The sequence below is a fragment of the Microbacterium testaceum StLB037 genome (assembly GCF_000202635.1).
In the GTDB taxonomy this organism is placed as follows: domain Bacteria; phylum Actinomycetota; class Actinomycetes; order Actinomycetales; family Microbacteriaceae; genus Microbacterium; species Microbacterium testaceum_F.
Window position 1 is genome coordinate 3882208 of sequence record NC_015125.1, and the last position, 55910, is coordinate 3938117.

General features: G+C 71.1%; 55 protein-coding genes and 1 tRNA gene (2 of these 56 only partly in view). 25 read left to right on the forward strand and 31 right to left on the reverse strand.

Going from position 1 to position 55910, the window contains the following annotated elements:
• From MTES_RS17770 to MTES_RS17805, 8 genes are all read right to left on the reverse strand, one after another.
• Positions 1 to 1879, reverse strand: partial view of a DEAD/DEAH box helicase gene (locus MTES_RS17770; protein ID WP_013586668.1) — the 5' portion only. Its footprint begins 605 nt before the window's first position; only the first 1879 of its 2484 coding nucleotides appear in the window; its start codon is at positions 1877 to 1879; its stop codon lies off the left edge, out of view.
• Entirely contained in the window at positions 1876 to 2634 is a 759-nt protein-coding gene (tatC, locus tag MTES_RS17775; protein WP_013586669.1) for a twin-arginine translocase subunit TatC, read from the reverse strand. Before tatC ends, MTES_RS17770 begins: the two co-directional genes overlap by 4 nt.
• A 63-nt stretch (positions 2635 to 2697) precedes the next feature.
• Complete coding sequence (gene tatA / locus MTES_RS17780; RefSeq protein ID WP_013586670.1) at positions 2698 to 2952, reverse strand: twin-arginine translocase TatA/TatE family subunit; 255 nt, start codon at positions 2950 to 2952, stop codon at positions 2698 to 2700.
• 91 nt (positions 2953 to 3043) lie between these two features.
• Positions 3044 to 4009: a helix-turn-helix transcriptional regulator gene (locus tag MTES_RS17785; RefSeq protein WP_013586671.1), complete on the reverse strand. Its 966-nt coding sequence runs from the start codon at positions 4007 to 4009 to the stop codon at positions 3044 to 3046.
• On the reverse strand, positions 4006 to 4998 hold the full coding sequence (locus MTES_RS17790) for a helix-turn-helix transcriptional regulator (protein ID WP_013586672.1): 993 nt from the start codon (positions 4996 to 4998) through the stop codon (positions 4006 to 4008). The genes MTES_RS17785 and MTES_RS17790 overlap by 4 nt, the downstream gene beginning before the upstream one ends.
• A 111-nt stretch (positions 4999 to 5109) precedes the next feature.
• A complete protein-coding gene (locus tag MTES_RS17795; protein WP_013586673.1) occupies positions 5110 to 6060 on the reverse strand; it encodes an FKBP-type peptidyl-prolyl cis-trans isomerase in 951 nt (316 codons plus the stop codon).
• Positions 6061 to 6069: 9 nt separating this feature from the next.
• Positions 6070 to 7095: a tRNA (adenine-N1)-methyltransferase gene (locus MTES_RS17800; RefSeq protein ID WP_013586674.1), complete on the reverse strand. Its 1026-nt coding sequence runs from the start codon at positions 7093 to 7095 to the stop codon at positions 6070 to 6072.
• Positions 7092 to 7808 (reverse strand): HAD family hydrolase, encoded by a 717-nt coding sequence (locus tag MTES_RS17805; protein ID WP_013586675.1) that lies wholly within the window; start codon positions 7806 to 7808, stop codon positions 7092 to 7094. The genes MTES_RS17800 and MTES_RS17805 overlap by 4 nt, the downstream gene beginning before the upstream one ends.
• Positions 7809 to 7904: 96 nt before the next feature.
• Between MTES_RS17805 and MTES_RS17810 the strand changes: the two genes are divergently transcribed.
• Positions 7905 to 8771, forward strand: coding sequence for a PAC2 family protein (locus MTES_RS17810; RefSeq protein ID WP_013586676.1), 867 nt, complete (start codon positions 7905 to 7907; stop codon positions 8769 to 8771).
• A 245-nt stretch (positions 8772 to 9016) separates the two neighbouring features.
• On the opposite strand, the gene MTES_RS17815 is transcribed toward MTES_RS17810, so the two are convergent.
• Both MTES_RS17815 and MTES_RS17820 read right to left on the reverse strand, forming a co-directional pair.
• Positions 9017 to 9865, reverse strand: a complete 849-nt coding sequence (locus MTES_RS17815; RefSeq protein ID WP_013586677.1) for an undecaprenyl-diphosphate phosphatase — start codon at positions 9863 to 9865, stop codon at positions 9017 to 9019.
• An 8-nt stretch (positions 9866 to 9873) separates the two neighbouring features.
• Positions 9874 to 11175 carry a M20/M25/M40 family metallo-hydrolase gene (locus tag MTES_RS17820; RefSeq protein ID WP_043361687.1) on the reverse strand — a complete coding sequence of 434 codons (1302 nt, stop codon included), beginning with the start codon at positions 11173 to 11175 and terminating at the stop codon, positions 9874 to 9876.
• A gap of 172 nt (positions 11176 to 11347) precedes the next feature.
• Between MTES_RS17820 and MTES_RS17825 the strand changes: the two genes are divergently transcribed.
• Together MTES_RS17825 and MTES_RS17830 are read left to right on the forward strand one after the other, a co-directional pair.
• Positions 11348 to 11433 (forward strand) — tRNA-Leu (locus tag MTES_RS17825).
• Positions 11434 to 11576: 143 nt separating this feature from the next.
• Positions 11577 to 12620 carry an isopenicillin N synthase family dioxygenase gene (locus MTES_RS17830; protein ID WP_013586679.1) on the forward strand — a complete coding sequence of 348 codons (1044 nt, stop codon included), beginning with the start codon at positions 11577 to 11579 and terminating at the stop codon, positions 12618 to 12620.
• Between the two features lie 131 nt (positions 12621 to 12751).
• Here the strand turns inward: MTES_RS17830 and MTES_RS17835 are convergent, their stop codons facing one another.
• Positions 12752 to 13831: a VIT1/CCC1 transporter family protein gene (locus MTES_RS17835; RefSeq protein WP_013586680.1), complete on the reverse strand. Its 1080-nt coding sequence runs from the start codon at positions 13829 to 13831 to the stop codon at positions 12752 to 12754.
• Between the two features lie 240 nt (positions 13832 to 14071).
• Positions 14072 to 15814: a DEAD/DEAH box helicase gene (locus MTES_RS17840; RefSeq protein ID WP_050901898.1), complete on the reverse strand. Its 1743-nt coding sequence runs from the start codon at positions 15812 to 15814 to the stop codon at positions 14072 to 14074.
• A gap of 835 nt (positions 15815 to 16649) precedes the next feature.
• Here MTES_RS17840 and MTES_RS17845 point away from each other — a divergent pair.
• The 3 genes from MTES_RS17845 (at position 16650) to MTES_RS17855 (ending at position 18666) form a co-directional block, all read left to right on the forward strand.
• Positions 16650 to 17510, forward strand: coding sequence for an SGNH/GDSL hydrolase family protein (locus MTES_RS17845; protein WP_013586682.1), 861 nt, complete (start codon positions 16650 to 16652; stop codon positions 17508 to 17510).
• Positions 17511 to 17584: 74 nt separating this feature from the next.
• Positions 17585 to 17974: a DUF3806 domain-containing protein gene (locus MTES_RS18635; RefSeq protein ID WP_013586683.1), complete on the forward strand. Its 390-nt coding sequence runs from the start codon at positions 17585 to 17587 to the stop codon at positions 17972 to 17974.
• A complete protein-coding gene (locus MTES_RS17855) occupies positions 17971 to 18666 on the forward strand; it encodes a hypothetical protein (RefSeq protein WP_013586684.1) in 696 nt (231 codons plus the stop codon). The genes MTES_RS18635 and MTES_RS17855 overlap by 4 nt, the downstream gene beginning before the upstream one ends.
• A 10-nt stretch (positions 18667 to 18676) precedes the next feature.
• Here the strand turns inward: MTES_RS17855 and MTES_RS17860 are convergent, their stop codons facing one another.
• Together MTES_RS17860 and MTES_RS17865 are read right to left on the reverse strand one after the other, a co-directional pair.
• On the reverse strand, positions 18677 to 19483 hold the full coding sequence (locus tag MTES_RS17860; protein ID WP_013586685.1) for a TrmH family RNA methyltransferase: 807 nt from the start codon (positions 19481 to 19483) through the stop codon (positions 18677 to 18679).
• A 157-nt stretch (positions 19484 to 19640) separates the two neighbouring features.
• Positions 19641 to 20843 (reverse strand): amidohydrolase family protein, encoded by a 1203-nt coding sequence (locus MTES_RS17865; RefSeq protein ID WP_050901812.1) that lies wholly within the window; start codon positions 20841 to 20843, stop codon positions 19641 to 19643.
• 78 nt (positions 20844 to 20921) lie between these two features.
• Here MTES_RS17865 and MTES_RS17870 point away from each other — a divergent pair, with 78 nt between their 5' ends.
• Entirely contained in the window at positions 20922 to 21770 is an 849-nt protein-coding gene (locus tag MTES_RS17870) for a Sir2 family NAD-dependent protein deacetylase (protein WP_013586687.1), read from the forward strand.
• An 84-nt stretch (positions 21771 to 21854) separates the two neighbouring features.
• Here MTES_RS17870 and MTES_RS17875 read toward each other — a convergent pair whose 3' ends face one another.
• On the reverse strand, positions 21855 to 22691 hold the full coding sequence (locus MTES_RS17875; RefSeq protein ID WP_013586688.1) for a PaaX family transcriptional regulator C-terminal domain-containing protein: 837 nt from the start codon (positions 22689 to 22691) through the stop codon (positions 21855 to 21857).
• Between the two features lie 108 nt (positions 22692 to 22799).
• Between MTES_RS17875 and MTES_RS17880 the strand changes: the two genes are divergently transcribed.
• Genes MTES_RS17880 through MTES_RS17890 form a run of 3 tightly spaced genes read left to right on the forward strand, consistent with a single transcriptional unit; the run spans position 22800 to position 26612 of the window.
• On the forward strand, positions 22800 to 24290 hold the full coding sequence (locus MTES_RS17880) for an FAD-dependent monooxygenase (protein WP_013586689.1): 1491 nt from the start codon (positions 22800 to 22802) through the stop codon (positions 24288 to 24290).
• Complete coding sequence (locus tag MTES_RS17885; protein WP_013586690.1) at positions 24287 to 25966, forward strand: (2,3-dihydroxybenzoyl)adenylate synthase; 1680 nt, start codon at positions 24287 to 24289, stop codon at positions 25964 to 25966. Before MTES_RS17880 ends, MTES_RS17885 begins: the two co-directional genes overlap by 4 nt.
• 34 nt (positions 25967 to 26000) lie before the next feature.
• Positions 26001 to 26612, forward strand: coding sequence for a flavin reductase family protein (locus MTES_RS17890; RefSeq protein WP_013586691.1), 612 nt, complete (start codon positions 26001 to 26003; stop codon positions 26610 to 26612).
• A gap of 162 nt (positions 26613 to 26774) precedes the next feature.
• Here MTES_RS17890 and MTES_RS17895 read toward each other — a convergent pair whose 3' ends face one another.
• Genes MTES_RS17895 through MTES_RS17905 form a run of 3 tightly spaced genes read right to left on the reverse strand, consistent with a single transcriptional unit; the run spans position 26775 to position 29502 of the window.
• The gene (locus MTES_RS17895; RefSeq protein ID WP_013586692.1) at positions 26775 to 27584 is read right to left on the reverse strand and encodes a maleylpyruvate isomerase family mycothiol-dependent enzyme; all 810 of its coding nucleotides are present in this window, start codon (positions 27582 to 27584) and stop codon (positions 26775 to 26777) included.
• On the reverse strand, positions 27581 to 28405 hold the full coding sequence (locus tag MTES_RS17900; protein ID WP_013586693.1) for a fumarylacetoacetate hydrolase family protein: 825 nt from the start codon (positions 28403 to 28405) through the stop codon (positions 27581 to 27583). Before MTES_RS17900 ends, MTES_RS17895 begins: the two co-directional genes overlap by 4 nt.
• Positions 28402 to 29502 (reverse strand): cupin domain-containing protein, encoded by a 1101-nt coding sequence (locus MTES_RS17905; protein ID WP_013586694.1) that lies wholly within the window; start codon positions 29500 to 29502, stop codon positions 28402 to 28404. The genes MTES_RS17900 and MTES_RS17905 overlap by 4 nt, the downstream gene beginning before the upstream one ends.
• 196 nt (positions 29503 to 29698) lie before the next feature.
• Between MTES_RS17905 and MTES_RS17910 the strand changes: the two genes are divergently transcribed.
• Positions 29699 to 30511 carry an alpha/beta fold hydrolase gene (locus MTES_RS17910; RefSeq protein WP_013586695.1) on the forward strand — a complete coding sequence of 271 codons (813 nt, stop codon included), beginning with the start codon at positions 29699 to 29701 and terminating at the stop codon, positions 30509 to 30511.
• 106 nt (positions 30512 to 30617) lie between these two features.
• The gene (locus tag MTES_RS17915; protein ID WP_013586696.1) at positions 30618 to 31205 is read left to right on the forward strand and encodes a histidine phosphatase family protein; all 588 of its coding nucleotides are present in this window, start codon (positions 30618 to 30620) and stop codon (positions 31203 to 31205) included.
• 69 nt (positions 31206 to 31274) lie between these two features.
• Here MTES_RS17915 and MTES_RS17920 read toward each other — a convergent pair whose 3' ends face one another.
• From MTES_RS17920 to pdhA, 4 genes are all read right to left on the reverse strand, one after another.
• A complete protein-coding gene (locus MTES_RS17920) occupies positions 31275 to 32381 on the reverse strand; it encodes an acyl-CoA dehydrogenase family protein (protein ID WP_050901899.1) in 1107 nt (368 codons plus the stop codon).
• 161 nt (positions 32382 to 32542) lie between these two features.
• Complete coding sequence (locus tag MTES_RS17925; protein WP_013586698.1) at positions 32543 to 34090, reverse strand: dihydrolipoamide acetyltransferase family protein; 1548 nt, start codon at positions 34088 to 34090, stop codon at positions 32543 to 32545.
• Between the two features lie 55 nt (positions 34091 to 34145).
• Positions 34146 to 35147, reverse strand: coding sequence for an alpha-ketoacid dehydrogenase subunit beta (locus MTES_RS17930; protein WP_013586699.1), 1002 nt, complete (start codon positions 35145 to 35147; stop codon positions 34146 to 34148).
• Positions 35144 to 36259 carry a pyruvate dehydrogenase (acetyl-transferring) E1 component subunit alpha gene (gene pdhA, locus MTES_RS17935; RefSeq protein WP_013586700.1) on the reverse strand — a complete coding sequence of 372 codons (1116 nt, stop codon included), beginning with the start codon at positions 36257 to 36259 and terminating at the stop codon, positions 35144 to 35146. The genes MTES_RS17930 and pdhA overlap by 4 nt, the downstream gene beginning before the upstream one ends.
• Before the next feature lie 176 nt (positions 36260 to 36435).
• On the opposite strand from pdhA, the gene MTES_RS17940 reads away from it, so the two are divergent.
• Positions 36436 to 36909: an Lrp/AsnC family transcriptional regulator gene (locus tag MTES_RS17940; RefSeq protein WP_043361694.1), complete on the forward strand. Its 474-nt coding sequence runs from the start codon at positions 36436 to 36438 to the stop codon at positions 36907 to 36909.
• Between the two features lie 79 nt (positions 36910 to 36988).
• On the opposite strand, the gene MTES_RS17945 is transcribed toward MTES_RS17940, so the two are convergent.
• The gene (locus MTES_RS17945; RefSeq protein ID WP_013586702.1) at positions 36989 to 37981 is read right to left on the reverse strand and encodes an EamA family transporter; all 993 of its coding nucleotides are present in this window, start codon (positions 37979 to 37981) and stop codon (positions 36989 to 36991) included.
• 71 nt (positions 37982 to 38052) lie between these two features.
• Here MTES_RS17945 and MTES_RS17950 point away from each other — a divergent pair, with 71 nt between their 5' ends.
• A complete protein-coding gene (locus tag MTES_RS17950; protein ID WP_013586703.1) occupies positions 38053 to 38613 on the forward strand; it encodes a CGNR zinc finger domain-containing protein in 561 nt (186 codons plus the stop codon).
• A 178-nt stretch (positions 38614 to 38791) separates the two neighbouring features.
• Here the strand turns inward: MTES_RS17950 and MTES_RS17955 are convergent, their stop codons facing one another.
• Complete coding sequence (locus MTES_RS17955) at positions 38792 to 39664, reverse strand: alpha/beta fold hydrolase (RefSeq protein WP_013586704.1); 873 nt, start codon at positions 39662 to 39664, stop codon at positions 38792 to 38794.
• A 245-nt stretch (positions 39665 to 39909) separates the two neighbouring features.
• On the opposite strand from MTES_RS17955, the gene MTES_RS17960 reads away from it, so the two are divergent.
• The 3 genes from MTES_RS17960 (at position 39910) to MTES_RS17970 (ending at position 43557) form a co-directional block, all read left to right on the forward strand.
• On the forward strand, positions 39910 to 40644 hold the full coding sequence (locus MTES_RS17960) for an exonuclease domain-containing protein (RefSeq protein WP_050901813.1): 735 nt from the start codon (positions 39910 to 39912) through the stop codon (positions 40642 to 40644).
• 256 nt (positions 40645 to 40900) lie between these two features.
• Entirely contained in the window at positions 40901 to 42526 is a 1626-nt protein-coding gene (locus tag MTES_RS18640; RefSeq protein ID WP_013586706.1) for an HNH endonuclease signature motif containing protein, read from the forward strand.
• A gap of 215 nt (positions 42527 to 42741) precedes the next feature.
• Positions 42742 to 43557 (forward strand): carbon-nitrogen hydrolase family protein, encoded by an 816-nt coding sequence (locus MTES_RS17970; RefSeq protein WP_013586707.1) that lies wholly within the window; start codon positions 42742 to 42744, stop codon positions 43555 to 43557.
• A 149-nt stretch (positions 43558 to 43706) separates the two neighbouring features.
• Here the strand turns inward: MTES_RS17970 and MTES_RS17975 are convergent, their stop codons facing one another.
• Positions 43707 to 44273, reverse strand: a complete 567-nt coding sequence (locus MTES_RS17975) for an RBBP9/YdeN family alpha/beta hydrolase (RefSeq protein ID WP_197535498.1) — start codon at positions 44271 to 44273, stop codon at positions 43707 to 43709.
• A gap of 104 nt (positions 44274 to 44377) precedes the next feature.
• Between MTES_RS17975 and MTES_RS17980 the strand changes: the two genes are divergently transcribed.
• Positions 44378 to 44827 (forward strand): Lrp/AsnC family transcriptional regulator, encoded by a 450-nt coding sequence (locus tag MTES_RS17980; protein ID WP_013586709.1) that lies wholly within the window; start codon positions 44378 to 44380, stop codon positions 44825 to 44827.
• Positions 44828 to 44912: 85 nt separating this feature from the next.
• Here MTES_RS17980 and MTES_RS17985 read toward each other — a convergent pair whose 3' ends face one another.
• The 3 genes from MTES_RS17985 to glgA all read right to left on the reverse strand — a co-directional run bounded on the left by MTES_RS17985 (position 44913) and on the right by glgA (position 47325).
• Positions 44913 to 45164, reverse strand: a complete 252-nt coding sequence (locus tag MTES_RS17985) for a type B 50S ribosomal protein L31 (RefSeq protein ID WP_013586710.1) — start codon at positions 45162 to 45164, stop codon at positions 44913 to 44915.
• Positions 45165 to 45274: 110 nt separating this feature from the next.
• Positions 45275 to 46057: an ABC transporter ATP-binding protein gene (locus MTES_RS17990; protein ID WP_013586711.1), complete on the reverse strand. Its 783-nt coding sequence runs from the start codon at positions 46055 to 46057 to the stop codon at positions 45275 to 45277.
• A 62-nt stretch (positions 46058 to 46119) separates the two neighbouring features.
• Positions 46120 to 47325, reverse strand: coding sequence for a glycogen synthase (gene glgA, locus MTES_RS17995; RefSeq protein ID WP_013586712.1), 1206 nt, complete (start codon positions 47323 to 47325; stop codon positions 46120 to 46122).
• A 76-nt stretch (positions 47326 to 47401) separates the two neighbouring features.
• Here glgA and glgC point away from each other — a divergent pair, with 76 nt between their 5' ends.
• Positions 47402 to 48646, forward strand: a complete 1245-nt coding sequence (gene glgC / locus MTES_RS18000) for a glucose-1-phosphate adenylyltransferase (RefSeq protein ID WP_013586713.1) — start codon at positions 47402 to 47404, stop codon at positions 48644 to 48646.
• 61 nt (positions 48647 to 48707) lie between these two features.
• Here the strand turns inward: glgC and MTES_RS18005 are convergent, their stop codons facing one another.
• Entirely contained in the window at positions 48708 to 49181 is a 474-nt protein-coding gene (locus tag MTES_RS18005) for an S-ribosylhomocysteine lyase (protein WP_013586714.1), read from the reverse strand.
• A gap of 381 nt (positions 49182 to 49562) precedes the next feature.
• Here MTES_RS18005 and serB point away from each other — a divergent pair, with 381 nt between their 5' ends.
• Together serB and MTES_RS18015 are read left to right on the forward strand one after the other, a co-directional pair.
• On the forward strand, positions 49563 to 50204 hold the full coding sequence (serB, locus tag MTES_RS18010) for a phosphoserine phosphatase SerB (protein WP_013586715.1): 642 nt from the start codon (positions 49563 to 49565) through the stop codon (positions 50202 to 50204).
• A gap of 120 nt (positions 50205 to 50324) precedes the next feature.
• On the forward strand, positions 50325 to 51038 hold the full coding sequence (locus MTES_RS18015) for an alpha/beta fold hydrolase (RefSeq protein ID WP_013586716.1): 714 nt from the start codon (positions 50325 to 50327) through the stop codon (positions 51036 to 51038).
• Between the two features lie 53 nt (positions 51039 to 51091).
• On the opposite strand, the gene fabG is transcribed toward MTES_RS18015, so the two are convergent.
• Complete coding sequence (fabG, locus tag MTES_RS18020) at positions 51092 to 51802, reverse strand: 3-oxoacyl-ACP reductase FabG (RefSeq protein WP_013586717.1); 711 nt, start codon at positions 51800 to 51802, stop codon at positions 51092 to 51094.
• 133 nt (positions 51803 to 51935) lie between these two features.
• Between fabG and MTES_RS18025 the strand changes: the two genes are divergently transcribed.
• From MTES_RS18025 to MTES_RS18040, 4 genes are read left to right on the forward strand one after another with little or no spacing between them, the layout of a single operon-like run.
• Positions 51936 to 52742, forward strand: coding sequence for a DUF4190 domain-containing protein (locus tag MTES_RS18025; RefSeq protein WP_013586718.1), 807 nt, complete (start codon positions 51936 to 51938; stop codon positions 52740 to 52742).
• Positions 52743 to 52784: 42 nt separating this feature from the next.
• Complete coding sequence (locus tag MTES_RS18030) at positions 52785 to 53165, forward strand: DUF3099 domain-containing protein (protein ID WP_013586719.1); 381 nt, start codon at positions 52785 to 52787, stop codon at positions 53163 to 53165.
• The gene (locus MTES_RS18035) at positions 53162 to 53368 is read left to right on the forward strand and encodes a hypothetical protein (RefSeq protein ID WP_013586720.1); all 207 of its coding nucleotides are present in this window, start codon (positions 53162 to 53164) and stop codon (positions 53366 to 53368) included. Before MTES_RS18030 ends, MTES_RS18035 begins: the two co-directional genes overlap by 4 nt.
• Before the next feature lie 11 nt (positions 53369 to 53379).
• Positions 53380 to 54258 (forward strand): SURF1 family protein, encoded by an 879-nt coding sequence (locus MTES_RS18040; RefSeq protein WP_013586721.1) that lies wholly within the window; start codon positions 53380 to 53382, stop codon positions 54256 to 54258.
• Between the two features lie 54 nt (positions 54259 to 54312).
• Here MTES_RS18040 and MTES_RS18045 read toward each other — a convergent pair whose 3' ends face one another.
• Positions 54313 to 55910: the 3' portion of an ABC-F family ATP-binding cassette domain-containing protein gene (locus MTES_RS18045; protein WP_013586722.1), read on the reverse strand. 1 nt of this gene lie beyond the right edge of the window; 1598 of the gene's 1599 nt are visible here — the last part of the coding sequence; its start codon straddles the right edge of the window (only 2 of its three bases are visible, at positions 55909 to 55910); it ends in the stop codon at positions 54313 to 54315.

A 55910-nucleotide genomic window follows, 5' to 3' on the forward strand; every position in this document is an offset into this window, starting at 1 on the left:
TCTGCTGGCGGATCCTGTCGGTGCTGCGCTTGAGCTTCCAGTAGCGCTCGGCCCATCGCGCGTGCGCCTCGCGATCCGGGCACGAGTGGCAGGGATGCCGCTGCATCCGTCGTCGGAGGGACTGGATCTGCTGCTGCCGCTCGTCGCGCAGTCGCCGGGGGGCCGTGGCATCCCGTCGATTGATCTTCTCGAGGTCGCTGAGCTCGCGGCGGATCGTCGAGTACTCGCGGAAGTCTCCGCGGTCGCACGTCATCGCCGTCTCGTAGCCGGAGAGCGACTCCTCGGCTTCTTTCACCTGGCGCGCGAGTCCGACGACCGAGCGGTCGGCCTGGAACTGTGCGAACGAGGACTCGAGGATCTCTCGCGCCCGCGATCGCCCGAACTGATCGATCAGGTTGACCGCCATGTTGTACGTCGGCCGGAAGCTCGAGTTGAGCGGGTACGTACGCCTCGAGGCGAGGGATGCCACGGACTGCGGCTCGAGGCCCTCCGTCCACTGCACGACCGCGTGGCCCTCGACGTCGATGCCGCGTCGGCCCGCACGCCCGGTGAGCTGCGTGTACTCCCCCGACGTGATCGCGACGCGGGCCTCGCCGTTGAACTTCTCGAGCTTCTCGAGGACGACCGTCCGCGCGGGCATGTTGATGCCGAGCGCGAGCGTCTCGGTGGCGAAGACGACCTTGACGAGCTTGCGACGGAACAGCTCCTCGACGACCTCTTTGAACGCCGGGAGGAGCCCCGCGTGGTGCGAGGCGATGCCGCGCTCGAGGTTCTCGCGCCATTCCCAGAAGTGGAGGACCGCCAGGTCCTCGTCTTTGAGGGTGAACGTCAACTCGTCGACGATGTGGCGGATCGCGACGCGCTCGTCGGCCGAGGTGAGCCGGACGTTCGCGCGGCGCAGCTGCTGCACGGCCGCGTCGCAGCCCGCGCGGCTGAAGATGAAGAAGATCGCCGGGAGCAGGTGGTTTCGCTGCAGTAGCTCGACCACCTCGGGTCGATCGATGCGCTCGATGCGCGGCCCCTGCGAGGCGCGCACCGGCTTGTGACCGCCCCGACGCTGGTGCGCGTGGCGCGGGCCGCCCGCGTGACGCTGGGAGCGGTACTCCTGGGCGCGACGGTTGTTCTCGTATCCCCCGGCGTTGCCGCCGCGGATCCGCAGGAGCTCCTGATTGACCTGCGCCGTCGCCACGCCCGCGCGGTCGTCGAAGAGGGGCAAGAGGTCGCCGCGCACGAGCACGTGCTGCTCGAGCGGCACGGGCCGCGTCTCCGAGACGATGACCTCCGTGTCGCCGCGGACGGTGTCGAGCCAGTCGCCGAACTCCTCGGCGTTCGACACGGTGGCCGACAGCGAGACGAGCTTGACCGACCGCGGGAGGTGGATGATCACTTCTTCCCACACCGCTCCGCGGAAGCGGTCGGCGAGGTAGTGCACCTCGTCCATGACGACGAACCGGAGACCGCGCAACGCCGGGGAGTCGGCGTAGAGCATGTTGCGCAGGACCTCGGTCGTCATGACGACGATGCGCGCCGAGGCGTTGATGTTCGTGTCGCCCGTGAGCAGGCCGACCTCGTCGTCGCCGTAGACCTCTTGCAGCTCGTGGAACTTCTGGTTGGACAGCGCCTTGATCGGCGTCGTGTAGAAGGCCTTGTCGCCGGGCTCGAGCATCGCGAGGTGGATCGCGAACTCCCCGACGATCGTCTTGCCCGCGCCGGTGGGAGCCGCGACCAGCACGCTGCGCCCGTCCTCGAGGGCGTGGCATCCGGCGATCTGGAAGTCGTCGAGCTCGAAGCTCTGCGCGTCCGCGAAGTCGGCCGTGTGCGGGTGCGTGGAACGGGCCGAGGCCCGCGCGAAGCGATCAGCCGGGCTGAGCCCGCTCACGCCCTCGGTCCCAAAAGGCCCTCAGCGGCCATCCGGCGAGCCTTGCGGCGATCGAAGAGCATCGACACCCCGGCCGCGGCGAAGAACAGCACGACCAGGATGCCGGCCAGCATCAGCATGCTGACGATGTCCGCCGCAGGGGTGGCCAGGGCGGCGAAGAGCGTGGCGATGAGGACGGCGACGCGCCACCCCTTGAGGATCGCTTTCCCGCTCATGACCCCCGCGACGTTCAACGCCACGAGGAAGACGGGCAGCACGAACGCGACACCGATGACGAGCATCAGCTTGAAGACGAAGTCGTAGTAGTCGGCGGCGTTGTAGAGGTTGGCCGCCCCCGTCGGCGTGAAGCTCCACATCAGCTGGATCACGTGCGGGACGATCAAGACGCCCACGTAGCAGCCGCCGAAGAGCAACGGGACGGCGGAAGCGACGAAACCGATCGTGTAGCGGATCTCTTTCCGCGTGAGGCCGGGCATGATGAACGCCCAGATCTGCCAGAGCCAGATCGGCGCCGACAGGAAGATGCCGATGGTGAACGCGATCCGCATGCGCAGATCGAACGCCGACGTGACCGCCGTGAAGTTGATGGCCGAGAGGTTGTCGCCGCGCTGGGCGGCGATCTCACGCACGGGCACGGTGATCCACTCGATCACCGGCGAGGTGATCGCGAACGCGACGATCATCCCGACGATCAGCGCCGCGGCGGCGATCATCAGACGCTTGCGCAGCTCGATGAGATGAGCGCCGATCGACATGCGCTTGTCTCGCCGCGGTCCTTCCGGCATGTCGATCCGCGGGGGTCCTGCCGTGGTCACGCCTTAAACAGAAGTGTCGTTCGGCTTGCGCTGCTCCGGAGCGGCTGCCGTGGCGGTGCCGACCTCGGTGGCGCGCGGAACGTCTGTCGCTTCGGCGGAGACCTCGTCGTCGCGCTTCATCTCTTTCATCTCGTTCTTGAAGACACGAGCGGACTGACCCACGCTCTTCGCCAGCGCCGGAAGCTTCGTCGCGCCGAACAGAAGGAGGATGACCGCGAGAACGATCAGCAGGTGTACTCCGGTGATTCCCTGGAACATGATGACTCCTCGTCAGCCTCGGGGGTGATCGCCAGTCTAACCCGAGGACATGCACGGAAGCCCGGATCAGGGGCGCAGTTCACCCTGTTCTTCAGCCGGCGTATTGCGCGAGACCGGCGGCCGCCCAGGCCGCGGCCGCCCGTCGCGCCCCCTCCGGCTGGAGCAGTTCGACGTCGCCGCCCCGCCGTGCCGCGAGTCGCTTGAGACTCTGCTCATCGGCGAGGCGGAGCGACGCGATGGAGGCGTCGCCGTCGTCGACGATGTCGGCGCGCTCGAGGTAGTCGGCGAGCAGCGGCGCCACCTCGCGGGGGAACCGGAAGCGGGCGACGACGTCGTCATCGGCCGGCGCGAAGAGCTCGGGGACCGGATCGGCGCCGTGTTCGGCGGGGATGTCGGTCAGCTCGGGATCGCTCACGCGGTCCAGGTGGAAGGTGCGGACGGCTTGCCGCGTGTGACACCACCCCTGGAGATACCACTGGTCGTTGGCGATGTGGACCTTGATCGGGTCGACCGTCCGCAGCGTGGGCCCGGCGCCCGGGGCGCGGTAGGTGAAGCTGACGGCGACCCGGGCGCGGAGCGCCCGATCCACGACCTCGCGCACCCCGTCGACCGGTCCCGGTGCGACGATGACCGCGGGCGGCGCGGAGGAGGCCCCGCGTGCGAGCTTCGCGAGCAGTCCCGTGACGAGCTCGTTGTCGGCGACACCGGGCAGGGTGCGCGCAAGCTGGAGTCCAGCCAGGAGGGCCGCCGCCTCGCGCGCGGTGAGACGCGGGGATCGCTCGAGCCCGACGGTGTTGGTCATCGCGATGATGTCTTCGCGCTCGAGCAGATCCCAGTCGATGTCGAACAGCTCGTTCGGCAGCTGCCAGTAGCCGCGTTCGCCCGGAAGGCCGATCACCGTCAACCGCTCGACCATCGCGCGCATCTGGGCGGGCGTGACGTCGAACTCGTTCGCGGCCTCGGTGACCGAGACCTCGCCCTTGCCGATGAGGTACGGCACGAGCTGCAGGAGCAGAGCGGCGCGATCCAGCGCCTGAAGGGGACGTTCGAGACTCACGCGGCACCCCCGTGGAGGACGAGGGTGGCCTCGAGTCGGCGGATCACTTCGTCGCGCAGGCTCGACGGTTCGACCACGCGGACCTCGGGCCCGTACGACGCCAGCTCATCCGCGAACACGTGTAGATCGACGTAGGGCACGACGACCCCCTGGGGCGCGGGCAGGGCCCGGCGTGCGAGCCGGAGGGACGCCTCAGTCCCCGGGTGCACCTCGAGAAGAGCTCGCTGGCGGTCGGCCACCTCTGCCAGCCCGGCGAGAGCGCGCTCTCCGGCTCCGACGCGGAGCGCCGACGGGAACTTCTCCCGCGTCAGGGTCACGTCGCCCACGACCCGGGGCAGGAGAAACGTGCGATCGGCATCCATCGTCAGATCGAAACCGAAGACGTGCCAGCGCGCCTCGTATTCGACGAGGGCCAGGGGCCGGATCCGTCGCTCGCGCGGGCGCGGCTCTCCCGGGCGCAGGTAGGAGAACGTCACCACGCGGCACTCCTCGATCGCCCTCTGGAAAGCCGGGAACGATGCGTCACGGACCCGGATGCGGGGGGCGTAGCCAATGATCGGCTCGTCGACGGGAATCCCCAGGGCGCGGATCTTGCGAAGCCCGCTCCGCGCGTCCGCGGAGAGCGACTCCGTCCCCCACACGTCGCCGGCGATGTTGAGCAGGGCGATCTCCGCCGGGCTGAAGGAGATGTCCTCCGGCAGCGCGTACTCCGCGGTGGGGACGCGGTAACGGGCTTCGCGCAGGTCGTCGGGATCGGCCCGCTCACCGATCGTCTCGATCGGGATGCCGAGACCGCGAAGGTTCTCTTTGTCGCGCTCGAACATCTTCTCGAGCGCGTCCTTCGACGCCCCCGCCTCGAGTTGCTCGCGATACCCCGCGACCGACGAGAGAATCGTCTCCTTCGTCAGCCCCTGCTCCGTCGCCATGAGGGCGACCACGAGGTTGACCAGTCGCTCCTCGGGAGCGCTTCTGGAGGTGGTGGCGGGCACCCGCCCATCCTAGGCGCGGCGGAGGCGCCGGTCCCTCCCCGCGGAGCGACCGGGCGTCGTCACGGGGCGACGGCAGGCGATCGGGCCCGCCCACAGGCCCCCGACGTCAGGTCAGCCGACCGTGCCGAGAATGTCGACGACGTAGACGAGGGCCTTGTCGGCCGGCGCGCGCAGCGCCTGCTGGTCGGCCGAGGTCTGGTCTGCGGGAACCACGACGAGGACCTGCGATCCCACCGTCTGACCCTCGAGCGCCGAGGCCAGGGAGGGCGGCAGCTGAGACGCGGTCGCCTGACCGGGAGCGCCGGTCTCCCACGTGGAGAAGAAGGTGGTCTTGGCGCCCCACGCGACACCGACGAGGTGGATCATGGCGCTGGAGTTCGCCGTCAGCACCTCGCCGTCGCCCTTCTTGAGCGTCTCGGTGCGCACGTCGGTCGGCGCATCGTTCTGCGGGAAGGAGACACCGGGCTGGCCGCTGGGGGCGCGCACCACCGACGGCATGCCGGTTCCGGTGTTGAACTGCTCGACGCCGTCGGCGGCGGGCAGGAACACCTTGCGCACATCGAAGACGAACACCGCCGGTGCGCCCGCGGTGAGCCCGAAGCCCTGCGCCTGCTCGGCGGGGATCTTGTCGCTCGGAACGGCGACGGCGACACGCGACCCCTCGGCCGCGCACTGCAGGAGCTCCCCCACGCCCGGGACGCTCTTCTCGAGCGCGAGCAGGGTGAGCGGCCGCGAGAAGTCGGCCGCATACGGGGTGGCGATCGCCGTCTCACCCGTGGCGGCGTTGAGCACCGTCACGTCGAGGAACGCCTGCTGGCCCTCCTCGGTCAGTTTCTCGCCCTCGCCCTGGACGAGCGTGTCGACAGCCGTCTGGGTCGGCAGGTACGGGCTGCGCAGGTTCACGGTGGGCGCGGTGCCGACGTCGCCGGTCGCCGAGATCGCCGCGGACAGCGCGGGATCCGCCGTCGGGGTGGGGCATGAGGCTCCGGCGGAGGCGGAGCAACCGACGAGACCGAATCCGGCGAGGGCGGTCACGGCGACGAAGGCGGGAAGTCTGCGCACCGGAACAGTTTAGGGCGTCGCGTCCGATGAATCCGCCGAGGGCGCCGGGAGATCCTGGCGCTGACGCACCCCGTCGGCCGCCTTCTGCGCTTCGCGCACGCGCTTACGGAGGTTCTTGTCGGTGATCTCGCGATCGCCGACGGCACCCGGGGTCCAGAGCTCCACGTCTTCGTCGCCGTAGCTCGACTTCGACGCGCGACGCTTGACCTCCGGCGGCACCGCTCCCGGGGCGAGGCGCCGAGCCGTGAGAAGGAAACCGGTGTGCGCGATCATCCGGTGATCGGGTCGGACGGCGAGCCCCTCGACGTGCCACCCGCGGACCATCGTCTCGGAGGCATCCGGATCGGTGAAGAGACCTGTCGCGCGGATGTACTCGGCGACGCGGCTGAGCTGCGTGGCGGTCGCGACGTAGCAGAGCACCACGCCGCCGGGCGTGAGGGCGTCGGCGGCGACGTCGATGCACTCCCACGGGGCGAGCATGTCGAGCACGACCCGATCGACCGAGCCGGGCTCGACGGCGCTCGGAAGGCTCTCGACGAGGTCGCCGACGACCACGTCCCAGGTCGCGGGCGTGCCGCCGAGGAAGGTCTCGACGTTGGCGCGGGCGACGTCGGCGAACTCCTCCCGACGCTCGAACGACACGAGGCGACCCGCGGGCCCGATGGCCCGGAGCAGCCAGAGCGACAGGGCACCCGACCCGACGCCGGCCTCGACGACCGTCGCGCCGGGGAAGATGTCGGCGGCGGAGAGGATCTGCGCCGCATCCTTCGGGTAGACGATCGCCGCGCCGCGGGGCATCGACATCACGAAGTCGCGCAGGAGGGGGCGAAGGGCCAGGTACTCGTGGCCCGAGCTGTTCGTCACGACGCTGCCGTCGGGCTCGCCCACGAGCAACGAGTGCTTGAGCACGCCGTTGTGCGTGTGCAGCTCGCCGTCCTCGCGCAGCGTGATCGTGTGCAGGCGACCCTTCGGGCCGGTCAGCTGCACGCGATCGCCGACCCGGAAGGGTCCGCTCAGGTGCGGTGTCTCACTCATCGGGTCTCCTGCGGGGTCGTGATCGAAGGGGTGGGGATGCCGGGGGCGACGAGCCGCGCCGCGTGCAGCGCGCGCAGGTCGGCGATCGTGCGGCCCTCGAGGCTCGGCCACAGGGCGTCGGCCCCCAGACCGTCCAGGGGGACCATGAGAGGGACGCCGAGCGTGACGGCACCGCTGGCGATCGCGGAGCGGAGCCCGTTGGGCGAATCCTCGATGGCCACCGTGTCGGCGATGTCGACGCCGAGGGCGGCGCACGCCTGCAGGTAGGGATCCGGGTGGGGTTTCGGGCGCTCCACGTCGTCACCGGCCACGACGACGTCGAACGCCGGGAAGTCGATCAGCTCGGTGACCGAGAGCGCCATGCGCCGCATGGACATCGTCACGAGAGCGGTCTTCACCCCGTGGGCCCGCAGGTCCGCGAGAAGCTCACGGGCACCGGGACGGAAGGGCACCCCCTGGACCGCGAGCTGACGCAGCACCTCGTCGGTGAGGTACGAGATGATCTCGTCGACCCCCCACGGAACCCCGGCATTCTGCAGAAGACGCGCCGAGTCCTCGAGGGCGAGGCCCACCATGCCGAGCGCCTGCTCGTGGGACCAGGTGCCCCCGAAGCGCTCGACGAGGGGGGTCTCGGCCGCCATCCAGAACGGTTCCGTGTCGACGAGCGTGCCGTCCATGTCCCACAGGACGGCGGCGGGCGGGGAAGAAGTCATCGTTCGATCGTATCCAGGGCGCCGTCCCCCGCCGCTCCCCGCCTGGTGCATGCGCCTATCCTGGAACCCAGCCCTTCCCGGGGCAGAGGAGGTCGCGTGGACGCACTGGGTCGCCGGATCATCGTCGCCGCTTTCGACGGCTGGAACGACGCCGGAGAGGCGGCGTCCGCCGCCGCGGCTCTGCTGCGCGCTGACACCGAGTACGAAGTGGTGCACGCGGTCGACCCCGAGCTGTACTTCGACTATCAGTACACGCGTCCGCAGATCGGTCTGGATGCCGAGGGCCACCGCACACTCACCTGGCCCGAGGCGCGGCTCCTGCGCCCGACGCAGCGATCCGACGACGCGGAGATCTGGCTGCTCGTCGGGGTCGAGCCGGCACGCGCGTGGCAGGCTTTCGCCGCGGAGTTCATCGACGTCGCCCTTCGGGAAGACGTGACCGGGTTCGTCGCCCTCGGCTCGATGATGTCCGACGTCCCGCACACGCGCCCGATCTCGGTCTTCGCGGGCAGCGACAACGAAGGTGTCCGCCAGGCCCTCGATCTCGAGCGGAGCCTGTACGAGGGCCCCGTCGGCATCCTGAGTGCGATCGGCCATGCGGCCGAGGGCGTCGGCATCCCGACCGCCAGCCTGTGGGCGAGCGTGCCGCACTATGTCGCGGGCCACACGCCCTCCCCGAAGGCCACCCTCGCGCTTCTGGACCGCCTGCAGTCCCTCACCGGCATCGAGGTGCCGCGTGGCGAGCTCGCCGCCGAGGCGGTGGCCTGGGAGGCCTCGATCGACGCGGCTGCCGCCGACGACGAGGAGATGAGCGACTACATCCGCCAGCTCGAGCAGACGCGGGACACCTGGGACTCGCCCGAGGCGTCCGGTGACGCGATCGCGCAGGAGTTCGAACGCTACCTCCGGCGCGGCGGAGACGGGCCGAGCAAGCCCGGCCGCGACGACCCGCCGCGTCGCTGAGCTCAGCCGCGTCGGGGGCCGGTCCCTTCGACGGGCTCAGGGACCGCGCGCGCCGCGGCCACGGTAGGCCCCGCCGGTCCCTTCGACGGGCTCAGGGACCACCCGCGCCACGGGCACCGCAGTCCCCGACCGGTTCCTTCGACGGGCTCAGGGACCACCCGCACCAGGGGGCTGAGCTCGTCGAAGCCCCCGGAAACGACGACGGCGCCGCCCCGAGAGGGACGACGCCGTCGTGGCATCCGGGATCAGCTGGTGATGATCGTCGACACGGCGGGGATCACGCCGAGGGACAGCAGGACGATGAGCAGGACGCCCAGCGCCACGCGGTAGATCACGAACGGCAGGAAGCTGCCGCGCTTGAGGTACTGCATGAGGAAGGCGATCACGAGGTAGCCGACCACGAACGCGATCACGGTCGCGATGGCCGTCTCACCGAGGTTGTAGGGGCCGGTGCCCTCGTCGAAGCTCTTGTAGAGCTCGTACAGACCGCTCGCGAACACCGCCGGCACGGCGAGCAGGAACGAGTACTCCGCCGCGGCGGTGCGCTTGTAGCCGAGCGCGCGGCCGAGGGTCGTGGTCGCCCCCGAGCGCGAGACGCCCGGGACCAGGGCCAGGGCTTGCGCGAAACCGAAGGCGAAACCGTGGCCCACGGTGAGGTCTTCGAGGTCGCGGCGACGCTTGCCGTAGTGGTCGGCGACACCGAGCAGGATGCCGAAGACGATCAGCACGATCGCCGTGATCCACAGGCTCCGGAAGTTGTCGCGGATGAGGCTCTGCAGGAGGAAGCCCAGCACGCCGATCGGGACGGTGCCGATGATGATGTACCAGCCCATGCGGGCATCAGGATCGTTGCGCGGAACGCGGCCGGTCAGGGACTGGAACCACCGCGAGAGCACCCGCGCGATCTTCTTGCGGAAGTACAGCAGCACCGCGAGCTCCGTGCCGATCTGGGTGATGGCGGTGAACGTCGCACCGGGGTCGGTCTGCGACGGGAGGAACTCGCCCACGATGCGCAGGTGGGCGCTGGAGGAGATGGGGAGGAACTCGGTGAGGCCCTGAACGAGCCCCAGGATGATGACCTCGAAGATATGCATTCGGTCCTTCAGTACGTTCGGATGAGGTCGGCGAGGACTCGTCGACCGAACTCGAGCGCGTCGACGGGGACGCGCTCGTCGACACCGTGGAACATCCCGGTGAAGTCGAGGTCGGCCGGGAGTCGCAACGGCGCGAACCCGTAACCGGAGATTCCGAGGCCCGCGAGGGCCTTGTTGTCGGTGCCGCCGCCCATCAGGTAGGGAACGACCGGCACGCCGGGGTCGTGACGGTCGAGCTGCGCCACCATCGCGTCGACGAGATCACCCGAGAACGGCACCTCGAGACCGATGTCGGTGTGGACGACCTCGATCTCGACGTGGGGTCCCACGATGCGCCGGATGTCGGCGAGGGCCGCTTCCTCGGTACCCGGGAGGACCCGCACGTCGATGAGCGCCTCGGCGCGGTCGGGGATCACGTTGTGCTTGTACCCGGCGGTCAGGCCCGTCGGGTTGGTCGTCGTCCGCAGCGTCGAGCGGATGAAGCTGGATGCCGCACCGGTGCGCAGCGCGAGCGCGTCGGGATCACCCGCGTCGTCACCCGTGATCTCGGCGAGACCGGCCAGCAGCTTCGCGGTCGTGTCGGTCAGCCGGACGGGCCACTGCGTGCGGCCGAGAGCGGCGACCGCCTCGGCGAGAGCCGTGACGGCGTTGTCGGGGTGCAGCCCACTGCCGTGCCCCGCACGACCGCGCGCGATCAGCTTGATCCAGATGAGGGCCTTCTCCCCCACCTGCAACAGGTAGGCACGACGGTCTCCGACCGCGATGGAGTAGCCGCCGACCTCGCTGATGGCCTCGGTCGCGCCGCGGAACCAGTGGGCCCGATCCTTGACGACCAGCGCGGAGCCCTCGACGCCGCCGTTCTCCTCGTCGGCGAAGAAGGTGACGATGATGTCGCGCGCGGGCTGCTCCCCCGCGCGCAGGACGTCGGCGACGGCGGTGAGGATCATGGCATCCATGTCCTTCATGTCGACCGCTCCACGGCCCCACAGGATGCCGTCGCGGATCTCGCCCGCGAACGGGTCGACGCTCCAGTCCTCGGCGACGGCGGGCACGACGTCGAGGTGGCCGTGCAGGATCAGCGCGGGCTTGTCGGGGTTGCGGCCGGGGACGCGGGCGCACACGTTCGTGCGCCGGGCGACGGGCTCGTAGTACTCGGTCGCGAGACCCAACTCCTCGAGGTAGGCGCCGACGTACTCGGCGGCCTCGCGTTCGCCGTTCGAGCGTCCACCGCCGTAGTTCGAGGTATCGAACCGGATGAGGTCGGACGCCACGCGGGCGACCTCGGGTACGTCGTTCTCGAGCTCGGGCATGCGCACTACGGTACCCGGGGGCGCGAGGCCCCTCCGTCGTGTGTCGCCGTGCGGCGGACCTCACCGACCCTCCGCGCTCGGCGAGCCGCGCCCGGGGTGCAGCGTCGGTTCGAGAGAGCGCTCCGGTCGTGGTAATGTCGTTCCTCGTTGCGAAAGTGACAAACACCCAGATGCGCGGGTGGCGGAATAGGTAGACGCGCTAGCTTGAGGTGCTAGTGCCCGTATTAGGGCGTGGGGGTTCAAGTCCCCCCTCGCGCACAGAGAGAAAGACCCCCGGGTTCGCCCGGGGGTCTTTCTCGTTTCCGGGTGGGTTGGCGGGCGGCTCCGCGCCCGGAGCGTCGCCTCGCAAACCGTGACACCTCAGAAACACCCGCGTGACAACGCCCGCCTAGCGTCGGAGCATGCCCCCTTTCTCGGTTCCCACCATCGATATCTCCGCCTGGGTCGGCGGCGGATCGCACGACGCACGCGCCGCGGTCGTGGCGGCCGTCGACCATGCGGCACGCACCGTCGGCTTCATGCAGGTGGTGGGACATGGCATCCCGGACTCCGTCCTCACGGCGCTCGCCGCCGAGATGGACGCGTTCTTCGCGCTTCCTCTGGACGCGAAGAAGGCGTTCGTGCGGCCGGCGTCCGAGAATCGCGGGTACAGCCCGCCCAAGAGCGAGTCCCTGAGCTACAGCCTGGGCGTCGACCCCGTGACGCGGATGAACGACTTCTTCGAGGCGTTCAACGTCGGCGCGTCGTGGCGCGACTATCCCGGAACGGCCGCCACGGCCGCCGACTACGCGGAGAACACCTGGCCGGATGCCATGCCGCCCTTCCGTGACGCCGTCGAGGCGTACTTCGATGAGGCGCGGTGGGTCGCCGGGACGCTCACCCGCATCCTCGCCGCGGCGCTCCGTGTGCGCGACGACTTCTTCGACGCGCTCACCGGCCACTCGATCGACGTGTTGCGGATGAACAACTACGCCCTGCCGCCGGGATCGATCGAGCTCGGGGCGGAGCTGACGGGGATGGGCGAGCACACCGACTTCGGGCTCGTGACGGTGCTCTGGGCCGACCAGGTCGCGGGACTCCAGGTGCTCGGGCAGGACGGGTCGTGGAATGACGTCTCGCCGGCCGACGGCGCCCTGCTGGTGAACCTCGGCGACGTGGCGGCGCGCCTGACGAACGACAAGTGGATGTCGACGCTGCACCGGGTGAAGCCACCGGTGATCGACGGCACGATCGAGCGGCGGCGGTCGGCGGCGTTCTTCCACGACGGCAACGCCGACGCGGTGATCGCCCCGCTCCCGCACTTCGTGTCGCGCGAGACCCCGGCGCTCTACGAGCCGGTGACGATCCGCGAGCACATCGCCGCGAAGCTCGCCGGATCGCGGGCGGGACGCAAGAACCTCGGCGCGATGCGCGAGGCGGCACGGGTGATGGCGAGCCACGACTGACGCGGCACCGCGGTCCGGCGACGCGCTCACTGTGGCGAGAAACGCCGTTCCTGTTCGGAAACGCCGCGTTGCCGCGTGTCTCGGCAGGAACCGCGTTTATCGAGGCTGCCCCGACCCCGGGACGACGCCGGTCAGGCCGCGGACACCCCGAAAAGCAGGCCGAGCACGTAGGTGATCGCGGCGGCCCCGAAACCGATCGCGAGCTGGCGCAGGCCCCGCTTGAGCGGAGAGGCGCCCGAGAGCAGCCCGACCATCGCGCCGGTCGCCATGAGGGCGATGCCCACCAGGACGAGGGCCAGGACCACCGCGCCGATGCCTGACATCCCGAAGATCCAGGGCAGCACGGGGATGATCGCGCCCGACGCGAAGAACAGAAAGCTCGAGATGGACGCGCCCCACGCGCTTCCGACGACGTCGTGCGATGACTCCCCCGGCGCTGCCGCGACCGGAGCCGTGCCCGCTTGGGCGGCGGTGACGACTTCGCGCGCCTTGGCGAGGGCGGCGTCGGAATCCATGCCGCGTGTGCGGTACACGAGGGCGAGCTCGTTGGCATCCAGATCCAGGTGGGGCAGGGCCGAGTCGGCGAAATCGCTCTCCTCGGTCGCCTCGAGGAGTTCTCGTTGCGAGCGCACCGACACGAACTCGCCCGCGCCCATCGAGAGCGCGCCCGCGAGGAGACCCGCGATGCCGCTGAAGAGGATGAAGGTCGGGGCGACGCCGGTGGCGCCGACGCCCATCACCAGGGCGAGGTTGGAGACGAGGCCGTCGTTCGCGCCGAAGACGGCGGCGCGGAAGGTTCCGGAGAGGCGTCGGCGACCGCGCGCGGCCAGTCCGCGGACCACCTCGTGGTGCACGCGCTCATCGGCGGCCATCGCGGGGGTGGCGTAGGGCTCGTCGGCGTACGGCGAACGGGCCTCGGCGTTCTGCGCGAGCGCGAGGACGAAGATCGAGCCGAACCGGCGCGCCATCCAGGCGAGGAGGCGGGTGCCGATACCGGGGCTCGGGAGGCGCTGCGGCTGCTCGCCGAGCAGATCGATCCAGTGCTGTTCGTGCCGTCCTTCGGCGTCGGCGAGGGCGAGCAGGATGTCGCGCTCCTCGCCGGTGCGGCGCGACGCGAGCTCGCGGTAGACGCGTGCTTCGGCGCGTTCGTCGACGAGGTAGCGCGCCCAGCGGCGGCGATCACGGGCGGTGGGTGTGGCGGGGGTCGTCACGGGGCTCCTTCGGGTCGTCCCCACCGTAGTGAGGCGGATTCGCCCCCTCGGGCGCGTCGGCTCACACTGACAGCATTTCGGCCCCCCGAAGCCCGGAAAGACGCGGATGCCGGGGTGCTCATGCCAGCATTTCGGGGGCGCGAAACCGGGGATAGCGGGCGACGGGGTCGGGCTCGGAATGACCCCGAGGCGCCCGGGCCACCGCACCGGCGGCCGGCGCGAGGCCCCGACGCGCCCGGGTCAGGAGTGGACGCGTTTGCGCAGCAGGTCGATCCGCGCCTGCAGCTGCGCGACCGTCGCGTGCGAGACGGCGGGGCCTCCGCAGAGCCGGCGGAGCTCGGCGTGCACGAGGCCGTGCGGCTCGCCGGTCTGCCGGGCGTAGAGACCCACCATGGTGTTCAGCAGCTGCCGCTGTTCCTTGAGGGTGCGGTGGAGCGGCGCGGGAAGACCGCCGTCGTCGACCGAGGGCGGCTCGACACCGCTCTCTTTCTCGGTCGCCTCGCGGGTGGAGCGGTGGCGCGACTGCCTCGTCGCGCGCGACATGAGCACCTCGTGCACCTGCTCGGGCTCGAGAAGACCCGGGATGCCGAGGAACTCCTCCTCCTCGATGGTCCCGGGCACCGCGAGCTGGCCGAACTCCTGCCCGTCGAACATCACGCGATCGAAGTGCGCGAGGGAGCCGAGCGCCTGGTACTCGAACTCCTGCTCGAGCGCGTCGGAGGCTTTGTCCTCGCGCTCGGCGGCATCCATCATGTCTTCTTCGGCGTTCCACTGGTCTTCCGCGTCGCTGTCGCGGTCGAGGGCGTGCTCGCGCTGCGCCTCCATCTCGCCGGCGAGGGCGAGGAGCTGCGGCACGTTCGGGAGGAAGACGCTCGCGGTCTCACCCCGGCGGCGCGCACGCACGAAACGCCCGATGGCCTGGGCGAAGAACAGCGGGGTCGAGGCGCTCGTGGCATACACACCGACGGCGAGGCGGGGGACGTCGACGCCCTCCGACACCATGCGGACGGCGACCATCCACCGGCTCGTGCCCTTCGAGAACTCCTCGATGCGACTCGAGGCCTCGGCCTCGTCGGACAGCACGACGGTGACCTTCTCGCCGCTGACGTCTTCGAGGATGGCGGCGTAGGCCCGCGCGGCGGTCTGGTCGGTCGCGATCACCAGGCCCCCGGCATCCGGGACCGTCTCCCGCACCTCGGTGAGCCGCCGGTCGGCGGAGCGGAGGACCGCGGGGATCCAGTCGCCGTTCGGGTCGAGCGCGGTGCGCCAGGCCTGCGACGTGATGTCTTTGGTGTTGTCCTGCCCGAGCTGAGCCTCCATCTCTTCGCCCGCCTTGGTGCGCCAGCGCATCTGGCCGGCGTAGACGAGGAAGAAGACGGGACGGACGACGCCGTCCTCGAGCGCCCGCTTGTAGCCGTAGGCGTAGTCGGTGCGGGAGAGGCGGATGCCCTTGGCGTTGGGGTGGTACTCCACGAACGGGATGGGCGCGGTGTCGCTGCGGAACGGCGTCCCCGAGAGCAGCAGGCGGCGGGTCGCGCGGCTGTAGGCCTCGCGCAGGGCGTCGCCCCAGCTCAGGGCGTCGCCACCGTGATGCACCTCGTCGAGGATCACCAGGGTCCGAGCGTCGAGCGTCAGGCGCTGGTGCACCTCGGCCTTCACGGCGACCTGGGCGTACGTGACGGCGACGCCGTGGTACTGCCGCGAGGGCGTGGCGTGCCGGTTCGAGAAGAACGGGTCGAGACGGATGCCGACCCGCGCGGCCGCCTCGGCCCACTGGGTCTTGAGGTGCTCGGTGGGGGCGACGACGACGAGGCGATCGACGACGCGACGACGCATGAGCTCGGAGGCGAGACGGAGGGCGAAGGTCGTCTTCCCGGCGCCGGGCGTCGCGGCGGCGAGGAAGTCGCGGGGACCCTTGCCCTCGCCGTCGGGTCCGTCGAGGCCGAAGTAGAGGTCGAGCGCCTCGGCCTGCCAGGCGCGCAGACGCTGCGCGGTGCCCCAGGGCGCACGCTGCGGGAACGACGGGGAGAGGTGCTCGGCGGCGAAGGAGCCGAAGTGCGGCTCGGAGCCGTCGAGGGGGGGCGGCTCCTCCCCCGGGACCGGGTGGTCGGCGACCGGAGCGGTGGCGTGCGCGGGGTCGAGGGGGGAGGATGCCGCGGGCTCGTCGGCGGCGGCGGACGCAGGGGTGGATGCGGGGCCGGGGGACGCGATCGGGCCCGGGGACGCGACCGGGCCGGGGATGGCCGCGGGGCCCGGGCTCGCGACCGGGCCGGGGGACGCGATCGGGCCCGGGGACGCGACCGGGCCGGGGCGTACAGCGAGGTTCGGGGTCGTGACCGGACCAGGGCTCGCGACCGGGCCGGGGCTCGCGACCGGGCCGGGGCTCGCGATCGGGCCGGGGCTCGCGACCGGACCAGGGCTCGCGACCGGGCCGGGGCTCGCGATCGGGCCCGGACTCGCGATGCGGATCGGGGGTGCCGCATCGGCGCCGGAGTCGGCGTCGAGGGGGTTCGCGGGGCGGGCTTCTTCTTCCAGCATCGAACCTCCATCCCTCGCGAGCGCGAACATCAACGATAGGCGGTTCCACGAGCGGGTGGCATCCGGGTGTGAGCCGTTCCGCCGTCCCACCGGCGATAAACGCGATTCGTGGGGAGAAACGCGCTGTCGCCGCGTTTCTGCGAACGGAGAGCGTTTATGAGGGGAGGGAGCGACCGGGCGGAGGCGTCCCTGGTCCCGGCACGCGCGGATCGCGATCGGTGCCGCACGCGGCCTCGTGCCGTGTCGGAGGCCGGGGTTAGCCTGGGAGCCGGAGGTTTCGATGACACTCGATCCGCACTCGCCCCGCACCTCGTCCTCGCCCGACAACGCCGGTCCGCACCCGTGGCGGCGCTACGTCGCCCTGGGGGACTCGTTCACCGAGGGCATCGGCGACCCGCTGCCCGATGGCGGCCACCGCGGATGGGCCGACCGCGTCGCCGAGGTGTTGGCCGCGCAGGTCGATGACTTCGCCTACGCGAACCTCGCCGTGCGCGGCAAACTGATCGGCCAGATCGTGGCCGATCAGATCGAGCCCGCCCTGGCCCTCAAGCCCGACCTCATCACGTTCTCGGCGGGCGGCAACGACGTCATCCGTCCCGGAACCGATCCCGACGCCGTGGCGCGCCAGTTCGAGGATGCCGTCGTCCGCCTGCGCCGCGACAACGCCACCGTCGTCGTCTTCACGGGCATCGACACGGAGTTCACGCCCGTGTTCCGCGGCATCCGGGGCAAGGTGGCCATCTACAACGAGAACATCCGCGCGATCGCCGACGCCCACGACTGCGTCGTCGCCGATCAGTGGGGACTCAAAGAGGTGCAGGACATGCGCTTCTTCGACGACGACCGCTTGCACTACAACTCCCTCGGCCACCACGAGGTGGCGCGCATGGCGCTGCGGGCGCTCAACGTTCCGAACGATCTGCAGCCGAGGCAGCCCGAAGCGCTCGCCGCGACCACGTGGCGCGCCGCGCGCGAGAAAGACCTCGTCTGGGCGCGCTCCTACCTCGTGCCGTGGGTCCTGCGCCGCCTGCGTCACCAGTCGTCGGGCGACCACATCCTCGCGAAGCGTCCCGAACCGCTTCCCGTCGTGACCCTCGCTCCGGGCCCGGATGCCGCGGCCTCGCGCGGCACGCAGGTCTGACCGCCGTGTCGTCCCGGGGGTTTCGCAGCGTGTTCCGGCGTGCGCGTTCCGACGAAGCCGCGAGGTCGGCGCCGTTGTCCGTCGACCTGGCCGCCGAGGTGGACGCGCGGCGCGACTGGGTGTGGTCCTCGGTGAGCGCCGACACCCCGCTCGACCGGAACGACGATCGCACCGCGCTCTCCGTGATCGCCGCCCTCCTCGCCGAGGTCCGCCCCGACGAGACCTGGAAGCTGCAGTCGCTCGGCATCGTGTTCGGCGACGTCCTCGCCCACGTCACCGGCGCGGAGTGGGTGCAGGTCGACGACGAACGCGGGACCGACGCCGCGCTGCGGTTCGGCGGCCCTGACGACCTCGCGTTCCCGATGACCATGCTCTCGAAACGTGTGGAAGCGGGCGACGACCTCGATGTCCTCGAACTGTTCCGCAGCGTGGCCACCGCGATCGGGGAGGCGCAGGCACGATGACCCCCGATGAACAGCCCCTCGCCGTCGAGCTCCCCGAAGCCGTTCACGCCCTGCTCGACGCCGCCGACGCGAACGGGTTGCTGCGCGACGGCGAGTCGCTCGCGGCGGGACTCGTCGACGCGGGCTGGACGCCCGAGGTCGAGAGCGGGCGCTTCGGGAGCGACGGATGGGACCTCCTGGCGTCCGCGTGGGCGCCGAGCGTCTCGGTGTTCTTCGAGGGCGACACGGCCTCGGTGCGCGCGAGGGCTCTGGCCGTGGCATCCGTTCTCCGCACGACGACGGGGTCGCTCCGCACGGAGGGACCCGATTGGTCGGGGTGGGCGGTCGACGATGAGCGATGGGACGCCCACGAGATCGATTGGCTCGAGGGGACCGCTCGCGGCGTGGTCATGCACCTGTACACGGCGGGCGAGACGGACGCGGGGCCGGGAACCCTCCCCGCGCATCTGCACCTGTCGCTGGCGCACACCGACACCCCCTCGGAGGGTCTCCCCCGCGACGATGAGCGATCCCGTCGCGTGGTGCGCGAGGGCTCGGTCGTCGAACGGTGGTTCCTCGTCGGCGAGCGCGAGCTGCCGGACGACGTGATCGCCGCCCTGGAGGACGACCCCGACTCGCGCGTGCGAGCGGCGGCGGAGTCGGAGCGCGGATATCGGGGGCGAACGGTCGACGGAGCGTCCCCGACGTCCTGACCGATCGGGCTCAGCGCCGCCCGCGCCCGAGCTCCCACAGGGCGACGGCACTGGCCGCGGCGACGTTGAGCGAGTCCACTCCCCCGGCCATCGGGATCGTGACGACCGTGTCGGCGGCGGCGAGCGCGCCGCGGCTGAGACCGTCGCCCTCGGCCCCCATCAGCAGGGCGACGCGCTCATGACCGACGGCCGAGAAGGCGTCGAGGGTGACCGCGTCGTCCGACAACGCGAGCGCGGCGAGGTGCAGCCCGGCGGCGTGGAGGAGCGGCTTCGCCTCCGACCACTCGGGCAGCCGCGTCCACGGCACTTGGAACACCGTGCCCATGCTCACCCGGACGCTGCGCCGGTACAGCGGGTCCGCGCACCTCGGCGTGACGAGCACGGCGTCCGCCCCGAGCGCGGCAGCCGACCGGAACGCCGCCCCGATGTTGGTGTGATCGACGATGTCCTCGAGAACGACGACGAGCCGCGCGCCCTCGACGACGTCTTCCACGGATGCCAGGACCGGGCGATGCATGGAGGCCAGGAGCCCACGGTGCACGGTGTACCCCGTCACCCGCTCGGCGATCTCGGCGGGGACGACGTAGATCTCCGCATCCTCCCCCACGAGGGCGAGCGCATCGGCGAGGAACTTCTCCTGCACGAGGACCGAGCGCGGGCGATGCCCGGCGCGGAGAGCCCGGTCGAGCACCTTCGACGACTCGGCGATGTACAGCCCGCCGGCGGGTTCGGTCACCCGCCGCAGCGACACGTCGGTGAGGTCGCGGTAGTCGGCGAGGCGCGGGTCGTCAGCGGAGTCGAGCGGGATGACGGGCATCGTCCCATCGTGCCAGCAGGGCCTGCGCTTCGGCGCCCGGCGCGTGCCTCCCCCGCGCGCTGAGTGTCCAGAACACCCGGAGCGTTGAGAATTCCGTCCGGGTTTCGTGGACACTCGACGTCTGCTCGCGCCCACGGCCACCCCGCGCCGCCCTGCCTCACGCCACGTGCAGCACCCGCCCGCCGCCGACGACCAGGGCCCGCTCGGGGAGGCGCACGAGGGCGTCCATCGGGTTCTCGGCATCCACGAGCACGATGTCGGCCCGCGCTCCCTCGACGAGATCGTGCACGTCGCGCCCGACCGCCCAGGCGCCGGCGCTCGTCGCGAGACGCGCGACCCGCGACAGGTCTTCGTCGCGCACGAGGCCCGCGGCCCGCGCGTACTGCCACGCGATGCCGAGGGTGTCGCCCGTTCCGTAAGGGCTCCACAGGTCGCGGATACCGTCGGTGCCGAACGCGAACCGCACGCCGGCCGCGTCGAGCTCGGCGAGCGGCAGCTGCGGGAGCCGGAGGGGCGCGACCGTGGTCATGGTGACCCCGACCTCCGCCATCGCGGCCAGCAGGTCGCGACGACGGGCGGGCTCCAGCTGGGCGACGGCGAAGCCGTGCGCGATGTTCACGCGTCCGTGCAGACCGAGCCGCGCGGCGCGGTCGACGAGCAGCTCGATCTGGAAGGCGCCGAGGTCGGCGGGGTCGTGCAGGTGGATGTCGACACCGACGCCCGTGTCGGCGGCGAGCGCGGTGACCGCGTCGATCTGCCCGACGGGGTCGCGGTCGATGGTCGCCGGGTCGAGACCGCCGACGGCGTCCACGCTCGGCCGGGTCGCGGCATCCCGCAGCAGCTCCAGGACGCCGGGGCGGCGCAGGATCCCGTCCTGGGGGAACGCGACGATCCGCACGTCGAGAGCGCCCTCGTAGGCTGCGGCGGCCTCCTCGACCGCCTCGATCCCCCGCAGCCCGAGCCGGGCGTCGACGTCGACGTGCGTGCGGATCGCCGTGGTCCCGTGGCGCACCAGCTCGCGGAGGACGTGGGCGGAGCGCTCGAGCGACGGGATGCCGAGGGCCTCGCGCTCGGCCCGCTCGTGGCGGATGCGCCCCTCCGTGGTGCCCTCACCCCCGTACGACTGCCAGGGGAGACCCCACCACGACTTGTCGACGTGCGCGTGGGCGTTCACGATGCCGGGGAGGGCGAGCAGCCCGCGCCCGTCGAACTCCCGCGCACCGATGGGCCGGTCGCCCGCGGGGGTGATGGCGGTGATGACTCCGGCATCCATCTCGATGTCGACCGGATCCCCACCCCACGGCCGCACGCGGCGCAGACAGGTGATCGGGAGCATGGCGGGCGGGGGGAGAACGCTCATCCCCCCAGTATCGGTGCCGCGGGTGTGCGCGTCCGGCACGGGACACCCCGCCCTAGACTCGATACGACGGAGGTGCGCATGACCGACACGACGAAGGATGCCGATTCCCTGGCATCCATCGATCGGGCCGTCGAGGTTCTCGCGGGGCGCCGGATCGCCGTCCTGACCGGTGCCGGTGTGTCGACGGATTCAGGGATCCCGGACTACCGCGGCAAGGGCGCTCCCACGCGGACGCCGATGACGGTGCAGCAGTTCCTCTCCAGTGCCGAGGCCCGACGACGGTACTGGGTCGGCAGCCACCTCGGCTGGAAGGTCTTCGCCGCGGCGGAGCCCAACGACGGACACCGCGCGCTCGCCGACCTGGAGGCGGCGGGAGTGTCCAACGGCGTGGTCACGCAGAACGTCGACGGACTCCACGTGCGCGCGGGGAGCGGCCGCGTGGTCGAGCTGCACGGCACGATGCGTCGCATCGGGTGCCTGCACTGCGGGCAGATCTTCGATCGCCGCGACCTCGCGGAACGCATCGAGGCCGAGAACCCCTGGATCGTCGCCCCCGAGAACGTCGAGTTGGGTCCGGACGGCGACGTCGCGCCCGCCTCGGCCGACGGCTTCGTCGTCCCCGTGTGCTCGGTGTGCGGGGGCACGCTCAAACCCGATGTCGTGTTCTTCGGCGAGTACATCCCGGTCGAGAAGTTCCGCGAGGCCGAGCAGCTGGTGCACGCGAGCGACGCCCTCGTCATCGCCGGTTCGTCTCTGGTCGTGAACTCCGGCATCCGTCTCGTGGAGCGCGCGCGCCGTCGCCGCCTGCCCGTGGTCATCATCAATCGCGGCGAGACCCGCGCCGACCGCCGCGCGGCGGTGAAGATCGACGGGGGCACGACCCCAGTGCTGCGCGCGTTCGCGGAGCGGCTCCCGGGATTGCTCTGACGGGCGCTCGAGTCCGCCGGTGGCGCTGCGGGCGCTCGCGTCCGCCGGTGGCGCTGCGGGCGCTCGCGCTCGCCGGTGGCGCGATCACTCGCCGCGCGTGTAGCCGACCGCTCCCCCCTCGAGGAATGCCCGGTGCGCGCCGCTCACGGTCATGCCGGTGAGGCGCTCGATCGCCGCCGTCGCACCGGTCCGGAGCTCGCCGTGCCGGCGGACGAAGACGGCGTGGGCGCGCGGCGCATTCCACCCCTCAGGGAGCAAGGTGGCCGGGAGGTCGGGGTCGGTGAAGGGGAATCGGCGATAGTCGTCGGTGAGGCGAACCCGCGCGATCAGGGCGGCGTCCGTCTCCTCGGTCGTGGGCGTGTCGTGCTGCGCGACGAATGCGCCGTAATGCGCGTCGAGCGCGGGGAGGTCCCACCCGCGTGCGGCGATCGAGCGATCGCGGGCGAGGTCGCCGGTGCGGCTGAGGAAGACGTCGGAGCCCACGCCGTTGGCATCCATCAGCTCACGAGCGGCAGCGGCTCGGTCACCGGGGGCGATCCAGATGGCCGGTTGGAGCTGCCCGAAACCGAGCCAGGTGAGGTGCTTGCGCACCTCGTCGCGGGCGGAGCGATCGCCCGCGCGGGTCGCGATGAGCGTCCACTCCCCGCCCCATTCGCCCGACACGTGACGGAAGATGCGCTCGCGCCCCTCGTCGAGCAGCTCCCAGGCCTTCGGCGACAGCAGATACGTGGTGAGTCGTCCGTCGCGACGGGTCTCGAACCAGCCCTCGGCGCGCAGGCGCGACATCACCACCCGGGTGGTGGCCGGTTCGATGTCGAAGAGCTGCAGCACGTCGCTGAGACCGCGCAGCGGCACCTCGCCCGCGCCGCAGTACCGGAAGTAGTCCCCGAAGAGCGTGAACACGAGGGAGCGGGGTCGCATGCGAGAACGTTACCCGACGCAGGTGTAACGAAGCTATGGCGCTAAACGTGTTTGTGTTGCATACTCGTTGCGTCGTGACGGTTCGACGACTTCAGCGAGGAGGCTGACATGCGTATCGCGATCATCGGAGGCGGCCCCGGCGGGCTGCTGTTCGCCGCCCTGGCCGCGCGGAAGATCCCCGACGCCCACGTCGACCTGTTCGAACGCAACCGCGCCGACGAGGCGTTCGGCTTCGGCGTCGTGTTCTCCGACGCCACGCAGAGCGGGGTGGATGCCGCCGACTCGGCCCTGCGAGAGACCCTCGACGCGTCGGGGGTGCGGTGGGATGCCATCCGCGTCACCGCCAAGGGCGAGACGATGACGTTCGGTGGCAACGGTATGGGAGCCGTCCTGCGCAAGGATCTCCTCGCGGCCCTTCAGCGGCGAGCGCGGGAGGCCGGAGCCCACCTGCACTTCTCCACGCCGCGCCGCGCCGACGAGCTCGGCGAGTACGACGTGATCGTCGCCGCCGACGGGGCGAACTCGCTGACCCGCGCCGCCATCGGCGACGACACGCTCGGAGTGACGTACGAGACGGCCGCCGCGAAGTTCATCTGGTTCGCCACCGACGCCCCCTTCGAGGGGCTCACCTTCCTGCACACCCTCGCCGACGGCCTGCCCGACGACGTGCCCGGTGTCTTCGCCGCGCACGCCTACCCGATCGGGGGCGGCCTGTCGACGTTCATCGTGGAGACCGACGAAGACACCTGGCGCGCGGCCGGACTCGACGGGTTCGACCACTCCACGCCCCCGGGCCCGAGCGACGAGCACAGTCGGACCCGGCTGGAGGAGATCTTCGCCCCGCTCATCGGGAGCGCACGCCTGATCGGCAACAACTCGCGCTGGGGGAACTTCCGCACGATCCGGGCCGCCCGCTGGCACCACGGCAACGTCGCCCTGCTCGGCGACGCCGTGCACACCGCCCACTTCTCGGTCGGCAGCGGGACGAAGATGTCGCTCGAGGACGCCATCGCCCTCGCGGACGCGCTCGCCGCGCACCCCGACGACATCGACGGGGCGTTCCGGGCATACGAGAGCGTGCGACAGCCTCTGGTGGCCCGCATCCAGGGCGCCGCGCGACCGAGCCTGTCGTGGTGGGAGAACTTCGGAACGTACTTCCACGCGTTCGAGCCCTGGCAGTTCGGCTTCCACTTCTTCTCGCGCGCCCTCCCCGCGGCGAAGATCGCGCGGCGCGACCCCGAGGCCGTCGCGCGGGCCCTCGAACGGTGGGAGACGCTCCACGGCGCCCCGCCGCTGGAGTCCGCCGTGACCGGGCTGCTGGATCGACGCGTGGTCGGGCGCGACGCCCTCCCGCCGGTCGTCACGGTCGCGGTGGGTGAGGGCATCCGTCCCGACGACGCGGTGCGCGAGGCCCTCGCCTCGCACCGCGACGCGACAGCGGTGCTCGTCACCGGCGGGAGCGCCCTCGACCGCCAGCTCACCGCCGAGGCGGCGCGGCTGCGTCACGGCGTGGCGGCGATCCTCGACGAGCCCGATTGCGACGAGGATCGTGCCATGACCCTGGTGCTGTCGGGCCGCGCGGATGCGGTGCTGCGATGAAGACACGCGAGGGGACGACGCCCTGGCCGACCGAGGTCGCCGACCGCTACCGCGCCGAAGGGCTGTGGCAGGGTCGCACGCTCGGCGACGCGTTCGCCGCGGCCGCTTCCCGGCATCCTGAACGCATCGCCCTGGTCAACGGCGACCTGTCCCTCACCTACGCCGAGGTGCACGACCGGGTCGAGGCGTGCGCCGCGCGCCTGATCGAGCGGGGCCTCGCCCCCGACGACCGCGTGGTCGTGCAACTGCCGAACCACTGGACGTTCGTCGTGCTGACGCTGGCGTGCCTGCGGGTCGGGGTCGTGCCCGTCATGGCGCTGCCGGCCCACCGTGAGCACGAACTACGGCACTTGATCTCGGCATCCGAAGCCGTCGCCCTGGTCACTCCCGACACCCTGCGCGACTTCGATCACCTGGCCCTCGCCCGCGCGCTGCGCGCGTCGAGCCCGACGGTGCGGGAGGTCATCGTCCTGGGTGACGTCACCGACCAGCCCGACACCGTGAGCCTCACCGCCCTGTGCGCGCCGTCCGACGATGCCACCCGCGGCCGGACGCTTCCGACTCCGGATGCCGCCGACGTCGCCGTGTTCCTCCTGTCGGGCGGCACGACGGGCCTGCCGAAACTCATCGCCCGCACGCACGACGACTACCTCTGCAACATCCTGCTGACCTCTCCGCCCGCGGCGGTCGACCGCGACACCGTGTATCTGGCGACCCTGCCGATGGGACACAACTTTCCACTCGCGTGTCCCGGCATCCTGGGCACCCTCCTCGCCGGCGGCACCGTCGTCCCTCTCGGCTCCCCCCGACCCGAACGCGCCTTCGCGGCGATCGAACGGTACGGCGTGACCCATACCGCCGCGGTGCCCGCTGTCGTCGCCTCGTGGCTCGATCACGCCGGTGCCGTCGGGTTCGATGCGCTCCGGAGCCTGCGCGTGCTGCAGGTGGGCGGGGCGCGGCTGGCCGATGAACTGGCCGAACGTGTCGTGCGCGGGCTCCCGGGAACGCTGCAGCAGGTGTTCGGCATGGCCGAGGGACTCATCAACGTCACGCGCCTCGACGACCCGGTCGAGGTCGTCGTCGGCACGCAGGGTCGGCCCGTGTCGCCCTTCGACGAGGTGCGCGTGGTCGATGAGACGACCGGCCGAGAGGTCGCTCCGGGCGAGCCCGGCGTGCTGCTGACGCGCGGTCCGTACACGCCGCGGGGGTACTACGACGCCCCCGAGGCCAACGCGCGATCCTTCACCCCCGACGGCTTCTACATCACCGGAGACATCGTGCGCCAGCGCCCCGACGGCAATCTCGTCGTCGAGGGACGCAGCAAAGACATGATCAACCGCGGGGGTGAGAACATCTCCGCCGAAGAGGTCGAGAACCTCGTGTACGGACTCGCGGCGGTGCGTCTGGCGGCCGCGGTGGCCATGCCGCACGACACCCTCGGCGAGACGGTGTGCCTGTTCGCGGTGCTGCACGACGGGCACGCTCTCGACCTCGGCTCGGTGCGCGCACACTTCGACCGCGCGGGAGTTGCGGCGTTCAAGCGTCCCGACCACCTCGTCACGGTCGATGAGCTGCCCCTGACGAAGGTCGGCAAGATCGACAAGAAGGCGCTGAGGGAGCGGCTCGCCGCCGAACGCACGACCGAACTCGCGGCATCCGACGGGCTCGTTCGATGACCGCCGCACCCGCGGCATCCAGGGAGGCCAGCTGATGTTCATCGACGCCGCCGATCTCTCCCCCGCCGACACCTACCGTCTGCTCGTCGGCTCGGTCGTCCCGCGCCCCATCGCGTGGGTGACGAGCGGGCGCGACCCGGTGAACCTCGCCCCGTTCAGCTCGTTCACGTGGGTGAGCCAGCATCCGGCGATGCTCGGATTCACCGTCAACCGGCGCGCGAACGGACGCAAGGACACGATCCGCAACATCGAGGAGCACGGCGAGTTCGTCGTGAACGTCGCCGACGAGGCGATGCTCGAGGCGCTGCACGCGAGTTCGGAATGGATGCCGCCGGATGTCGGCGAGGCCGACCGCCTCGGCCTCGCGCTCGCCCCGTCGCGGGTCATCGGCATCCCGGGCCTCGCAGACGCCCCGGTACGTATGGAGTGCCGCTACCACTCCACGACGGCGTTCAGCCCGACCGGCGGCGAGTTCGTCGTGGGCACGGTCGTGGGCTGGACGGTGCGCGACGACGTCGTGCGCATCGGGTCGACGGGCGCGGCCGGCATCGACACCGAGCTCCTGCGCCCGATCGGTCGTCTCGCCGGCCCGCGCTACACCCCGCTCGGAGAGGTGGTGGAGCTGCCGCCGGTGCCGGGCGGGTGAGCCCTCGCCCCACGGTGGTCGGTGGTCCGCCGCTCCGTGCGCGCCCGCCGGAGCGCCGAGACCGCACGCGATCGTCGAGGACGCACCCGTTGAGCGACGAACGGATACGTCCTCGGCAATCGTGTGCGGTCTCGACGCGCGCTCCCGGGAGCGCCCCGGCAGTCAGAACCAGCGCGCGATCTCCGGCAACTCCCCGCCGCCCGCGACCCGCAGCCGGCGCGCGCCGCGGCCGGCGAGCCATCGCGCCAGGTCGGCGGCGGCGCCCTCGACGATCGGGCCGCCCGCGCCGTACTCCCCCGGCGCGGCGTCGCGGTCGGTGGCGCGCAGGACGACGGCGCCGGGCTCGCCGCGTCGCGTCCAGGCGCGCAGCACGTCGGCGATGACCCCGTCGATCATCTCGGGCGGAAAGTCCAGGAACGATCCGCCGTTGTCGAGGTCGACCGCGTGCACCCACACCTCTTTGGCGCGCATCCACGCCGTCTCCCGCGCGGGCACCGTGCGTCCCTGCGCGGTGATGACCTCGGCATCCCACCGTTCGTCGCTCAGATCGCGCCACTCGACGTCGAGGTGGACCGCGGCGTGGTCGACGAGGTGCCGCAGCGCGCGGGTGGGCAGGGTCGCACCGAGCACGATCTCGTCCCATCGCTGCGTGTCGGAGGCGTACATGCGGTTCTCGACACCGGTGCGCGCCCACTCGACGAGGCGGGCGACGGCGCGGGCGTTGTAGCCGACGTGCGCGACGAGGTGCCGGCGCGTCCACCCGGGCAGCAGGCTCGGTGCGTCGAGGTCGTCGTCGTCGAGCTGCATGAGCCGTCGGGCGAAGTACGCGGTACCGCGGCGCGCGAGGTCGAGGTGCGCGTGCGGGGCCGCCGGAGCGTCGTAGCGCGCCCCCGCACCCTGCCTCTCGCGCAGCGCTTCCTCCTCGGGGGTCAGGGCGCGCGGGGTCGGAGCGCTGGGCTCCTGGCCGGTCACGGTTCCTCCGCCGCGAAACGGTTGCGCAGGGTTCCGATCCCATCGATGGCGACCTCGACCACGCTTCCGGATGCCAGATACTCGCGCGGTTCGCGGGCGTGGCCGACGCCTCCCGGGGTTCCGGTGAGGATGACGTCGCCGGGACGCAGCGTCGTGATGGTCGAGACGTACCGCACGAGGTCGACGGGACCGTGGACGAGGTCGTGGATGTCGCCCACCTGCTTCGGGACCCCGTCGACGGTCGTGGTCATCCGCGCATCGGAGGGGATCTCCTCGGGGGTGGCGAGCACCGGGCCGAGCGGGGTCGAGCGCTCCCACATCTTGCCCTGCAGCCACTCGCGGGTACGGAACTGCCAGTCGCGCATCGAGACGTCGTTCGCGATCGTGTAGCCGGCGATGGCATCCTCCGCCTGCTCGGCCGACGCTCGGCGCACGATCGAGCCGATGACGACGGCGAGCTCGCCCTCCCAGTCGATCTCGGGACTCTCCGAGGGCAGGGCGATCTGCTCGCCGGCTGCGGCGAGCGTGTCGGCGAACTTGGCGAACAGCACCGGGTACTCGGGCAGGTCGCGCTTCATCTCGAGGATGTGCGCGCGGTAGTTCAGCCCCACGCACACGATCTTGCTCGGCGCGAGGATCACGGGCGCGTAGTCGACGGCATCCAGGTCGATCACCGGTCCCTCGAGGGTGGCCACGGCCGAGGGCGCACCGGCGCGCAGCACCTCGCCCACGTCGGCGAACCGCTCGAGGACGACGGCCCGGTCGCCGTCCACCCGGGCGGCGGCGGTGCCACCCTTCCAGCGCAGGGTCAGCAGTTTCATCGATCGCTCTCCTCTTCGAACTCGCGGTACAGCCCCAGGCCCTCGAACAGGGGCGTGTCGCTGAAGTGGAACAGGTCCAGGCGCGTCTCGGCCTGCACGCGGAAGCGGCACCAGCTCGGCACGACGAAGATGTCGCCGTGCTCGACGGTGTGCTCCGTATCACCCAGCAGAACGCGCCCGGTGCCCTCGAACACCTGGTAGACGTTCGAACCGACCTCCTGCCGCACCGGCGTCGCCGCACCCTCGCGCAAGCGATGGAACTGCGCCCGGATGGTGGGCATGACATCGCCCCCGGTCGTGGGGTTGGAGAAGCGCACGGCGGCGTGGCCGGGGCCGACGGTGGCCGGCATCCCCTCCCCCTCCAGCAGCAGCTGGTCGGTGAGCGCGGCGTCGGTGTGCTCCCAGCGGTAGGCGCCGATCGGGCTCGAGACGGTGCGACGCAGTCCCGCGAGCGGCAGCAGACCGGGGTGCGCCCACAGGCGCTCCGAGCGTGAGAAGTTGGGGGTCGCCTCATCCGTCACCCGTTCGGAGCCGAACTCGAAGAATCCCGAGTCCATCTGGTACGCGAAGGGGATGTCGAGGCCGTCGATCCACGTCATCGACTCGTCGGTCTCGTTGTGGTGGCCGTGGAAGTGCCAGCCCGGGGTGAGCAGGAAGTCGCCGCGGCTCATGCGCACAGGGTCGCCGTTGACGACGGTCCACACGCCCTCGCCCGAGGTGACGAAGCGGAACGCGTTCTGCGAGTGCCGGTGCTCGGGAGCCGTCTCCCGCGGCCCGAGTTGCTGGATCGCCGCCCACAGCGTCGGCGAGATGTACGCGCGCCCGTTCAGGCCGGGGTTCGCGAGGCCGATGGCGCGCCGCTCTCCCCCGCGCCCGACGGGAACGAGGTCGCCCGCGCGCTCCGCCAGCGGCCGCAGCGCACTCCAGCGCCACACCCACGGCACCGCTCTCGGCTGCGGGGTCTGGGGCATGAGGTCGTCGAGCTGCGTCCACAGCGGAATGAGGTGGTTCTCCTCGAATCCGCGGTACAGCGCGCGCAGCTCGGGGGTGTCCTCGGGCTGCATCGCGTTCTCGACCGGGGTCACGGTCTCGCTCATCGGTCCTCCTCGACGTCGACTCCCGTCCAGGTTGCATTACTTCATTACGTTGCGCAACGTGTTTTTGTCACAGTTTTTGGGAACGCGAGACATTTCTCTTGCGCCAGACGTGAATCTGTTACACCATGTGGCCACGGGATGCCGGGGCGCCGCGCCGCGAGCCCGACGAGAGCATCGATCTGCAAGGAGGCAGAGCATGTCCGAACTCGAGCACCACGAGACCACCTCGTCCGACGGAACGCCCCTCGCGTACTTCCGCCGCGGCAGCGGGCCGGCTCTCGTCGTCACGCACGGGAGCATCGCCACGAAGGAGCAGTGGATCCCTGCCAGCGAGGCGCTCGCCGAGCACGTGACCCTGTACGTCTACGACCGCCGCGGCCGCGGCGGCAGCGGAGACGCCGCCGACTACTCCCTCGCGCAGGAGGTCGCCGACATCGCGGCGATGAGGGAGGTCGCCGGCCCCGGAGCACACCTGCTCGGCCACTCGTTCGGCGCGCTGGCCACCCTCGCCTACGTGCGGGAGCACGGCCTGGGCGGGGGCACCCTGATCGCGTACGAACCGCCGCTCGCCGTCCAGGGCCCGGTCGCGGGCGAACGCCTGCCCGGGTATCGGGAGCTGGTGGATGCCGGAGACCTCGACGCCGCCCTCGAGTACGCGCTCGTGAACTTCGTGCGCGTGCCGGCGGAAGCCATCCCGTTCATCCGCGAGACGCCGATCTGGGGCGCGAGCGTGCCGCTCACCCCCACCTGGGTGCGCGAGCTGGCCGAGATCGACGCGCTCGGGAGCGACCTCTCGCCGTACGCCGACATCCACGACCCGACCCACCTCATCGCGGGAACGGCGACCACGTCGTTCCTCTACCAGTCCGCGCACGACCTGGCACGGATCATCCCGGATGCCGAGATCACCGACATCGACGGCGCCGATCATTTCGCGCACCTCGCCGATCCGCAGGGCTTCGCCCGGGTCGTCGTGGACGCGCTCGACACCGCGGCCGTCGCCCGCTGACGAGCGGGCAGAGACCCGGTCCCCGGCGTGCGACCCACCACGCCGGGGACCGCACCAGCACCGTCCCCCCGCCGCACGGCCGGCGGGGGCGAGTTAGGCTCGAACGGTGACGATCCTGACCCTCGTGCGACACGGTGAGACCGACTGGAACTCCGGAGGGCGCATCCAGGGCTCGACCGACATCCCCCTGAACGACACCGGGCGCGCCCAGGCCCGCGAGCTCGCCGAGCGCCTCGCCGCCGAGTACGCGGGCCGCGAGGCCGTCATCGTCTCGAGCGATCTCTCCCGCGCGGCGGAGACCGCCGACATCCTCGCCGAAGCCCTCGGCACCACGGTCAGCCTCCGGATGCCGGGACTCCAGGAACGTTCCTACGGCGACGCCGAGGGCATGGATGCCCCCTCCTTCTACGAGACGTACGGCCCGTGGCACGCGGCCGATGTGCCGAACGCCGAGACCTGGCCCGTGGTGCGCGAGCGCGCACTCGCCGCGCTCGCCGAGGCCGTGGCATCCGCTCCCGACGGAGTCGACGTCATCGCCGTGGCGCACGGTGCGCTCATCCGCGAGGTGATCCTGTTCGCGACCGACGGTGCTTTCCCCCGCGAGGGCGAGAGGCTGCCGAACTGCTCGGCGACGACGTTCCGCCTCGACGGCGACAGCTGGGAGATGCTCGCGTACGCGGGCGTCGCGAGCTGACCGCACGGCACCGCCCCGCGCACAGGAGCCGGGCCGCGCACTCGCGGGCGTCGCGAGCTGAGACTCCGCTCAGCTCACCCCCAACGCCCGCGAGATCACCATGAGCTGCACCTCGGTGGTCCCCTCGCCGATCTCGAGGATCTTCGAGTCGCGGTAGTGCCGGGCGACCGGGTACTCGTTGATGAACCCGTTGCCGCCGAAGACCTGCGTCGCATCCCGCGCGTTGGCCATCGCCGCGTCGCTCGCCGTCATCTTGGCGACCGCGGCATCCACCGAGAACGGCTTGCCGGCATCGCACAGGCGCGCGGCGTGCACCCACGCGAGCCGCGCCGTGTGGACCCGGGCGTGCATGCGCGCGAGCAGGAACTGGATGCTCTGCCGCGTCGAGAGCCGCTCCCCGAACACCGTGCGGCTGCGGGCGTAGTCGACGGCGGCCTCGAGGCATCCCTCCGCGGCTCCCGTCGCGAGGGCGGCGATCGCGACACGACCCTCGTCGAGCGTGCGCAGGAAGTTCTTGAAGCCCTGCCCGCGCTCCCCGAGGAGGTTCGCCTCGGGCACGCGGACGCCGTCGAAGGTGAGCGGATGCGTGTCGGAGGCGTTCCAGCCGACCTTGTCGTACGCGGGCCCCACGGTGAAGCCCGGCGTGCCGTTGGGGACGATGATCGTGGAGATCTCGGGGCGCTCGCCGGTCCGGCCGGTGACGGCGGTGACGGTCACGAACCGGGTGATGGCGGTACCGGAGTTGGTGATGAACTGCTTCGACCCATCGATCACCCATTCCCCTCCCTCGAGGCGCGCGGTCGTGCGGGTCGCCCCCGCGTCGCTCCCGGCCTCAGCCTCGGTGAGTCCGAATCCGGCGAGGGCACGACCGGCGACGAGGTCGGGCAGGTACTCCGCCTTCTGCGCGTCGGTGCCGTAGCGGTAGAGCGGCATGGCGCCGAGCCCCACCCCGGCTTCGAGGGTGATCGCCATCGACTGGTCCACGCGCGCGATCCCCTCGATCGCGACGCAGAGACTCGCGTAGTCGCCGCCCTGTCCCCCGACCTCCTCGGGGAACGGAAGGCCGAAGAGGCCGAGCTCGCCCATCTGCGCGACGAGGTCGAGGGGAAGCTCGTGCGCGCGGTCGGCCTCGTACGATCGCGGCGCGATGACGTCGTCGGCGAACTCGCGGACCATCGCGGCGAGCTCGCGCTCGTCGTCGGTGAACGCCTGATGGCTGTCGATGCTCACGGGGTGGCTCCTTTTCGGGGTGAATCGCGCCGCGCGGGTCGGTGCGGGTCTGGGCGAAGCAGCGCGGGTCGGGCGCGGCCGCGCGGGTCTGGGCGAGGCGGCGCGAGTCAGCGCAGCAGCATCGCGCGGCCGGGTTCCCTCAGGACGCCGGCGACATCGGTGAGGAACCGCGCCGCCTCCGCCCCGTCGACCAGTCGGTGGTCGAACGAGAGGCTGAGGGTCAGCACATCGCGCAGGGCGATCTCTCCGTGGTGCTCCCACGGCGTGCGGCGCACGGCGCCCACGGCGAGGATGCCGGCCTCACCCGGGTTGAGGATCGGGGTGCCGGCATCCACTCCGAACACTCCGACGTTGGTGATCGAGAACGTGCCGCCCGTCATCGCGGCCGGAGCCGTCCGGCCCGCCCGAGCGGTCGCGGCGAGCTCGGCGATCGCGTCGGCGAGCTCGACGAGCGGCAGGGTGTCGGCATCCGGGATCACCGGCACCACGAGCCCGCGCTCGGTCGCCGCGGCGATTCCGAGGTTCACGTAGTGGTGCTCGACGATCTCACCCGCCGTCTCATCCCACTTCGCATTCAGCGCCGGCGTACGCCCGAGGGCGAGACACACCGCCTTGGCGACGATCGCGAGCACGCCGATCCGGTGACCGTCGAGGGCTCGATCCGTCTTGAGGGATGCCAGCAGCTCGGTCGTCGCGGTGACGTCCAGCGTGAGGAACGTCGTCGCGTGTGGAGCGGTGAACGCGCTCTGCACCATCGCTGCCGCGGTGTGCTTGCGCACACCGCGGATGGGCGTCCGGGTCACGCGCGGGGCGGAGGAAGCGGGAACAGCCGGGGGGACCGTCGACGCGAGGGCGGGAGCTTCCAGAGGGGTGCGCGCCGCGAACTCCTCGACGTGCGCGCGGGTCACCGTCTCACCGGGGTGAGCCGCGGCCACGAGGACGAGGTCGACGCCGAGGTCCTTCGCCAGCTTGCGGACCGGCGGGGTCGAGCGCGGGCGTTCGAGCGGGAGGTCGATGGGACCGGTGCGCAGCACGTCGTGCGGCGCGGCCTCGCGAACGGCGTGATCGCTGTCGAGGACAGCCGTGGCCCCACCCCGCGCTCGCCGCCGCGGACGGCTGCCCGACGCGGGGGCGGCCCCGTAGCCGACGAGGTTCGGAGTGGCGCTCTCGGACTCGCCGCCCGGCGCCGTCGCGCGGACATCGTCCCCGCCGCGCCGCCCCGAGGCCATCGCTCCCGGCGCGTCGGCCACGAACTCCGCCGGACGGATCGCACCCTCGGCCGCGGCACCACGCGCCGTCGCGCGGACGTCGTCCCCGCCGCGCCGCCCCGAGGCCATCGCTCCCGGCGCGTCGGCCACGAACTCCGCGGAACCCCCCGCGACCGTCTGTCCCTCGGGCACCGTGCTCCCGGCATCCGCCCCCACCGCGAACGACACCAGCGGCGAACCGACCGCGACGACGTCTCCCGCGGCCGCGTGCAGCCCCTGCACGGTGCCCGCGTAGGGCGAGGGGATCTCGACGATGGCTTTGGCCGTCTCGACCTCGGCGATCGTCTGGTTCAGCGCGACGGTGTCACCCTCCGCCACATGCCACTGAACGATCTCGGCCTCGGGAAGCCCCTCGCCGAGGTCGGGGAGCAGGAATTCCCGGATCATCGCCGCCCCCCTTCCGTCTCGAAAACACCCGACCGGCCAGCGCAGAACTCCCGGATCACCGCAGCACCCCCTCACCGCGCTCGAGCACCCGATCCACCGCGAACAGGATCCGGTCGAGATCCGGCACGTGATGCTTCTCGAGCTTCGACGGCGGATACGGGATGTCGTGACCCGTCACCCGCTGCGGCGGCGCCTCGAGGTACTCGAAGCACTGCTCGGTGATGCTCGCGACGAGCTCGGCCCCCACTCCCGCCTCGCGGGCGGCCTCGTGGGTGACGACGACGCGTCCGGTCTTGCGAACGGATGCCGCGACCGTGTTCATGTCGATCGGCGACAGCGAGCGTAGGTCGATGACCTCGAGCGACAGCCCGTCGTCCTCCGCGGCGAGCGCGGCGTCGAGGGCCGTGCGCACCTGCGCCCCGTAGGTGACGATCGTCGCGTCGGTGCCCTCGCGGGCGACGCGGGCGAGGTGCATCGGCGGGGCGTCGGCGAGGTCGGCATCCAGATCCACCTCGCCCTTCGAGTGATACAGGCGCTTGGGCTCGAAGAAGATGACGGGATCATCGGATGCCACGGCCTGCCGCAGCATCACGTAGGCGTCCTGCGGGTTCGAGGCGGCCACGACGCGGAGTCCGGCCGTGTGCACGAAGTACGCCTCGGGCGACTCGGAGTGGTGCTCGGCCGCTCCCACTCCCCCGGCCCACGGGATGCGGATGACCAGCGGCATCCGGATCCGTCCGTTGCTGCGGTAGTGGAGCTTGGCGACCTGGCAGACGATCTGGTCGAACGCGGGGTACACGAAGCCGTCGAACTGGATCTCGACGACGGGGCGGTAGCCCCGGAGCGCGAGGCCGACGGCCGTGCCGACGATGCCGGCTTCGGCGAGCGGGGTGTCGATGACGCGCTGCGCGCCGAAGCGCTGCTGCAGCCCGTCCGTCACGCGGAAGACGCCGCCGAGCTTGCCGATGTCCTCGCCCATGAGCAGGACCTTGTCGTCGCTCTCGAGAGCTTTCGAGAGGGCCGCGTTGATCGCGGAGCCGAGGGTCAGCGCGGTCATTTCTCGAACCCCTCGAGGTACGCGACGTACTCCGCTCTCTGGCGCTCCAACCCCGCGTGCGGCTCGGCGTACACGTGGTCGAACATCGTCTCGGGCGCGCGGGTCGTCGCGCCGATGCAGGCCGTGCGCACCTCGGCGGCGAGCGCGTCGGCGGCGCGAGCGACCTCGGCCATGCCGGAGTCGTCCAGCATCCCTTCGGCGCGAAGGTACGCCTCGAGCCGCGCGATGGGGTCCCGCTGCGTCCACTCCTCGACCTCGGCGGCGTCACGGTAGCGGGTGGGGTCGTCGCTCGTCGTGTGGGGACCCATGCGGTACGTCACGGCCTCGATGAACGAGGGTCCTTCCCCGCGGCGGGCGCGGTCGAGCGCCCACCGCATCGCGGCGACGCAGGCGAGGGCGTCGTTGCCGTCGATCCGAAGACTCGGGATGCCGAACCCCGGCGCCCGGCCCGCGATGGGGTACTTCGCCTGCACGGTGACCGGTTCGCTGATCGCCCACTGGTTGTTCGAGCAGACGAACACGACGGGGGCGCCGAAGGAAGAGGCGAACACCATCGCCTCGTTGACGTCTCCCTGGCTGGTGGCGCCGTCCCCGTAGTACGCGACGGCGACATCGGTGGAACCGTCGCGCTGTGCGCCCATCGCCCAGCCCGTGGCGTGGAGCGACTGCGCGCCGATGATGATCTGCGGCGGAGCGGCGTTGATCGCGCGGTGGTCGTACGCGGAGTGCTCCTCGCCGCGCCAGGCGAGCACGTAGTCGGCGGGCTGCGCGCCGCGTCCGAGCAGCACGCCGTGTTCGCGGTAGCTGGGGAAGACGAAGTCGCCGGGGGCGAGGGCGTGGGCGGTCCCGACCTGCACGGCCTCCTGCCCGCGACACGGAGCCCAGAGGGCGAGCTGCCCCTGGCGTTGGAGCGCGACGCCCTCGGCATCCAGTCGTCGGGTCAGGACCATGTCGCGGTGCAGTGCCCGCAGTTCGTGCGGCGAGAGGTCGGCGATCCACGGTTCGAGAGTGGCGTCGGGCACGCGGGCGCCGTCGGGCTCGAGCACGCGCAGCACATCCCCCTCGTCGGGGACTCCTCCGGTGACCGAGTCCTGGGTCTGGGTGTACGTCATCGTCATCCCTCCAGCTGCGGCCCGGGCCTCTTGTGAAGGCCGGGGCGGTGCGGATGCCGGCAGCGTCGCCGACACGGCCGACCGTACGCGCGGAAGGCAGGGCGCTCAAGACCTCGGTAGATAACTCAGCATTGTGCGCATCAGGAGGGGTGGGCGCCCTGCTAATGTTTCGCAGCATGAGCAAGCTCGACGCCGTCGACCTCGACCTCCTCCGCGCTCTGTCGGCCGACCCGCGCGCCACGGTCGTCGCGCTCGCGGAGAAGCTCGGCCTCTCGCGCAACACCGTGCAGGCCCGCATGAGCCGCCTCGAACGCGGGGGCGTCTTCCTGTCGTACGAGCGCACGCTTTCGGCCGAGGCGCTCGGGTTCCCGATCGAGGCGTTCCTGCAGGTCACCGTGCGCCAGGCCGAGCTGCCGGCGATCCGCGAGGAGCTCGCGAAGGTCCCCGAGGTGCTCCAGGCGCACGGCCTGAGCGGTCAGGTCGATCTTCTCGTGCGGGTCGCGTGCCGCGACACCCAGCACCTGTTCGACACGGACGCCCGCATCCTCGCGATCGAAGGCGTCGAGCGCACCGAGACCTCGCTCGTGATGGGCGAGGTCATCGGCTACCGCGTGGGCCCGCTGATGGATCTGGCGCGCGACGGGGTCTGAGCCTCTCGCCGCGCCCCGGCCCCTAAGCCTCTCGCCGCGCCCGGTCCCTGAGCCTGTCGAAGGGACCGGAACCCGCGACTCACGGCGCCGGCACCACCGGGATACTCGCCGTCTCGTCCTTCGGCTCGGCCGGGCTCCCGGCATCCAGTCGCACGAGCACGACCCCGACGAGGATCAGTGCCCCGCCCACGAACTGGATGGGCGCCGGCGCCTCGCCCAGCAGAAGCCACGCGAAGCCCAGGGCGAAGAGCACCTCGCTGAGACCGACGAACGACGCCAGGCGAGAGCCGATGAGCGGCACCGCGATCACCCCGAGCGCGTAGCCGAGGGTGGTCGCCACGGCACCCACCCACAGCAGGGGTAGGATGCCGGGAACCTGGAGCCCCGCGAGCGACACCGTGATCGAGGGAGCGGCGAAGGGCAGCACGCCCACCCCGACGAGCACGCCCATGAGCAGGGTCCCGGTGAGGAGACCGCCGGCGGCGAGCGCGAGGGGCGGGAGATCGTCGCCCGCGCGCCCGGCGATCACGAAGTAGGCCGCCGCGCAGACGGCGGCGCAGAGGGCGAAGAGCGTGCCGAGCAGGTCGAAGCGCGCTCCGCTGATGTCGACGACCAGCACCAGACCGGTCATCGCGACGATCGAACCGATCAGCACGGCCTTCGACGGCGCACGGCGCGTGCGCACCCAGACGGCGATCACGATGAGCACCGGCGCGATGTACTGGATCAGCAGGGCGACGGCGACCGGCATCCGTTGCATCGCGGCGAAGTAGAACAGCTGACAGCCGGCGACCGCGGTCAGGCCGAAGGCGACGATGAGGAGGCCGTGCCGCCGGAGGAACCCGCGCTGGCGGCGGATCGCCACGAGGAGGGCGGGCGAGAGCAGCAGAGCGGCCACCCCCATGCGGACCAGCAGCACGGCGCCGAGCGACCATCCGCCGTCGAGGAGAGGCTTCACGAACGGTCCGCTGGACGAGAATGCCAGCGCCGAGGCGACGGCGATGAGGAGCCCGGTGACGGCGCCGGAGCCGTGGCGGGTGGGTCGGGGAAGAGTGACGGACGACGTGGTCATGCGGGCCTGCTGTCAGGGGTCAAGAGCGTTTACACTCGTGACAGTACGACCTGGACATGTCAGGAGTCAACATGGTCTTCATCCGTGACACCGAGCTGGTGCTGCGCGCGACCGTCGAGCTGGTCAACACGCTGCCCCACACCGAGGTGAGCGGCGTCGACACCCTCACGACGATGGCCGAGCTCGACGACTTCGCCGAGCGGCACACCTACACCGGTTCGCGCGCCCGCGACGGACGCGAGCTGGCCGCCGTGCGCGGCATCCGTTCCCGCATCCAGCAGCTGTGGAACGTGGATCGCGACGACGCGGTGCCCCTCGTGAACGCGATGCTGCGCGACGGGCGGGCCCTGCCGCAGCTCGTGCGGCACGACGAGTTCGACTGGCACATCCACGCGTCGGAGGCGTCGGACCACCTCGCCCAGCGCATGCTCGTGGAGACGGCCATGGCGTTCGTCGACGTGATCCGCGCCGACGAGTACGCCCGCATCCGCGTGTGCGATGCCGACGACTGCGACGGCGTCTACGTCGACTTCTCGAAGAACGGCTCGAAGCGCTATTGCGACTCCGGCAACTGCGGCAACCGGATGAACGTCAACGCGTACCGCAAGCGGAAGGCGGAGGCGCCGGCCTGACGGTCGCGCACACGGGCAGCGCGCGTCGGCGCGGCGCGGGCGGCACACGTCTGCGCGGTGCGGGCGGCGCGCGTCGGCGCGGTGCGGGCGGCACGCGTCTGCGCGGTGCGGGCGGCACAGCCAGCACGCGTCGGCGCGGCGCGGACGGGTCGCCCCGCCTCGGACGGGTCGCCCCGCCTCAGCCCACGAACTCCCGGATCGCGGATGCCGCCGCTTCGGGCGTTTCGTAATGGATCAGGTGGCCGACCTCGGGGATCTCCACGAGCTCGGCGTCGGGGAAGAGCGTCGCCAGATGCCGCTCGGCCTCGATGGGCGTGATGTCGTCTCTCTGCGCGGCGATGAGCAGCGTCGGCTGCGTGATGCGCGGCGCGAACGCACGCACGTCGTGGGACACGCTCGTCACGAACGCCTCGTGCAGCACGTCACGGTCGGCGAAGCGGGAGAAGTACTCGTCGTGCTGCTCGTGGACGAAGCGGCGCAGGGCGGGATCGCGTGTCTTGGCCATGGCGTTGCTCATGACGCGCACGATCAGCCCGTTGCGGAGAAGCCTGTCGCCGAGCGGGCGCGGCAGCTTCGCCCCGACGAGGTAGTAGAACACGGCGAGCCGGGTCAGGATGCCGCGGGGCCCCTCGAGCGCGGGAGCGCCGATCGGATTCACGAGGATGAGCTTCGGCGTCGCGAGACCGCCCGCCACCGCCGCCGAGGACACGATCGAGCCGAACGAATGCCCGAGCACCACCGCCCCCGGCGCGACGGCGTCGACGAACGCACGCAGCCACGCGGCGTAGGTGTCGAGATCGTGGGCGCGTCCACGAAGGGGCGGCGTCTCACCGAAGCCGGGCAGGTCGGGCGACACGACCCGGATACCGGGGAGGTGCGCGACCACCGGGTCGAGGCCGTGGTGCTCACCGCGGAACCCGTGGACCGCCACGATCGTTGTGTCGGCGTCGTCGTCGCCGTAGACCCAGTACGCCGTCGTCCCGCCCAGCACGTCGACCTCGCGCCGCTGGACGGGGATCGCGGCGAGGAGGTCGGCGTACGGGTTCGGCATGGGTTCGAGTTTACGAGGGGGTCCGGACATCGCCATCCCTCTCTCCCCAGGCCGGCCGGTCACTCCTCCTCCACAACCTCGGCATCCTCTCCCCAAACCCGGGCCGCACTCATCCTCCACATCCTCGGCATCCCCTCCCCAAACCCGGGCCGCACTCATCCTCCACATCCTCGACATCTCGGCATCCCTCCCCTATTCCTGCGCGCCTCGCCGTCCATGTCGGACCCCCGATCTACGGTGACCCCATGACCCTGTGGCAGGCCGAGCCGCTCCCCCTCTTCCAGGCTCCCGAGTGGACGCGTCTCGTGGGCGTCTTCGATCTCGAGACGACCGGTGTCGATGTCGTGAACGACCGCATCGTGACCGCGCACGTGGGGGTCCTCGACGCCGACGGTCACGTGATCGATGCACGCGACTGGCTGGCCGATCCGGGCGTGGATATCCCCGACGGCGCCGCCGCGATCCACGGGATCACCTCCGAGCGGGCGCGAGCCGACGGCGCTCCGGCCCCGCGTGTCGTGGCCGAGGTGGTCGAGGCGCTGAGCGCGCTGTTCGCGGCCGGCATCCCCGTGGTGGCTTACAACGCGCCCTTCGACTTCTCGATGCTCAAACACGAGGCCGTGCGGCACGGGGTCGCCCCGATCGAGGCGCCCTCGCCGGTGATCGATCCGCTCGTCGTCGACAAGACCTACGACCGCTATCGCCGCGGCAAGCGCACCCTCTCGGTCGTCGCCGAGCACTACGCCGTGCCGCTGGAGTCGGCTCACGAGGCCTGCGCCGACGCGGTCGCCGCCGGTCGCCTCGCCCTGGCTCTCGCCGACCGGTTCGCCCCGTGGCTGCCCGCCACGCTCGAGGAGTTGCACACGCGCCAGATCTCCTGGGCCCGGGCCCAGGCGGCGAGCCTCACCGAGTACTTCGTCAAGATCGGTCGTCTGGATGCCACGGCTCCCCCGCTCGACGGGGCGTGGCCGATCCGCTGAGAGGCGAAGAAGGACCGTTGATTGCGGCCGATCGCGTGGGACGTGCGCACGGACGTTGCCGGACGCCGCGATCGGTGGTCCGGTACTTCCCGGCGGGCGCGACCTCCTCTACGTCGGCGGTCCGGCTGAGGATTTCTCCCGGATGTCCGCCCCTTCGCCGAATGTGACGTCCTCCACACCGGCCATCCGACCGAGCTCCTCCCCCGGCATCCCACCCCTCCCCGCCGATGTCGGAGGTCCCCGATAGCGTTTCGACATGGACACTCTCGCCTCCCCCGCAGGCCGGCCGTCGCCGCCGGTGCGGGCGTGCGACGGGGTCCCGTGGCCCGCCGATGAAGAGCTCGACGACGAAGCGGCGTGGGCGCGGCTGCTCGATCTCGGCGTCGCGGACGACTCCGACGACGGACTCTCCCCTGCCGAGGTCTCCCCCGACGATCTCACCGCCCCCTTCGATGCCGTGTCCGCCTCGGTATCCGATCTCGATGCGGTCCTCGGCCATCTCGAGCTGATCGCCGCCGAGCGGCAACGCCTCGCGGCCGAAGAGGACCGCCTCATCGCGACCGTGCTGCGTGACGCCGCCGCCGATCCGACGCCCTGGGTCGGCCCCGACCCGACCCTCGACCCCGCGTGGGAAGATTCGCGGGGCCGCACCCTCGGTGCGGTGCGACGCGACCGCATCGATCTCGCGCAGCGCGCTGCGGCTGCCGAAATGGCGGTGCGTCTGCGCCTCTCGGAGCAGACGATCCGCACGCGCGCCACGCACGTCGAGGTCCTGCAGGAGCGCTGCCCTCGGCTGTGGGACGAGTTCGCCGACGGACGGACGTCCGAGCGCCACGCCCTCGAGGCGGCCCGGCTCGCGACCTCGCTGCCCCACGACGACACGACATGGAGCGCGTTCGACGCTGGCGTCGCCGATACCGCGACCGCACTGACGCCCACGAAGTTCGCCGTCGCCGCGCGTGCGCTCCGCGAGCGCGTGCACGCCGAGTCGGTCGACGCTCGCCACCGCCGCGCCGCGCGAGATCGCGGAGTGTGGATGACGCCCGAACTCGACGGCATGGCGTCCCTCAACGCCCTCCTCCCCGCGGAGAGAGCACGAAGCATCATGGCGCGCCTCGATCGCGCCGCTCGGCACCTGCGCGCCGCACCCGACGAGGAGCGCACGCTGGCGCAGCTCCGCGCGGACGTGCTCGCCGACCTGGTGACCGCTCCCGCCCCCGACGCGGCGACCGCCGGCGATCTCAGGCCCGCTCCCGCCCCCGACGCGGCGACCGCCGGCGATCTCAGGCCCGCTCCCGCCTCCCACGGGGCGACCGCGGGCGATCCGCCACCCGCTCCCGCGCAGCCGGGCGAGGCCGCACACCGGGGCGAAGCCGCACCCATCCCCGCGGCAGCGCGAACCAACCCCTCCTCGCCCACGGTCGTCGTCACCATCCCCGCGCTCGCCCTCCTCGGCACTGACGACCATCCCGCAACGCTTGAGGGATACGGCCCGATCGACCTCGACACCGCGCGCCGCCTCGCGGGCGAGGCCAGATCCTGGATCCGCCTTCTCACCCACCCCGTCACGGGCGCCCCTCTTGTCCTGGATCGCCAGACCTACCGCGTTCCCGCCGCCCTGCGCCGCTGGCTCGGCGTCACGTCGCCCACCTGCGTCTTCCCCGGATGCAACCGCACCGCCCGCGACTGCGATCTCGACCACCTCACCGCCTGGGCCGACGGCGGCACCACGAATGCCGACAACCTCGCGCCGGAGTGCCGACATCACCACCGCCTTCGTCACGAGACCCGGTGGTCGCCCGCGCACGACCCCGTGACGGGCGACCTGCGGTGGACGTCTCCGCTCGGCGGCACGTACGACACCGATCCGCCCCCGTTCTGATCGCACAGCGTTGCCCCGCCGCTCGCCCGCACCCCGACCACACGCGGCAATTCCCCGGCAACCGCGGCACCGCCCCCCACCACCCGCGACGCTGCTTCAGCCACACGCGCGCAGCTCCACCACTTGCCGCCCAACCGACCACCCGCCGCACAGCTCCACCGCGCCACCAGGCCACCTCGCGATCCGCCCTCCCTCATGAATGCCAAACTGAACCCGTGACCTGCCGCATCGCCACCGTCCAGATGGAGGCCGTCCCCGGCGACGTCGACGCGAATGTCGCGCGAATCGCGCACCTCGTCGACGACGCAGCGGCAGGGGGAGCCGATCTCGTCCTCTTCCCCGAGGCCGCCGTCACGGGGTATGACGAACGTGCTTTCGCGGGCCCGCTCCCCCCGTTCACCGCCGGCGGATGGTGGACCCGCGTGCAAGACGCCGTCGACCGCACCGGTGTCACCGCCGTCGTCAACACCGCTTTTCAGCGGGAGGGATGCCGCACCCTCAGTGACGTGATCCTCGCCCCCGGCCGCGAACCGCTCGTCGCCTACGACAAGCAACACCTGCACGACAGCGAGCGCTCCCTCTTCACCCCCGGCGATCACGGCGCATCGTTCGTTCTGAACGGCCTCCGCTTCGCCCTCTCCGTCTGCTACGACGCGAACTTCCCTGAACACGCGGCCGCCGCAGTCAGCGCCGGGGCGGACGTCTACCTCAACAGCGGTGCGTACTTCCCCGGGGGCGAACACCGCCGAGACCTCCACTACGCTGCCCGCGCCCTCGACAACGGCATGTACGTCGCTTTCAGCGGCCTCATCGGCGCGCCACACGCGTTCATCGGCGGCTCCGCCGTCTTCGATCCCGTCGGCCGACGCATCGCCGCCGTCGACGAGGGCGAGCACGTCGCCTTCGCCGACCTGGACGCGGGAGTCATCGCCGAGACGCGCGCGCAGCAACGGATGTGGGCGGATCACCGCGACGAGCTCGGCCCCCACCGGCACCTCGGATCGCTCGAGACGTCGGGCACCACGCGCTGACCGGCGCGTGCTCTGAAACACCGGCACGCGCCCTCGAGACACAGCACCGCGCCGACCGGCACGCGCCCTGAAACACCGGCACGCGCCCTCGAGACACAGCACCGCGCTGACCGGCACACGCCCCGGAGCCCGGGACCATGCTCGCGGCCTCATTCCCGAACGAGTTCGGCGAGCACCGTTCTCCCCCATTCCCACTCGTCCAGGCCGCTCGCGGTGTTGAGGTGCCCGAGCCCGCCGGCGTCGCGGAACGCGCTTCCCCATCCCGAGGCGAAGCGTTCCGCGACCTCGATCGGGCAGTACGGATCGTCGGAACTGGCGACAACCACGCTTCGGCACGAAAGCGGGCGCACCTCGACGCCCACGAAGCTCGATGCAGCCGCGCGCGGAAAGACGTCGCCGTCGGGATCCGGAGGGGCGACGAGCAGCATCCCCGCAACCTCTGCATGCGCGGGCCGCGCCTCCCACCCGGCCGCCGCCCAGCACCCGAGGCTGTGCGCAACCAGGATGACCTCATCGCCGGATCCCGCGCGGTCGGTGACAGCTCGATCGACGGCGTCCACCCAGTCCTCGAGCTCGGGCTCATCCCATGATCGAGGGGCCACCCGCACGGCCGCGTCACGCCATCGCCTCTCCCACCGGGTCTGCCAGTGCTGCTCGCCCGATCCTCCGATGCCGGGAACGATCACATACGCGACCATCGATGACCACCCATTCACTTGTGCACCGCGCGAGCGCGCGGCATCCCTTCCACGAGAATGAGGGATGCACTCGCCTGGCGCATCGACCACAAGCGATGTACAAGCAAATGGAGCCGAACACGATGGAATCACTCGATGCGATCGACCGCCGAATCCTCGAACTACTGCAGAACGATGGTCGATTGACGGGGGCCGAGGTGGGTCGGCGGGTCGGACTTTCTCAGCCTGCAGCAAGCGCGCGCATCCTGCGGCTGGAGCGTGCGGGCGTGATCGCCGGATACCGCGCGGTCGTCGATCCCGCCGCCGTGGGGCTCGTCATCCACGCCGTCATCCGACTGCGCACCACCCACGCCCAGCTCGCCCCCGCCCGCGAGCTCGCCGAGCGCCTGCCGGAGGTCACGTCCATGGTCCGCGTCACCGGGGAGGACAGTCTCCTTTTCGACGTCAACTGCCCCGATGCCGCGCAGCTGGAGAAGGTGGTCGACGCCCTCGCGCGCTTCGGCCCCGTGACGACGTCGCTCGTCCTCAGTACCTACCCCCCGAAGCCGCTGCTGCCCACGCAGTCGGCGTGACCGACAGGCTTTCGCATCCCCCCGAAAACGCGAAAGCCCCCCATCCCGAAGGACGAGGGGCTTTCGCAGCGAGAACCGCTGAGGATCAACGACCGCCGAAGTTCTTGAAGCGCTGGTTGAACTTCTCGACGCGACCGGCCGAGTCCATGATGCGCTGCTTACCCGTGTAGAAGGGGTGCGAAGCCGACGAGATTTCCACGTCGATGACGGGGTACTCCACGCCGTCCAGCTCGATCGTCTTGTCGCTCGAGACGGTCGAACGGGTGAGGAACGTGTCGCCCGAACCGAGGTCGCGGAACACGACGGCCTTGTACGTGGGGTGGATGTCAGTCTTCATGGGAGGTCCTTTGAGAAGTGGTGCCCTGGATTCTGCCAGGACGTCAAAGTCTGCGGCGCCGAAGGCACCAACGGGAGAGTCTACCAGGCTGCGTAACGATTCGCGCGCGGTCAGACGGCCCGCGCGGCGTACCGCCCCGCCTCGTGCGTGAGCGTGATCTCGAGCCCGAACGTCTTCGACAGGTTCTCGGCCGTCAGCGCCTCATCCAGAGGACCGGATGCCACGACCTCGCCATCGCGCAGTAGAAGCACGTGCGTGAACCCGACGGGGATCTCCTCGACGTGGTGCGTCACCATCACCATGGCGGGGGTGGTCGGCGCCTGCGCGTAGCCCGACAGCAGCGTGAGCAACTCCTCGCGAGCGCCGAGATCGAGGCTCGCCGTGGGCTCGTCGAGCAACAGCAGCTCGGGGTCGGTCATCACGGCCCGGGCGATCTGGACGCGCTTCTGTTCGCCGTCGCTCAGCGTGCCGAACGTGCGGTCGGCCAGGTGGTCGAGGCGCCACTCGGCGAGCACGCGCAGCGCGCGGCGCTCGTCGATGTCGTCGTACTGCTCGCGCCAGCGACCCGTCACGGAGTAGGCCGCGGTCAAGACGACGTCGAGCACCGCCTCCTCCGGCGGAACGCGACGCGCCATCGCCGACGAGGCGAAGCCGATCCGCGGACGCAACTCGAAGACGTCGGTCCGGCCGAGCTGCTCGCCGAGGATCGTCACCGTGCCCGACGTGGGGTGGAGCAGCGTGTCCGCGAGCTGAAGAACAGTCGTCTTCCCCGCACCGTTGGGACCGAGCACGACCCACCGCTGATCGTCCTCGACACGCCAGTCGAGGTGGGACACGATGTCCCGCGTGTTCCGGCGGACGACGACGTCGGAGAACTCGAGAACCTGGGGCATGGATCTAGCCTACTGGCCTCGACCCGAGCGACCGGATGCCACGCGGCCCCGCCGTGGAGAGGTCAACGGTGCGACACCGAAGCGCCCGCCACCTCCGCATACAGGGCCGCCGTCGTCTGGGCGATCGCGGCCCAGCTGAAGGCGTCGATGGCGCGCTGACGACCGGCCTCACCGTAGGCGCGGGCCGTCTCGACATCCGTCACCACCTCGGTGAGCACGCGGGCCAGGTCGTCCACGAAGCGCTCGGGGTCCACGGGCGTTCCGGTCCCGTCCTGGACCTGCTCGATGGGCACCAGTCGTCCGGTCACGCCGTCGACCACCACCTCCGGGATGCCCCCGGTCGCCGTTCCCACGACCGCCGCCCCGCATGCCATCGCCTCGAGGTTCACGATCCCCAGGGGCTCGTAGACCGAGGGACAGACGAAGGTCGTCGCGGCGGTGAGGATCGCACACAGCTCGTTGCGCGGCAGCAGACGATCGATCCACACCACGCCGTCGCGCGTCGCCTGGAGCCCGCGCACGAGCTCCTCGACCTCGGCCATGATCTGCGGGGTGTCGGGCGCGCCCGCACACAGGATCAGCTGCACATCCGCCGGCAGCTGCTCCGCGGCCCGGAGCAGGTAGGGCAGCCCCTTCTGCCGGGTGATGCGCCCGACGAAAACCACCGACGGCCGAGACGGATCGATACCGACGGATGCCAGGAATGCATCGTCCGACACCGGATGCCACGCCTCCGTGTCGATGCCGTTGTAGATCACGCGCACCTTGTCGGGATCGAGCGACGGGTAGCTGCGCAGGATGTCGTCGCGCATCCCCGAGCTGACCGCCACGACCGCCGCGGCCCCCTCGTAGGCGGTCTTCTCGATGTAGCTGGACACCGCGTAGCCCCCGCCGAGCTGCTCGGCCTTCCAGGGCCGGAGCGGCTCGAGGCTGTGCGCGGTGACGACGTGCGGGATCCCGTGGAGAAGGGATGCCAGGTGCCCGGCGAAGTTCGCGTACCAGGTGTGCGAGTGCACGACGTCGGCGCCCGCGACGTCGGAGACGATCTCGAGGTCGGTGCCGAGCGTCTGAATGGCGCCGTTCGCCGAGAGCAGTTCCGCCGGAACACCGTAGGACGTCGTGTCGGCCTCGTCACGCGCGGCCCCGAACGCGCGGACCTGCACCTCGGTACCCTCGGCGCGCAGCGCCTTGACCAGTTCGGTGGCGTGGACCCCGGCTCCCCCGTAGATCTCCGGCGGGTACTCCTTGGTCACGATGTCGACGCGCATGAGACGAACCGTAGTACAGCGAAAGGCGCGCCGCGCGCGTGTTCCCGCATCCTCCTACGACCCCTAGTGTGGTGCCATGCCTGCAGCGCCGAAGGTCTTCGGAATCATCCTCGCCGGCGGCGAGGGAAAGCGACTCATGCCCCTGACGGCGGATCGCGCCAAACCCGCCGTCCCCTTCGGCGGCCAGTACCGCCTGATCGACTTCGCGATCTCGAACCTCATCAACTCGGGGCTGCGTCAGCTGGTCGTCCTGACCCAGTACAAGTCGCACAGCCTCGACCGCCACATCTCGCAGACGTGGCGCATGTCGCCGATGCTCGGTGCGTACGTGGCATCCGTCCCGGCCCAGCAGCGGCTCGGCAAGCGCTGGTTCTCCGGTTCGGCCGACGCGATCCTGCAGTCGATGAACCTGATCCGCGACGAAAAGCCCGACATCGTCGTGGTCATCGGCGCCGACCACGTGTACCGCATGGACTTCAAGCAGATGCTCGACGCGCACATCGCCTCCGACGCGCGCGCCACCGTCGCCGGCATCCGTCAGCCCATCTCGCTCGCCAACCAGTTCGGGGTCATCGACACCGATCCGACCGATGCGACGAAGATCCGGGCGTTCCTCGAGAAGCCGCAGAACCCCGAGGGCTTGGCCGATGCGCCCCACGAGGTCCTCGCCTCGATGGGCAACTACATCTTCGACGCGGACGCCCTCGTCGAAGCCGTCACGCACGACGGCGAGCTGCCGACCTCGGCGCACGACATGGGCGGCGACATCGTGCCGTACTTCGTCAACCGCGGCGAAGCGGCGGTGTACGACTTCCAGCGCAACGACGTCCCCGGCTCCACCCCGCGCGACCAGTCCTACTGGCGCGACGTCGGCACGATCGAGTCGTTCTACGACGCCCACATGGACCTGATCTCGACCCTGCCGATCTTCAACCTCTACAACACCGACTGGCCGATCTACTCGCAGACCTTCAACGCCCCGCCGGCGAAGTTCGTCCGCGACTCGGTCGGACGCATCGGAAACGCGATCGACTCGATCGTCTCTCTCGGGTCCGTGCTGTCGGGCACGCACCTCGAACGCAGCGTGGTCGGCCCGTGGGCGCTCGCCGGCGGCGGGTCGACGATCACCGACTCGGTGCTGTTCGACAGCGTCCAGGTCGGCGCGGGAGCGCGCATCCACCGCGCGATCCTCGACAAGAACGTCGTCCTCGAGCCCGGCGCGACCATCGGCGTGGACCGCGAGCGAGACCTCGCGCGCGGCTTCACGGTGACCGAGACAGGCATCACCGTCGTGGGCAAGGACGCGCACGTCCACGCCTGATCCACAGACGAAAAAGGGGCGGTGACCACCACGGTCACCGCCCCTTTGCGTGGGAGGTCTCTCACACCCCGACGCGCTGGAACGCGTCGTGGCTGATGCCCTTCTCGAGGACGACTTTCGACCACTCGCGCGCGCTGTGCAGGCTGTGGTCGCGGTAGTTGCCGCAGCTGAAGGCGTCGGTGCCGGGCACGTCGTCCCACTGCACGTCCTCGGCGATCGCGCGCAGGGAGTCGGTGATCGCGGCGACAAGGACCGGCACCTCCGGCTCGCCCCACATGATGACGTGGAATCCGGTGCGGCATCCGAAGGGAGAGATGTCGATGAGACCGTCGATGCGGTCGCGGACGAGGCTCGCGAGCAGGTGCTCGATCGTGTGCAGCCCCGCGGTGGGGATCTCGCCCTCGTTGGGCTGAACCAGCCGCAGGTCGAAGTTCGTGATGACGTCGCCGCGCGGGCCCGTCTCGGTGCCGATCCGGCGCACGTAGGGGGCCAGCACGGCGGTGTGGTCCAGGGTGAAGCTCTCGACGTCGGCCATGGAAGGTCCCTTCTCAGAAGTCGGCAGTACCGGAAAAGCCTACGCGCGGCCGGCCGGCGGATGACCGCGCGTGACGCCGCGCGACGAACTCCGCCCGAACCGCGGAGTGTGGAGCGCCTGCCAGCGCCCGCACGCACGCACCGCCGCAGGTGCCCACGCACGAGACCGCGCGACGAACTCCGTCGAACCGCGAGCGTGGACCGCGTGCCAGCGCCCGCACGCACGCACCAGCAAATGCCCCCGTACGACGCCGCGCGACGGACTCCGGCGAACCGCGAGCGTGGACCGCGTGCCAGCGCCCGCACGCACGCACCGCCGCGCAGCAGACGCCCACGCACGACGCCGCGCGACGGACTCCGGCGAACCGCTAGCGTGGAGCGCGTGCCAGCGCCCGCTCGATTCCTCGTCGTCCTCGATGCCGACTCGACCCTGATCCGCAACGAGGTCATCGAACTCCTCGCCGACGAGGCCGGTCGCGGCCCCGAGGTGGCCGCGGCGACCGAAGCCGCGATGCGGGGAGAGGTCGACTTCGCGACCAGCCTGCGCTCGCGGGTGAAGGCTCTCGCCGGCGTCCCCACGGAGGCGTTCGCCCGCGCGATCGCCCGTATCGAGCCGACCCCCGGTGTGCGCGAGCTCATCGCCGCCGTGCACGAGCGCGGCGGTGCCGTGGGCGTCGTCTCGGGTGGGTTCCACGAGGTGCTCGACACCGTCGCGCCGGATCTCGGTGTCGATGCCTGGCGCGCCAACCGCCTGGTCGCCTCGGGCGGTCTCCTCACCGGAGAGGTCGATGGCGACATCGTGGATGCCACGGCCAAAGCCGACACCCTGCGCTCCTGGGCCGCGGAGCGCGGCGTGCCTCTTCCCCTCACGCTCGCGATCGGGGACGGCGCCAACGACCTCGAGATGATGGCGGCCGCCGGCCTCGGCCTCGCGTTCAACGCCAAGCCCGCGGTGCGCGAGCGCGCCGACCTCGTGATCGGCGAGGTCGACCTGTCCGAGGTCATCGCGCTACTCCCCCGCTGACCCCGTCGAGGCAACCGCCCCCACCCCGCCCCCACCCGCGCAAAGGTCCCTGAGCCCGTCGAAGGCACCGCCCCGCCACACCCCCTCGCGGATGTCGGAACCCCGCCCTACCCTCGACGCATGAACGTCATCCTGGTTCCCGGTCTGTGGCTCACCGCCTCCTCGTGGGATGCCGTCATCCCCGCCCTTCTCGAAGCCGGCCATCGCCCCGAGGCCCTGAGCATGCCGGGCATCGGAATCCCAGCCGCCGGCTCGGCGCACATCGGCATCGCCGACTGGATCGACGAGGTCGTCCGGGTGATCGACCGCGACGACGAGCCGGTCGTCCTCGTCGGTCACTCGGGAGGGGCGAACGTCGTGTGGGGTGCGGCCGATGCGCGGCCCGATCGGGTCGCACGCGTCGTCTTCGTCGATGCCGTGCCCCCGCTCGACGGCGCGCGGATCTGGGAGTTCCCGATCGTCGACGGGGTCGTTCCGTTCCCGGGGTGGGATTCCTTCGACGACGAGGAGGTCGCCGACCTCGACGCGCAGACGCGTCACCGCGTCGAGGGCGAGACCACGTGGATCCCCGCCCGCATCCCCACCGATCCGATCTCCCTCTCGGACGACCGTCGCCACGGCATCCCGATCACCCTGATCACCTGCCTCATGACGTCAGCCGACACGAGGAAACTCATCGACGACGGCGCCCCGTGGATCGCCGAGCTGGCGGCCGCGGCCGACCTCGAGATCGTGGATCTGCCCGGTGGCCACTGGCCGCAGTTCGCGCAGCCCGACGCCCTCGCCCAGGCCCTCGTCGCGGCGATCCGCACGGAGCCGGTGCGGGCGCGTTGAGGACGGGAGCGAGGTGAGCCGCACGTGCCCGGCTCGTGGTTCGGAGCCTGAGCTCAGTGCCCCATGCCCAGGCCGCCGTCCACCGGGATGACGGCACCCGAGATGTACGCCGCGTCGTCGCCGGCGAGCCACGTCACGACGCCGGCCACCTCGTCGGGCGAGGCGAACCGCCCCGCGGGGATGTTCTTCTTGTACTCCGCCTGCGTGTCCACCGGCAGTTCGGCGGTCATATCCGTCTCGATGAATCCGGGCGCCACCACGTTCGCGGTGATTCCGCGTCCACCCAGCTCACGGGTGAGCGAGCGGGCGAATCCGACGAGGGCGCTCTTGGAGGCGGCGTAGTTGATCTGTCCGGCCGAGCCGTAGAGACCGACGACGCTGGAGATCAGGATGACGCGCCCCCAGCGAGCCTTGAGCATGCCCTTCGAGGCGCGCTTGACGACGCGGAACGCGCCGCCGAGGTTGGTGTTCACGACGCTGTCGAAGTCGTCCTCGCTCATGCGGAGAAGCAGCGTGTCCTTCGTGACACCGGCGTTGGCGACGACGACCGCGATCGGTCCGAGCTCGGCCTCGACCTGGGTGAACGCGGCGTCGACGGCGGCGGCATCCGTCACGTCCGCGCGCACGGTGAGAGTTCCTTCGGGGCCCTCGCCGGAGCGCGCGGTCACGGCGACGCGCCAGCCCTCCGCCACGAACCGCTCCGCGATGGCGCGTCCGATACCGCGATTTCCTCCGGTGACGACGACGATGCGGTCCTGCGACATATGAACTCCTGCATGGCGGGGCGGAAAGGAACCGGCCCAGCCTATCCGCGGCCGCTCGAGGTTTGACACGACCCTCACGGCGCTGGAACGCTGGAGCGGAGCGCGCCGACCACCGCTCGAGAGAGGGAACGTCGTGAGCGACAACAACACCCCCGACCCGAACACCGGCGAAACCGGCGCCACGTCGGGAACCGACGCCTCCCCCGAACTGACCAGCGACGCCTCCGCGACGAGCAACGCCGCCCCGGAGGCACCCACGAGCCCCTCGGGGGGCTACGCCGCCGCTCCGCCGCCCCCGCCCGGGTACGACACCCCGGCGTACGGCTCCTCGGCCCACGCCGGCCCCACCGGCGCCAACGCGAGCGACGCCAGCTCGACCGACGTCAGCCCGACCAGCCCCGGCTCGAGCGACGCCGACGCTCCGACGGCCGCGACCACCGGCGGATACGCGGGTGGGTACACGACTCCGCCCGCCCCCGGCTACGGCGCCCCGGCGGCCGACGCCGCCCCCGCGTATCCGGGTTACCCCACTCCCTCGGCCGACGCCGCCCCCGCCTACGGCGCCACGCCCTACGGAACGCAGGGCTACCCGGCGCCCGCCTACGGAACCGCTGCATACGGCGCACAGGGCTACTCCGGCTACGGCACGCAGGGCTACGGCTCGTACGCCGCGGCCGCGCGGACGAACGTGCTCGCGATCATCTCCCTCGTCGGGTCGATCGCGGGATTCTTCATCCTGCCGTTCGCCGGCCCCCTGGTCGGCGTCATCACCGGGCACATCGCTCTCGGCCAGATCAAGCGGAGCGGCGAAAAGGGTCGTGGCATGGCCCTGACCGGAGTCATCCTCGGCTGGGTGAACATCGCGCTCGCCGTGATCTTCATCGCCTTCATCGTCATCGTGGCGATCGCGGGCGCGAGCAGCTCCAGTTACCGCTACTGAACGGTCCGCGTCCCACGCGAACGGGCGTACCCTGGGGGGACCGTGAAGACTTCGCAGCGCGCCCTTTCAGCGACGTCTCTCCCGCAGGCCCCGCGGGAAGACGCCGGTTCCCGTTTCACCAAGTACATGGTGATGATGGGGATCCGCATCGCCTGCTTCGTGCTGATGGCGGTTGTGCACCCGTACGGCTGGTACACGTTCGTCTTCGCGGCCGGGGCGATCTTCCTCCCCTATCTCGCCGTCATCGTGGCGAATGTGGGCGCCGACGTGGGGGCGCGCACCGCCGAGACGCCCGAGCGGCAGATCGAGGCCCCCGGCGCGACGACGCCGACGCCGCCTCCCGCGGCACCGACCGTCATCCGTATCGCCGAGACGCCGCGACTCGACGCCCCTCGCGACGCCCCTCGCGACGACGCATCGTGAACGCCGAGGCCGCGGAATGCTCGCGAGCCGGATGCCGTGACACCGCCGTCTGGGCGATCCGGTGGCGCAATCCCCGGATCCACACCGTCGACCGCCGGAAGACCTGGGTGGCGTGCGCCGAGCACGTCGTCTACCTCCGGGAGTTCCTGAGCGCGCGCGACTTCCCCGTCGAGGTGCAGGCACTGGCGGGGGAAGCGTCGTGAGCGCCCGGGAGATGCCCGCCGGCGCGCGGTGGGCCATGTACGTGGGCATCGCGATCCTGTTCGCGATCGCCTGCGCCTACCTCTCGAACTGGCAGTTCTCCCGCAACGCGGAGCGCAGCGAGCAACTGCAGCTCGTCGCCGAGAACTACGACGCGGCCCCCGTCCCCCTGGGCGACCTCCTGGCTCCGGGTGCCGACCTCACTCCATCCGACGAATGGCGACCGGTTCGCCTCGAGGGGCAGTACCTGCCCGACGAACAGCTCCTGGTGCGCAACCGGGCGCACAACGGCTCGGCCGCCTACGAGCAGCTCGTCCCGTTCCGCCTCACCGACGGCCGCACGTTCCTCGTCGACCGTGGGTGGCTGCCGCCGGGAAACAGTCAGTCTCTGCCCGACGACATCCCCGCCCCTCCGTCGGGCGAGGTCACCGTCGAGGTCCGGCTGCGACCGGGCGAGGCGGCTCCGACATCCGGTCGGACCGCTGAAGCCGGCCAGGTGCCCACCATCAACCTCGGTCTCGTCGCGGAGCAGACGGGTCCCATCGAGCCGGGCGCTTACGGCCTGCTCATGTCGGAGAACCCGGCACCGGCCACCGCGCCCCTCACCGTCGATCCGCCGAGCGACGACCCCGGCCCCTACCTCTCGTACGCGATCCAGTGGATCCTCTTCGCGCTCATGGGGTTCGGCTTCATCACCTACGTGATCGTCAGCGAGCGCAAGCTCCGCCGCGAGGAAGCGGACGACGAAGACTTCGATGAGCCCGTCCCCGCCCCCGTGGCCGAACACCTCGAGCCCCGCCGCCGCGTCGACCCCGTCGCCCTGCACCGCGCGCGCAAGCGCCCGAAGGACCGCGACGCCGACGACGAGGACGCCCTGCTCGACGCGCGGTGAACCGGCGCGGATGCCGGGGCTGTGGCATCCGGTCCTCGAAGAACCGACCGCAGGTTACGCCAGCGTGATCAGGTCCGCGTAGTCGCGGCCCCAGATGTCTTCGACGCCGTCGGGGAGGATCAGCACCCGCTCGGGGTTGAGCGCCTCGACGGCCCCCTCGTCGTGCGAGACGAGCACGACAGCGCCCTCGTAGTGCGCGAGAGCGCCGAGGATCTCCTCGCGAGACGCGGGGTCGAGGTTGTTGGTGGGCTCATCCAGCAGCAGCATGTTCGCCGACGACACCACGAGCGTTGCGAGCGACAGACGCGTCTTCTCTCCACCCGAGAGCACGCCCGCGGGCTTCAGGACGTCGTCACCGACGAAGAGGAACGATCCGAGCACCTTCCGGGCCTCGGTCGCGGTGATGTGCGGAGCCGACGACATCATGTTCTCGAGCACGGAGCGGTTCACGTCGAGGTTCTCGTGCTCCTGCGCGTAGTAGCCGATCTTCAGACCGTGCCCGGGCTCGAGCTGACCGGTATCGGGCTGGTCGACGCCGGCCAAGATACGCAGCAGCGTCGTCTTTCCCGCGCCGTTGAGGCCCAGGATGACCACGCGCGAGCCGCGGTCGATCGCGAGGTCGACGTCGGTGAAGATCTCGAGCGACCCGTACGACTTCGACAGACCGGATGCCATGAGCGGCGTCTTGCCGCACGGCGCGGGCTTCGGGAAGCGCAGTTTCGCGACCCGCTCCTCGGCACGCACCTCGTCGAGGCCCGAGAGCATCTTCTCGGCGCGCGCGACCATCTGGTGCGCGGCCGCGGCCTTCGAGGCCTTGGCACCGAAGCGCGCGGCCTGCAGCTGCAGCGCGGTGGCCTTCTTCTCGACGTTGACGCGCTCCTTCTTGCGGCGCTCCTCGTCGGCCACCCGCTGGCGCAGGTAGTTCTTCCAGTTCATGTTGTAGATGTCGATGACCTGGCGGTTGGCATCCAGATAGAAGACGCGATTGACCGTCTCGCCGACGAGCTCGACATCGTGCGAGATCACGATGAGCCCGCCCTTGTAGCCCTTCAAGAACTCGCGGAGCCACACGACGCTGTCGGCGTCGAGGTGGTTGGTCGGCTCGTCGAGGATCATCGTCTGCGCATCCGAGAACAGAATGCGCGCGAGCTCGATACGCCGACGCTGACCACCCGAGAGGGTCTTCAGAGGCTGGTCGAGGATGCGGTCGGGAAGCGACAGGTTGTGGGCGATGGATGCCGCCTCGGCCTCCGCCGCGTACCCGCCCGCCGCTTCGAAGCGCTCCGTGAGGTTGCCGTACTTCTTCATCGCCTTCGCGGCGACCGCCGGGTCGTCGTCGCCCATGGCCATCGACGCCTCGTGCATGCCGAGGGCGAGCGAACCGAGTCCCCGGGCGTCGAGGATGCGCGTGCGGGCGAGCATCTCGGGGTCACCGGAGCGGGGATCCTGCGGAAGGTAGCCGAGCTCGCCGGAGCGGTCGACGCCGCCGTTCGAGGGCAGCAGGTCGCCGGCGAGCACCTTGGTGAGCGTGGTCTTGCCCGCGCCGTTGCGCCCGACGAGGCCGATCTTGTCGCCGTCGGAGACGCGGAACGCCACGTCGGACATGAGCACGCGGGCGCCCACGCGGATCTCGAGGTCGTGCACGGCGAGCA

Bases quoted from the DNA above. Each gene is read 5' to 3' on its own strand.
- MTES_RS17920 (WP_050901899.1), bottom strand. From the start codon at position 32,381: ATGGTCCGCGAGTTCGCCGACGACGTCATCGCGCCGCGATCGTACGAG.
- MTES_RS17875 (WP_013586688.1), bottom strand. From the start codon at position 22,691: ATGCGACCCCGCTCCCTCGTGTTCACGCTCTTCGGGGACTACTTCCGG.
- tatC (WP_013586669.1), bottom strand. From the start codon at position 2,634: ATGTCGATCGGCGCTCATCTCATCGAGCTGCGCAAGCGTCTGATGATC.
- MTES_RS17880 (WP_013586689.1), top strand. From the start codon at position 22,800: ATGCGTATCGCGATCATCGGAGGCGGCCCCGGCGGGCTGCTGTTCGCC.
- MTES_RS17845 (WP_013586682.1), top strand. From the start codon at position 16,650: ATGACACTCGATCCGCACTCGCCCCGCACCTCGTCCTCGCCCGACAAC.
- MTES_RS17870 (WP_013586687.1), top strand. From the start codon at position 20,922: ATGACCGACACGACGAAGGATGCCGATTCCCTGGCATCCATCGATCGG.
- MTES_RS17900 (WP_013586693.1), bottom strand. From the start codon at position 28,405: ATGAAACTGCTGACCCTGCGCTGGAAGGGTGGCACCGCCGCCGCCCGG.
- MTES_RS17985 (WP_013586710.1), bottom strand. From the start codon at position 45,164: ATGAAGACTGACATCCACCCCACGTACAAGGCCGTCGTGTTCCGCGAC.
- tatA (WP_013586670.1), bottom strand. From the start codon at position 2,952: ATGTTCCAGGGAATCACCGGAGTACACCTGCTGATCGTTCTCGCGGTC.
- fabG (WP_013586717.1), bottom strand. From the start codon at position 51,802: ATGTCGCAGGACCGCATCGTCGTCGTCACCGGAGGAAATCGCGGTATC.
- MTES_RS18015 (WP_013586716.1), top strand. From the start codon at position 50,325: ATGAACGTCATCCTGGTTCCCGGTCTGTGGCTCACCGCCTCCTCGTGG.
- MTES_RS18640 (WP_013586706.1), top strand. From the start codon at position 40,901: ATGGACACTCTCGCCTCCCCCGCAGGCCGGCCGTCGCCGCCGGTGCGG.
- MTES_RS17855 (WP_013586684.1), top strand. From the start codon at position 17,971: ATGACCCCCGATGAACAGCCCCTCGCCGTCGAGCTCCCCGAAGCCGTT.
- MTES_RS17860 (WP_013586685.1), bottom strand. From the start codon at position 19,483: ATGCCCGTCATCCCGCTCGACTCCGCTGACGACCCGCGCCTCGCCGAC.
- MTES_RS17990 (WP_013586711.1), bottom strand. From the start codon at position 46,057: ATGCCCCAGGTTCTCGAGTTCTCCGACGTCGTCGTCCGCCGGAACACG.
- MTES_RS17820 (WP_043361687.1), bottom strand. From the start codon at position 11,175: ATGCCCGAGCTCGAGAACGACGTACCCGAGGTCGCCCGCGTGGCGTCC.
- pdhA (WP_013586700.1), bottom strand. From the start codon at position 36,259: ATGACGTACACCCAGACCCAGGACTCGGTCACCGGAGGAGTCCCCGAC.
- MTES_RS17800 (WP_013586674.1), bottom strand. From the start codon at position 7,095: ATGAGTGAGACACCGCACCTGAGCGGACCCTTCCGGGTCGGCGATCGC.
- glgC (WP_013586713.1), top strand. From the start codon at position 47,402: ATGCCTGCAGCGCCGAAGGTCTTCGGAATCATCCTCGCCGGCGGCGAG.
- MTES_RS17930 (WP_013586699.1), bottom strand. From the start codon at position 35,147: ATGACCGCGCTGACCCTCGGCTCCGCGATCAACGCGGCCCTCTCGAAA.
- MTES_RS17910 (WP_013586695.1), top strand. From the start codon at position 29,699: ATGTCCGAACTCGAGCACCACGAGACCACCTCGTCCGACGGAACGCCC.
- MTES_RS17830 (WP_013586679.1), top strand. From the start codon at position 11,577: ATGCCCCCTTTCTCGGTTCCCACCATCGATATCTCCGCCTGGGTCGGC.
- MTES_RS17955 (WP_013586704.1), bottom strand. From the start codon at position 39,664: ATGCCGAACCCGTACGCCGACCTCCTCGCCGCGATCCCCGTCCAGCGG.
- MTES_RS17940 (WP_043361694.1), top strand. From the start codon at position 36,436: ATGAGCAAGCTCGACGCCGTCGACCTCGACCTCCTCCGCGCTCTGTCG.
- MTES_RS17925 (WP_013586698.1), bottom strand. From the start codon at position 34,090: ATGATCCGGGAATTCCTGCTCCCCGACCTCGGCGAGGGGCTTCCCGAG.
- MTES_RS17805 (WP_013586675.1), bottom strand. From the start codon at position 7,808: ATGACTTCTTCCCCGCCCGCCGCCGTCCTGTGGGACATGGACGGCACG.
- glgA (WP_013586712.1), bottom strand. From the start codon at position 47,325: ATGCGCGTCGACATCGTGACCAAGGAGTACCCGCCGGAGATCTACGGG.
- MTES_RS18040 (WP_013586721.1), top strand. From the start codon at position 53,380: ATGCCCGCCGGCGCGCGGTGGGCCATGTACGTGGGCATCGCGATCCTG.
- MTES_RS17815 (WP_013586677.1), bottom strand. From the start codon at position 9,865: ATGCATATCTTCGAGGTCATCATCCTGGGGCTCGTTCAGGGCCTCACC.
- MTES_RS18005 (WP_013586714.1), bottom strand. From the start codon at position 49,181: ATGGCCGACGTCGAGAGCTTCACCCTGGACCACACCGCCGTGCTGGCC.
- MTES_RS17885 (WP_013586690.1), top strand. From the start codon at position 24,287: ATGAAGACACGCGAGGGGACGACGCCCTGGCCGACCGAGGTCGCCGAC.
- MTES_RS17890 (WP_013586691.1), top strand. From the start codon at position 26,001: ATGTTCATCGACGCCGCCGATCTCTCCCCCGCCGACACCTACCGTCTG.
- MTES_RS17945 (WP_013586702.1), bottom strand. From the start codon at position 37,981: ATGACCACGTCGTCCGTCACTCTTCCCCGACCCACCCGCCACGGCTCC.
- MTES_RS17905 (WP_013586694.1), bottom strand. From the start codon at position 29,502: ATGAGCGAGACCGTGACCCCGGTCGAGAACGCGATGCAGCCCGAGGAC.
- MTES_RS17950 (WP_013586703.1), top strand. From the start codon at position 38,053: ATGGTCTTCATCCGTGACACCGAGCTGGTGCTGCGCGCGACCGTCGAG.
- MTES_RS17960 (WP_050901813.1), top strand. From the start codon at position 39,910: ATGACCCTGTGGCAGGCCGAGCCGCTCCCCCTCTTCCAGGCTCCCGAG.
- MTES_RS17980 (WP_013586709.1), top strand. From the start codon at position 44,378: ATGGAATCACTCGATGCGATCGACCGCCGAATCCTCGAACTACTGCAG.
- MTES_RS17865 (WP_050901812.1), bottom strand. From the start codon at position 20,843: ATGAGCGTTCTCCCCCCGCCCGCCATGCTCCCGATCACCTGTCTGCGC.